The organism is Vibrio sp. E150_011, from assembly GCF_053544015.1.
Map to the genome: position 1 here is coordinate 288,134 of NZ_JBHFOL010000001.1, position 57,671 is coordinate 345,804.

Here is a 57,671-nt window from a genome sequence, read left to right on the forward strand (position 1 = left end):
ATCACTCAACAATTGGAAAAAGGCAGCCCTTTCTTTACTTTTGTCTCCTTTACTCAGCCTCACCTGCCTACGATTCCTCACCCAGATTTTGCAGGAGTAACAGGCAAAGGCGATTACGCCGATGTTCTGCATGAGATTGATTTTCGCGCAGGGCAAATTATCGACACCATTGATAAAGCCGATGCAAGAAAAGACACACTAATTATCTTTATGTCAGACAATGGCCCAGAGTGGCACTACCCTCATCATGGTATCGCAGCGCCATGGAGAGGCAATTATTTTACAGCGCTTGAAGGTTCAATACGTGTACCATTTATCGCTTCTATGCCAGGCACAGTGAAGGAAAAAAACGTCAGTAATGAAATTGTGCATGTGGTTGATGTCATGCCATCAATTGGCGAGCTTGTCGGCTATAAGATGCCATCAGACCGTCATATCGATGGAATTAACCAGTGGGCGCACTTAAAAGGCGACATGGAACAATCTAATCGTGACGGTTTTTACATTAGTAACGGACAAATAGTTCAGGCATACAAATGGAATGATTGGAAACTGCATTTCTACGACCAAGATATTATGCCAGAAGCCCCCGTTAAACGTCAGATTCCAGCCGTCTACGATCTGTCTAGCGACCCTCAAGAAATGTATGACATGCGAGCCGATGGCGTCCGTATTTTCCCTACGGTCGTTAAACGAAACGTCGCAATTCAACAAAATCTTGCGGTAAGTTGTGACACCATTCCTTTCCCTGCTCCCATGGGTTACAAGCCGGACTGCAAGGGCGTTGATTTCACTCAACATATACCGGACGGTTTTAGAAAAGCTGAAAAGTAACAACCATTTTCACGACTGTCATTAACGTTAGGCAGGTAGGGCATAAACCCTACCTGCACAATCTGAGGAATAAATATGGAAGTGTCTAAGTCTGTTCATATTATGAGTAAACCAACGGGTTCTGTATGTAACCTAGATTGTGACTATTGCTTTTATCTTGAGAAAGAAAAGCTATACCCCGAACGTAATGCTAACTGGAAAATGTCGGATGAGACGTTAGAAGTTTATATCGAACAACACATATTGGCTCAACATACTGACCATGTGACTTTTGCTTGGCAAGGCGGCGAACCTTTGATGATGGGGATCGAGTTCTATAAAAAAGCGATCCAATTGCAAAACAAATATGCGAAAGGGAAATTCATAGAGAATACGCTGCAAACTAACGGCCTATTACTCAACAATGAATGGTGTCAATTTTTCAAAACAAACCATTTTTTGATTGGCATTTCAATTGATGGACCCGAGCATCTTCACGACAAATACCGTACGAGCCGCTCTGGCAAAGGTTCCTATCGCAAGGTAGTACAAGCCATCGATTTATTGCGTGTACATCACGTTCAGTTCAATACGTTAACGGTCATTGGAAGCCACAATGTTGACCATGCATTAGAGGTATATCAACATTTAAAATCTTTGGGTAGCGAAGTACATCAATATATTCCTTTGGTCGAAAGAGCGGCAACAAAGCCGACGTTAGAGGGTTTATATTTGGTTGACCCAGAGCATGATAGCGCGGCTAAGTTGACGGAATGGAGCGTACCGTCTTTAAAGTTTGGACAGTTCCTCGCGGCCATCTTTAACTATTGGGTGAAACATGATGTCGGCCAGATATTCGTGCCTTATTTCGATAATACTCTCGCAGGTTGGGCAGGTGAACAAGGCAGTATGTGCACAATGGCACCGCGATGTGGCAGTGCTTTTGCAATGGAAGCAAATGGAGACATCTACAATTGCGACCACTATGTTTATCCGGAGCATAAACTAGGGAACATTCACTCAAAAACGATTAATGAAATGAACTTCAGTGCCCAAAACTACGAGTTTGGTATCAAGAAGAAAGAACTGAGTGAAAAATGTAAAAAGTGCCCGTATGTAAAACTTTGCAATGGAGGTTGCCCTAAGCAACGCTTTATTCCTAGGGCTAATAGCTCTGCTGATAATTACCTTTGCGCAGGCTATGAGCATTTTTTCCGCAGCAGTGAAAAAAAGATGAAACAAATGTGTGACCTATGGTTTGCAGGCCGATCGCCAACAGAAGTGATGACGCTGTAAGCATATAATTAAAGAAAGGTGCTCTAGGAATGCGGCTAATTCTGTTTTGTTGTGGTGAACAAACTCAGCGATTACTTTGTCGATAACCTAATTACTTTGTCGATAACCTAATTACTTTGCCGTGTTTAAGATTATCCATAAAGCGCAATAACCGTCATCAGATTGCAAAAGGAGGATCTTCATCAACGCGGTATGTACTAATACCCGGTGGAAGACAGTGTTGCGGCATTCACCTTACTGTTTTTCATGTGGAGTAGAAAAGAGCAAGCCATTGAAGGCTGTAAAACCCAGCCTAACAATGTAAACCCAACCCATAATTAACGCATTTATTTGAGGTGTTTCAGATGACTCAATACATCAACCATTGATGGGAGGATCTCGTGGCCAAGTGCGATCACTTCATCGGTTGGAGAAACAAGGTCGGGAACTTGATACATCTGTAAATTTGCAGCAATACCGGCACGAGTACCATTATTCGAATCCTCAAAACCTAAGCAATATTCCGGTGCGATATTTAGCCTGCTAGCGGCTAATAAGTAGATTTCAGGATCTGGTTTGCCATGAGTCACCTCACATCCACAAGTTAAACTGTCGAAATATTCATCTAATCCAGCGAGCTGCAATTTTATTTTCGCGAGACTTAAGTCTGTGGAAGTCGCCACTGCCATCGGTATGTTATTTGCCTTTAGCCAATCAAGAAGCTCAAGCACTCCTTCCTTTATTGGAATCGCATGGTTGTGCGTAATATCATGGTAATACTCCATCCACACTTTTCGAAGTAACGGATAATCTAAATCAGCCGGATAACCAGCTCGAATCGTGCGCTCTACACCCTGAGCATTCTGGCCAATGATAGCCAAGTATTCTGGCTTTAAAAATTCTATGCTTAGTGTATGACACGCTTTTTCAAAAGCATTCATGCACACACGCTCAGTATCAAGAAGCAACCCATCCATATCGAAAATTGCGGCGTTAAATGTCATATCTATAGCTCTAAAATTAGGAGACCTGATACTACTAAAATTATCCCATTGTGCAAATAATCAGAGCACTTCATTATGGCGCAAACGCAGTAGCACGATGCTTTGGAATGGTGTTTTCGATATTGGTCATCATTGCGAAGTTTCATGTGACCACATCAAGATGCTCTAAAAACGAGTCAAACATCATTTCCACCTCAATGGCATAAGTCCCGGGCGCTTGACTCGCATCCAGATGTTGCGGCGCCGTACTTAAATCCTATAGCGCTAGCCATACAACACTTAACTATTAAAATACAAACACACGCGGCGTCCATCAATTTCTCTGATGTCAAAAGGGATCTCGTAGATAGACTCCATAACGGCTTGATCAACGACCTCATTGACACACCCTGACTTGATGACCTTACCGTTTTTCATCGCGACAATGTTGTCTGAATAAGACGACGCAAAATTAATATCATGGATAACAATCACCACCGCCTTGTTAAAATCATGAGCTAGGCGACGCAAGGTATGCATGATCTCTACAGAGTGTTTGATGTCCAAGTTATTAAGCGGCTCATCAAGGAAGACATACTCGGTATCTTGCGCGACCACCATTGCAATAAATGCCATTTGACGCTGCCCGCCACTGAGCTGATCCAGATATCGATTCTGGATATCTTCAATGCCCAAGTGACCTAATGCGCGATCAATAATGTCATTGTCTTCATCGGTCAAACGACCTTGAGAGTGAGGAAAACGACCAAACGATACCAACTCACGAATCGTGAAACGCATATTAATATTGTTAGATTGACGTAACACCGCCAATCGCTTTGCCAGTTCTTTGCTGTCCCACTCCGCTAGCAGTTTGTCAGCAATCAAGACTTCTCCCGCATCGCTTTGTGTCAGGCGACTCGCCATCGACAACAAGGTGCTCTTCCCTGCTCCATTGGGACCAATAATTGATGTCACCTCACCTTGTGGGAATAAGGCATCGGCATCTTGTACAACAAATGTCTTCCCGTATTTTTTGCTTAATCCAGTTAATTTAATCACACTAACACCCTTAATTAATTCTGTTTCTTAGCAATAAAAACAGGAAGTATGTACCACCAACTAGGTTGATAATTACGCTAATTGTGGTTTGAAACACGAGTACTTTTTCAACAAACCATTGCCCTGTGACAAGCAATAACACCGCAAGCAAACTACTGGCTATCATCAAGAATCGATGCTGATATCGATTGAAGATCTCGCGCGTCAAACTCACCGTAATCAAACCAAAGAACAGCACCGGCCCCACCAAGGCCGTTGAAACGGCAATCATGACGGTAATAATCATCATAACGCGTTGAGTAAGTTGCTTAGTGTTCACCCCTAAGCTGGTTGCGTTATCAATGCCTAGCCACAACACATCTAACTTCGGTGCGTAATAAAACAAAGCGGCCAAACACAGCCCAAGTGGGATTAAGCTCCAATAAACCAGCGTTGAATTCACATTATTGAAACTCGCAAACATTGACGCTTGTATCGTTGCGAATTCATTGGGATCCACCAACATGGTTAAGAAGCCGGTCACACTGCTAAACAAGCTGCCGCATACAATCCCTATCAACAGCAGAGTGAAGACGTTGTTGTCTTGACGTTTAAAATAAAAATGGAAGAGCAATAAAGAGAAGAAGACCATCACGGAGGTCGACAGCAGGAAATTACTCATCGCATGAATAACCCAGTAACTCGTACTGCCTAATATGACCACCATGAGCACTTGAATCATCAAATACAAGCTATCAAAACCCAAAATAGACGGCGTCAGTATTCGGTTATTGGTGATCGTCTGAAATACAAGGGAAGACGCGGAGATCGCCACCGCGGCTAATACAATGGCAAGTACCTTAGGGATACGACGAGACAAGAAAAACTGATAGTTGTCTGCCGTTAAGCCCTGACCAACAAACCAACCAATGATTGCAAGGCAGCCGGCTACCAATAAAATAACTTTATATGAATCACGCATTGGATCGGTCTCGCAACACCAAGAAAATAAATACAGCGCCGCCAAAGATACTGATGATCATGGAGATCGGCATTTCATAAGGGAAAATAATAAGGCGCCCTAAGATGTCAGAGGATAAAACCAGTATCACCCCCCAATACGCCGTCCACGGCAGGATTTTTTTCATGTTGTCCCCCATAAACAACGACACAATATTTGGCACAATCAAGCCTAGAAACGGGATAACACCAACAATCATGACTACGGTTGAGGCACTCACCGCGACTAAAATCACGCCTAAAAACACAATTTTTTGATAATCCAAACCAATATTTTTCGCGAAACTTTCACCCACACTTGCCGCACTAAATTGGCTAGCGTAATAGTAAGCGAGTAAGCATGCTGGTACGGCTAGATATAAGATTTCGTAGCCGCCTTGTAACACGCTGGCAAAGTTAGCGACAGTCCATGCTGACATGGTCTGGACGAGGTCATATTTATAAGCAATAAAGGTCGTCAGCGCTGAAATAACATTGCCGTACATGATGCCAATTAACGGCACAAGTACTGCGTTTTTAAATTGAAGGCGTTGTAAGAAGCGAACAAAGAGCAGCGTTCCCGCCACTGCGAAGGCAAAAATGACGCCCAAATGAGTCCATTGAGACGCACCGCCAAGAAATATCAGCCCAACAACATAGCCCAGTAGCGCACAATCAATGGTTCCCGTCGTTGAGGGAGACGCGAAGCGGTTTTGGACGATTTGCTGCATAATAAGCCCTGCAACACTTAGTCCTGCACCCGCGAGAACGATCGCAAGAAGACGGGGGATACGGCTCACTACATAAATGGAGTAGGCATGCTCGTCACCATTAAACAAATCAACGAGAGACACATTGGCAGCGCCAATTAGCAGCGATGATACGGCCAATACAGCGAGTAGAATTAGGGCGAAAAAGTACTTATGAATAGCCATGGAACAACATTAGACTCACGTAAATTCAGTGTTGGCGTGCACGCCATTGTTTTTATAATAAAAGCGAGCCCATCGGCTCGCTTATGGATTCGTGCAGTGGTTAATTTAAAGCGCTATTAATATCAGAAATCATGGTCTGGGTTGCCGTTACACCACCGCCAGAGAGGTACCATGCATTAGGGTCAATGAACACGATCTTTTTATTTTGAGCGGCTGGTGTTGAATCCACTAATGGGTTGTTAAACATTTCCTTGGCTTTACCTACGCTACGGCCAATGGCTTGCTCTCTGTCTAGGATAAAAATGACTTCTGGCTTCGCGTCGGCGATGTATTCAAACGAAATTAAATTACCGTGTGAGCCTTCAACTGCAGCGACATTTTGGCTGCTCGATTCTGTGAATTTAAAGTCATCAAAAATAATCGAGAAACGGCTGCCTTTATTAAACATCGCAACATTGTTGCCATTGTTCATCACCATAAGTGCATTCAAGTGATCTTTTTGAACATGCTCAGCGGTAGCGGTAAACTGCGATTGCGTTTCGGTAATCAACGCTTCCACTTCGTTTTCTTTGTCGAAAAGTTGCCCCAGCATGCGCCAGTTTGCTTGGCTATCTTTCCAGTATTGACCGTTATCAACGTAAAACATCACCGTAGGCGCAATTTGGTTCAGTTCATCGTAAACACGTAACATGCGGTTTTCAGCAATGATGACATCCGGTTTTAGCATGTATATTGCTTCAAAATCTGGTTCGCTGACCGAGCCCGTATTGCTCGTCGATTCTTTATATTGGCTAAGGTAAGGCGGCAACAGGCCATGCGGAGTACCAATCGGTTGAATTCCGATACGATCCAAGACATCGAGACTACCGTTTCCAAGTACCACGACTCGTTTAGGGGTTTCTTTAAATTCTACCGTTCCCTTGTAGTGATCAATAGTTACCGCAAAAGCTTGCGCAGTTAATGCGCAGCACGTGGCCAACACTAACGTGGTACGCTTGATTAAACTATAAACCTGACTCATTCCTAAACACCCTATATATCTTGTGGTTATATTAAACAAAGTCATTATCACCTCAATATAAATAGGAATCAATATCATTTTCATGTTTAATTGCATTTTTATTGTCATTGATCATTTTTTCATCGTAGAAGCAACGGTATGGAGACCGAAAAAGTCGACCTATCCTAAGGCAAAGACCAACGGTTTTTATAATGATTCAGTAGTGTGGAAAACTTGAGAACGCTCTAATACCTGTTACATTCAATAACAGGCAGTCACTTTTCAAGGTCTCCCATGGCAGGTTTAAGTCTTCTCACTCTTCTTGATGATATTACGACCGTTCTCGATGATATCGCTGTGCTCTCTAAAGTCGCCGCAAAGAAAACAGCAGGTGTACTTGGTGACGACCTTGCACTCAATGCTCATCAAGTTTCGGGGGTGACGGCAGAAAGAGAGCTTCCCGTTGTCTGGGCAGTCGCCAAGGGATCCTTTAGAAATAAGTGCATATTGGTCCCCGCCGCTTTGATTATTAGTGTTGTTGCACCCTGGTTGATCAATCCTCTTTTGTTACTTGGAGGATTATTTTTATGTTTTGAAGGCGCAGAAAAAATCATTGAAAAGCTGTTCCACCGTGACGAGGAGCCTGCAGAAACCGCACCGGACTTAAATGGTGACTCAATGGCGGAATATGAGAAAAAGAAAGTAGCCGGTGCCATTCGTACTGACTTCATTTTGTCCGCTGAGATCATTGTTATTGCACTGGGCACGGTACAAGGGCAACCGGTCACCACTCAGATTTTGGTCGTCTCTTTAATCGCAATCATCATGACGATTGGGGTTTACGGCCTCGTCGCCGGCATCGTTAAACTCGATGATCTTGGCTTCTTTCTGGAGCGAAAGTCGCAGGGAAAGGGACCATTACTAGTGATAGGCAAAGGGTTAATCGCTTTTGCTCCCAAGCTTATGCGAACGCTAACCATTGTCGGAACCGCGGCGATGTTTTTAGTTGGAGGCGGTATCGTTGTCCACAATGTCCCAGCTGTACATCATTTGATTGAACCCATCATTATGGACATCCCTAACCTTTCACTAGCGAAAGCCATCATTCCTATTTTATTAAACGGGCTCGTCGGTATTATCGCGGGTATCGCTGTCGTGGGCATCATCGAAGCCATGGCCAAAGTTAGAGCGGCATTCTAGCCATCGCTTTCCTTTTTGGGTAAGGTGGTGCTCATAACACTGACTCCATCGGTCGGTCGTTTCCCTCCGCGCCTTAGACCGTTCATAGAATTGGTACGTGATATTGTAAAGAATGGCCGCGGTGGTACAGAAACGTAAATTTACGAAAAATTTCACCATAACCTTAAACAGGCCGTTATAATCACTCACCTCTCACTCGTTTGTACCCTTCTCTATGTCACAACCCTTTAATTGGAAAGCGCTTTTCCTTGCCTGTTTTATCGTCAGTATCGGGCAATTTAGCGTTGGTCTCGTGTTCCCATCTTTGCCTTGGATCGCCCGCGATTTTGCTATTTCAGCTGATGAAACACAGCTTCTCATTTCTATCTATTTACTTGGGTTTGGTCCTTCTCAATTTTTTTACGGCCCTATATCAGATGCGTTAGGCCGCAAACCTATTCTAATCATAGGACTATCCTTGGCTTTGCTTGGGTTAACGGTTGTCATTCTTGGCTCTAACCATTTCAATATGCTGTTGCTAGGACGGTTTATTCAAGGGTTAGGCGCAGGATGCTGCGCGGTATTGGCGAGGGCATCCATTAGAGACAGTTTCAACAAAGACGAACTGCCACAAGCATTGTCTTGGCTTGCCATTGTTGCGTCTTTTACTCCTATCGTTGCTCCGGTATTTGGCGGCGTGATAAACCACCATTGGGGGTGGTTAGCGGTGTTTGTGACATTATTTAGCTACATCGCGCTCGTATTGTTCCTGTTGTTATTTCTATTCAAAGAAACACTCGTCGCAAAATCTTCTATGCCGTCAATGACACAAGCCATTAATGGTTATAAGTCATTGCTCGCCTCACGATATTTTTGCAGCTTTGCCGCAGTCGGCTGGCTTAACTTTAGTTTGGTCATCATTTCCATCTCTGTTATGCCATTTATCATGCAAGAACAAATTGGCATGACCTCTGAACAATATGCCGCATGGGCGCTGATTCCAGCCTTTGGGCTGCTAACAGGGGGATTCATTTGTAACCGTATCCGACCTAGAATCGGCACGGAGAAAATGGCTTTTGTATCACCTCTCATTCACCTTATTTCTGGATGTTGGCTGCTTGTCGCGCCACTGCACCCATTGGCCATGATGGCGGGACAGTTCTTAATGGCAATGGGCAATGGTATCGCACTGCCATGTTCTCAATCTAAATTATTAGCACCGTTTGGCAAGCAAGCAGGCTCGGTTGCTGCATTGTCCGGCGGGTTACAAATGATCATCGCCTCCCTCCTCAGCATGCTACTGATGAACCTTGGTCTACAATTTCCATGGCAACTCGGCATAATCATTGCCTTGTTCGGCATTGGTAGCTTTACTTGCTTCAAGATTGGATTCCAGATCAAAGAGTAATCACTAAGAGAGCCACCCTATTGTATTGAATAAGGTGGTTTCATCACTTCAAAATAAAAAGTTGCCAGACTGCAATCAATGGTGGACTCGTCTTTGTCCTACTCACTTTTACACGTTAAAATGTTGTTTTTAGCAACAGTGAAAAATCATTAAAATTCAATTAATTAACCCGCCCTTTACTCACATTTTTTATTACCTATCCCTTTACTCCACTCTCTCCATTTAACGATAAAATAATTTTGTCGTTACGGTCATTTTTATTCGTTTTACAGTTGTTTAGTCAAGCCTCATAGTCGCGCTGATTTATTAATCAATTCACCTTCTATTTATCGACTAATGAGGACCTTGCATTGGAAAACACACACGATTTCGCAGTAAAATCTGGCTTTAAAGTGCCTGTTGTTGCGCTATCACTTTATGCCGTTGCATCAGGCTATTTAATGAGCTTGATCCCACTCATGCTGAATGAATATGGCATTGCTGCCAGTCATGCGAGTTGGTTGGCCAGTGTGTTTTATGCCGGATTACTTGTCGGGGCTGTAATTATTGAACCCGCGGTAAAATATGTCGGGCACCGTATCGCGTTTGTCGCCTGCTTGATTGTGTTTGTTATGACTATCGTGGTGCTACCGTTAGTACCCATAGCTGGCGTTTGGATGGCAGCGCGTTTTATCGCAGGTATCGCCGTCGCAGGTGTCTTTGTTATTGTCGAGTCATGGCTTCTGACAGGTGATGAAACAAGCCGTGCAAAACGCCTCGGCCTTTACATGGGATCACTCTATGGCGGCTCAGCATTAGGACAACTCGGTATCGGCTTGGTTGGTGTTAATGGCGTTGCACCATTCATCACTATTTTGTCAATGTTAAGCGCAGCAATTTTAGTGTTGTTGTTCATCCCGACTCAGCAACCACAAAGCGCTCACTCAACGCCATTAACCTGGCGTCAAATGAGTAAACTAAACCACGCTGCAATCATTGGCTGCATTGTGTCAGGGCTCACGTTAGGGTCAATCTACGGATTAATGCCTGTAGAGCTTTCGCACCGTAACGTGTCACAGGGACATTTGAGTGCATTAATGGCATTGGTGATTTTAGGCGGGATGGCGGTACAGCCAATCGTACCAAAGCTTATTCATAAGGTGGGTCGTACACCTCTTATGGGGATGTTTTGCTTAGTTGGTGTGTTCGGGATTGGATTAGTCGTATTAAGCAACGACCTAAATGTGCTAGCAGTAAGCTTGTTTCTGATTGGCTTTTCAACCTTTGCTTTATATCCAATTGCGATAAATTTGGGCTGCGACAAGCTCGATGAAAACAACATTGTATCAGCAACACAAGTGATGCTGTTCTGCTATAGCGTTGGTTCGGTCATTGGCCCTGTCATCGCGGATGGGTTTATGAGTGGTTCGCAAGGGTTAATGACTTACTTATTTGCAACGATGATGGCAACGGCTATTTATATGATTATCGCAAGTATCACTACGAAGAAACATATGATGGCAGGCGAATAATAACTGCGAACACTTAACTCGTTAGCTGTTTATGCCTTTTAATCTGTGAAGCCATTGAAAAATGATCAATGGCTTCTGTCTTGTATCCTCGATATAGACTCATCTATCGCTAAGTCACTTGCACATTTTTTTGTATTAAACCCGTTAGCGGAGAAACAGCGTCGCTATTGGGAAAGACCCGTTCAAGGGTGGTATTGTCAGCGTTATAATGTTCAGCTAACACGCCTTTGATAACAGAACGCACATCCGTGGTCGGCATCAGATCTCGGCCTTCATATTGTTTCTCTTCTGCCAGACCTGGCCAATCCGCCACAACTTGAGCTTTGCTGAGCGCCCCACCTGCAAGTAACATGGCATTTGCGGTACCATGGTCAGTGCCTTTAGTGCCGTTTTCTCTTACCGTTCGACCAAACTCACTTGCTCCTATCACTACAGTCGATTGCCATCGCTCCCCAAGTTCCATTTTTAGCGCCGCTAGCCCTTGATCCAAGATATTTAGTTGTCTCGCTAACCGGCCTTTTGTGGTCCCTTGGGCAGAATGTGTGTCCCAGCCCCCCAGCTCTAATATTGCAATGTTAGGCCCTTGAGGGCTATTAATAAAACGACCTGCTTGTTTCATCAAGTTGGTAAATTGTTTACTTTGGCTACCTTTTCCTGCCATATTTTCTAGTTTCATCGCCTCAGTAAAGTGATTCTCCAATGCCTCATCCGATTGAAATAATTCGGCCAAAATAACGGCTTGTTCTTCCTTAGATTTCAGCTTGTGTGGGTACCAACTGCTCACCTTAGTTTCGCCTTGTGCGATCAACGGAAGGCCCGAATCGATGGCTATCGCGAGGTTAGTCTTTTCTCCTGTCAAAAACCGATTAAGCCAACCTTCTGGATCAAAGGGGTCATCTGACCCATTTTCCAAGATCTTTTGACCATCAAAATGAGACCGATTTCGATAACCCGTCGCACAAGCTTGTACAAACATAGCTTCATCATTCTGATACCATTCATACACATTCTTGAGTGCAGGGTGCAGGGCATAGCCTTTTTCCAACGCATTTAGCTCGTCAGGCTTGAGCGCCAAGTTGGGTCTAAATCTAGAGTAGTCACTATCGAAAGTCGGCACCACGACATTGAGGCCATCCATCGCTCCTCGTAACGTGATCCACACTAAGACGTTGGGACTTTGCGTTGAGGCAAATGACAAGTTAGGAAGAAAGCTCACCAACGATGTCGCCCCTATGCCTTTTAAGAAATGTCTACGCGACGTCATACTGCACCTACCTATATTGAAACTGAGGACTCATCCATAACACAACAAACTTCGTGACGGCATCTTGTGCTTTGTCCAACGCAACCAACGTATGCTCGTCAATATGACTGCCATACAATTGTTGAAGGATGTAGTCGATCTTATCCTGAGCGCGTTGCTTATCACGCTTCAGTTGTGTCACGGTCAACTGTGCGACTTGGTTCGCGACTTGCCATTTCTGAGTGAGTGCAGAGGCGCTATTGTAATCGGCGTCTTTGTCGGGCCAACCCGCTGGCGATCCTGCCATAAAGGGCTCTTGCCCTAGCTGCCGCAGCATAAAATGCATCTGCTTTTGATTCGGTTCAATATCTGCGCTACGTAGCACAGCAAAGTACCACTCCTGCGGGGTTCTAAATCTGAGGTGTTGCGGGGCGTTAGCAATAGGACTTGCAATGAGAGCTTGGTAAACGGGGACTAGCTGACCATTGTTGGCTAACCAAACTTGCGTGAGTACCTCGGTTAGCTCTTGGTGGTTTTCGCCGTAAAAATGCTGCACGAGTTTGCCGCAAATATGCTGTGCTGTTTTCGGGTTTGACGCTAAATCTCGTAAACAAGCAATGCCTTGCGCTTCCCCTTCTTGATCATACACGGTATCAAGGACACGTATTGCTCCTGGCTCATGCAGGGCCAGTTTAAACAGATAGCCTGGCGCATTTGCGCTCATGCTCACCGTCCAACCCGTAATACCTTGCGCAAGCTCAATTACATCATGTTGTGTATAGCCTGCATTAACGCCAAGCGTATGCAGCTCTAAAATCTCTCGAGCTAAATTCTCATTTAACCCTTTGTTGCGTTTGAGACCGGCCTCAGAGTTGGGTCCTATTGATTGGTGATTGTCTAAAAACATCAACATGGTGGGATGCTGGCATACAGAAATAAGCATCGACGTAAAATCACGATTCCAGCCGGAACGAATCACTTCGTTTTCCACCCCAGACACAATCGGTTTGATACGCCGAGTGTCCGCCGATATCGCAAAATGATTGCTCCAAAATTGAATCAATCGCTCTTGAAAACTCACAGAGGAATACAAAGACTGAAGGTTACGGGCATGAACCAGATTGCGATACGCTTCTTGAAAAAATGCATTGTTTGACTTGGTAAAAAGTTGCTTATCCTCTTTAGAAGTCGCTTCTTTTCTTCTCCGGTTCAGATCGCCAAGATGAGCGAGCATTTCGGTTGTGGAGGGTAAAGCATCAATCGAAGCGTGGCGATACTCGGCAGCCTTAAGTTGCTTGACGAGTGACAACTCAGGGTTGGCATCCCCAACTCTTGTACCCAAACCAAACCGCTGGAGAGTCATAATGCTAGGGTATTGTGTATTATCCGTAACCAACCGAACACCTCATATATCTTCTACTATAAGTACTTTCATCTTAGTCTGGAACCTGCAACATAAACACCAACCTCAAGTCAGTTTGATGTCATCGTGAATTTGTATAAAACTTAGCTCACAAAAGATACCGTAAATTGTTGCCAGATTGTTTCTTTGACGTTAAAAGCTAGATTATACCTTAGAGGAAGGAAAAGACATGGACGACTTACAATTTTATGTTACGCATGATTACTGCCCAAACTGCGATGCCGTGACAACTCACGATATATTTGAGCTTCAAGACAATACTCGTGATGGAAAAATAGACAATGAACTTAAATTGGAACAAACCTGTGAGCGCTGCCAAGCCTCTCGTTAAACACTGATTGCTAGTCTTCGTCAATTTTCATCAAAAAAAACGGCGCCCCAAAGGAACGCCGTTTTTCTCACATTTTTAAATTTACGCACGTATAAATTTAAGCACGTTTAGGCTGCATGTACGTTTTGCCTGCGGCTTTATAAGTGTCGCTCTGCTTTACATCGAATAACGCATCGAAGAACCAAGCAACAAACTTAATCACATCATCACCATCGTTCATGATGTGCTCTACGTACTCTTCATCTTCGCCAGCTTCATTGGTGCGGACAGAAACATGATAGATACGCTGAGCGCCATCTACATCGGCCAAAGCAAACTGGCCGCTTAAACTCTCGGCAGCTTCTGCCACATCGGTATCATCCGACGCTTTTAAGGCATTAAGGGCGTCAGGCAGCGCATTAAATTCGCACAATGATTTTACCAATTTTTCAAATTCATCTTGTTGCATTATATAACCTATTTTCCAGCTACGATTATAGACTCGCGAGCTTTGTTTCTTGTTGTTTCAGCATCGCATCCAGTTCATCTCGACGCGCTATAAATTGCTTGAGCTCACTCTTTGGCACAGAGTCTGCCATAGGAATGTTGGCACGCATAGCGTTAACAGGCCTACCACGTACAATTAGTTCATAATGCAAATGTGGTCCTGTCACGCGTCCCGTCTTACCAGACAAGCCAATGCGTTGTCCACGCGTAACTTTCTGACCTTTTTTTACCAGTATTTTGCTCAGGTGCAAATAACGTGTTTTATAAGGACCACCATGATCCACTACGATATATTTGCCTGCATAAGGATGGTTTCTCACCATCGCCACTACACCATCACCCGTGGTCAGAACAGGCGTCCCCACGCCGACGCCAAAATCTGTACCATTATGCGGCGACACTCGCCCGGTTACTGGATGGCGACGATTTGGATTAAAGCTGGAGGTAATGCGATGGTTGCTGACTGGGTAGCGCATAAAGGCACGCTGCAGGCTTTCACCAGACGCGTCGTAATATTGTCCATTGGAATGTAAATACGCCGAGAACATTGCGCCGCGATTAAATATCTTGATCGCTTGAATCTCTGAATTACCCGTCGCGACCCCATCTACCGACTGGCTACTTTTTACAACTTCAAACTGGTCACCCGCACGCAAATCGCGAGCAAAGTTAATCTTATCCTTCAGCAGGGTCACAACTTGATTGATTTCATTCGGACCAAGTCCCAGTTTGTTCGCTGACGCCGAAAAGCTGCCGTGTATCTCACCCACTAATGCGACGCTTTCCCAAACACCCGGGATAGAAATGTCACGAAACTCAAAACTGCCATCATCTAAACGGCTATAGACTGCTTTTTCTGCGACGTTTCTGCCTAACTCTAATTTGGTCAGGGCTTGAGTTTCTTCATCTTGCCAAAACCGAATTTTGTCACCTGGACGAAGTGTATCCAAGACTAAGAAATTTAAATCGGTTTCCATTACAGCCATCATATCTTGGTAAGGAAAGCCAAGCTGATCGAAAATTTGGCTCAAGCTGTCGCCCGATTGAACGACATAAGCGTATTTAGGAGGTTGTACCTGCGTCGACGGTTTTGCCACGAGTGTTTCAACAATAGGAGATTCATTAAGATCTAAATCTACCGTACCTTTTAACGTTGAATCAGGCAGGCTGTTTAAGAATGCAAACGCCGCCAAAAACGGGACGGTGAAAGCAATGCTTTTTTTAAATGTTGAGTTACGAGCTAGCGTGCTTGCCACACTAGGTTCGCCCGGTATTTGATTCGATTGCACAATGGTTCCAATGCAGCTCATAAGAAGGTCAATAGAGTAAACTTTTCTGCCGTTGATTGCATTAGCCGTTAGGGAAAGAAAACGTAAAACATGTGATTGGAATGTAAAAAAGCGAAGCCTGAGGCTTCGCTTTTCATTTAAAACAGTCGATTTATAGAAGTATAATTATCTATACAACATCAACAGTCTATGCCGTAGTAATGATGCAATTGTCTGCACCAAAACCGTTTGGCACATACTGATCCGCCTCAGCATCGTTAACCCATTCAGTGTCATTGACCAAGTAACGGAACTGATACTCTGCACCTTTTGGTAAACGTGTTTTATATTTGAATGACTTGGTTTTCGCCACTTTCTTCATTTGAATTGGCTGCCAATCGTGAAATTCCGCCATCAATACCACGCTATCTACATTGGTCGCATCTAGCTCAAACGTTACTTCTACTTCATCTTTAGTCTTAAAAAATCGCTTATTGATCATCCCAAGCTCCATTTGTACAAAAAATAACAACATCAACGTTGCATACTATTCAATTAATCTCACATTCACAACACCGTCAGCGCCAGATTTTCATGGACTCACGTAATAATTGAGATGAGAATCAGCATTTTAGTTGCGTATTCTTTACAACATCACATGTCAACACGACGCTATCCGACGGCGCCTCACTCATTGCTTGGCTGTCTTTGTGCTGTTTAAAACGGACGTTTATCTGATTTTCCCAATCCAGATGCGACACAGCTATACGATCGCCAAGTAAAACAGAGTCGACCAAAATAATACGCTGTCGACTGGCATCCCAATGAAACAGCCCTAGATAATAAAAAACACCCGACCCTTGGTTACTCACGGAAAAAGGAGCCACGACGTGGGTCAATACGCCTTGGTCAAGCCGTTGTTGTTTAAATTGATACAATAAGTGAACGTGGCCACGTTCCATGCCATTGTCATAGCGTCCGGTCGCGACATGCTGAGTGTCATCAATGTCGGTCAATAATGAGAACGCACTTGTCTCTGGCACTTGAATCGTCCAAGGGTTTGGCGTCGATATACCGAGTATCTGCTTCACCACTTCATCCGCTTGGATTTGCTGGGACGGAAATTTCGCCAAAATCTCTTCATCGGTCATAGAGAAGCGATACACGCCTGCGATGACGACAATCAACAACAACACAATGGGCGTTAGCAGTATTAACGGAATGGGTAATTTCTTTCGTGACATAACGTTCTTGGACTCACGGTTCAATTTCGACCTCTATTGTAGCGGGTTACGCGTGACTCTCAAACCACTCGTTTGCCGCTATACTCTTAACCATACAGACATCCCTGATGAATAGCATAAGGCTTGGTTCCCAGAAATTATGAATATTTAGTCTTCATTGGTGAATAGTATTGCTTCGAAGCGTAAAAAAAAGTAATCTTTGCCCCACTTGAGCAAATACGGATGTTTAGTGAATAATCGGGCGAAGGACACGCTGATATTAACTAGTTGTAACACGAGATAAAAATGCAAAATAGCGCTCAATCTGCCCCAGAGGCAGGTAAAAAAGGCAATTTCTTGATCTTCCTTATTCCGTCATTAATAGGCTTGTTTCTATTTATGGCACCGATTAGCTACGATGGCGGCTTAACCATTCCCGTCGCTGTCTTAGCGAAATCACTACAAGCGGCGATGGGTGACTTCATCGTTCCCCTCGTTACCGCAATTATTGCCTTGATGGCAGCAGCCTCTATTTTATCTCGCATTTTTAAGCCTGCTTTTATCAACAATAATGAGTTTTTGAACGGCCTATTCAACCCGAGTCCAATGTGGTTGGCGGTACGTGTCATTGGTGGTATCGCTGTATTAATGACCTACTTCCAGTTCGGTCCTGAAGCGATTTGGGAAGAAAATACCGGCGGCTTGGTCTTAGAAGGCCTTTTACCAACCCTCTTTTCTGTCTTCATTTTCGCGGGTCTTTTACTGCCTCTATTACTCAATTTCGGTTTGCTGGAATTGTTCGGTGCACTACTCAGTAAAATTATGCGTCCAATATTCAATCTACCAGGACGTGGCGCTATCGACTGCATGGCCTCTTGGTTAGGAGACGGCAGTGTCGGTATATTGCTGACTAGTAAGCAATACGAAAGCAAGTTTTACACCATGCGCGAAGCCGCGGTCATTGGTACCACATTCTCAGCAGTCTCTATTACGTTCAGCCTCGTTGTGATTGCCCAAGTAGAACTCGAGCATTTGTTCTTGCCATTTTATGGCGCCATTTGCCTTGCTGGTATTGTGGCAGCAATCATCATTCCTCGCCTGCCACCACTAAGAAACAAAAAAGACGTTTATATTGATGGCACTTTGCCAGCAGCCGACGCTGAGGTGACGCCAAAGGGACATTCGACGTTCTCTTGGGGCCTTGATATGGCACTTAAACGTGCAGGCACCGTCACATCCGTTAAATCGGTGTTTGGAGAAGGCATTAAAAATGCGGTTGATATGGTGTTTGGTGTGTTACCCGTGGTCATGGGCCTAGGGACCGTTGCACTGGTCATTGCTGAATATACCTCGGTATTCGAAGTACTTGGTACGCCTTTTATTCCTTACCTTGAGTTACTTGGTGTCCCCGAAGCGGTCGCGGCCTCTAAGACGATTGTTGTCGGTTTTGCAGACATGTTCATCCCGTCGATCTTAGCGGCATCTATCGACAGTGAAATGACACGTTTTGTCATTGCCGCAATGTCGGTCACACAGCTTATCTATATGTCAGAAGTGGGTGCATTACTGCTTGGTAGCCGTATTCCCGTTAATGTTATTGAGCTGTTTGCTATCTTCATCTTACGGACATTGATTACGTTACCTGTGATTGCAGGTGTTGCGCACCTTATATTCTAAACACGGATCACTGGACAACGATGTGACAATACAAGGCCCACCTCGGTGGGTCTTTTTAATGCCCGTCGTTTACGCCCTCCACGCCATTCTGCCGCCGAAGTCATCAACCGCTATCGTTACCTGTATTTAAAGCGTTAAAGCTCACCTTGGCATGCACAGCGAGCTTTACTTTAAGCAATGCCGATCGGTTATACGCTCGTATTCAACGACCTCTTTTCGCACCGATATTATTGCGTGCCTCTCCATGACTGACTGGCGGCGTACTGACTTTTTTATCTCCATAATGGTATTTACGCCTCTCAATAATCAAAGCGACACCACCCTAATCATATAACTGACCGGTTAGGAGAAATGATGGAATAACAAGGGGAGTGCTAACTAGAAAATCCCTTAATGACACACCAATGGGTCTAGGGTTAGTGAATAAGGGGAATGGGTCAACAACGCAGAATAAAAAACATCAACATGTCTTTCATCTATTAAGGTAAGCATTCTAAACAAAAAAACGGAGCCTTAATGGGCTCCGCTTATCTTAGGTTAGCAGTGTTTTTCTGTTCTATGCGATGTTTGGCTTAGAAGAAGTATTTGAAACGAACACGAACACCTTTGTCTGTGTCTTCTTCGAACAAGCTCGCATTATCAGTTTGGTTGTCTACAGTCGTGTAGTAAGCACCTAGATAGATTGAGAAGTCATCGACTTGAAGTACATCTGCGAATTCGTAAGATGCGTAAACAGTATCAACTTTCGCAGTACCATTTGCATTAAATGCATTCTTAGCAATTTCTTTTGTTTCGTAATCATTGTTTGCGTGGATATAGCCTAAACCAAATCCTTTGTACAATGCGTTCACGCCGACCGTCATGTTAGTTTCATCAACCGCATCCATGTAGGCAAAGTTTGCGATTAAGTTCCAATCTGTTGTTGTGTAGTTTGTTGTCACACCGTAACCAATACGGTCAGAGATATCTACACCGCTATCAGTAACAACTGCATTTTTAACAAGGTTAGCTTCAATCGCACCAGCAATACCAAAATTACCCGCTTGGTATCCAACTACTGGACGAAGCGTCACAGAGTCTTTGGTTTTTGATTCATCAATTGCCTCACCGTGATAAGTACGTCCGCTAGTAATGTCAGATGAACCGAATAAGACAGAACGGTCACCAATCATAGAACCAAGCTCTACATACAGGTTGTTAAAGCTTTGGCTATACATGATTTGACCATCAGAGCCACGACCACGCGCTTCTTTCATCTGGTAAACGTAAGCAAAACCATCGTTATACAAGTCATTCGCTGTATCACCTGAATACTCTAGGAATGTATCTTGTCCAACTGGGAACATATCGAATGCTTCGAAACGACCCATACGTAAGTTCCAACCATCCTGTGCACCAAATGCAAACCAAGCATCATCTAGGTTCACTTGGCCATTACTTTCCATTAGCGGCTGCACATTAACTTGAAGAACATGACCGCTTTCTGTGTAACGTTCACCAGCAAACTCTAGAAGTATACGACCTGACTGGTTAAACTCAGAATCTCCGGTTGGATTTGAATCACGGTCTTGGAAGTTGAAATCAAATTCAACATCACCACCAATAGAGAAGTTACCGGTTTCGTTATCAGCAATACTGATACCAGCGTTTGCACCCATTGCTGTTGACACTAAGACTGCAGCAAGTGAAAGCTTAAATGTATTTTTCATTTTGGACCCCGAGGAATGTAATAAATTATTTTTTTATTTATCGGCTTTCTTGTTCGTCTGTGTATACATGACTTCTACGAGTCAAATTATTCACAGGGCGAATAACCAAGATACCTTAAAGTTATATATCGAATGAACGAGATGGATTTTGGCCAAAAAAGTTCAACGCGACAATCCTAATAATTTGAAAATACCTATCTAAATCACGCTTTTATATTTATTATTAAATCCTTATTAATCAGTATCTTATATATAAATAAATATACCTTTAGCTTAAAGAATATTTTTTAATATGATTTAGAGGAACTTTTTATCATAAGGAATATATTCAGTGATTGAGATCACGGACTGGTTATCTGTAACATTACGAAACCTTGTTGCGAAGGTGTTAATTGATAGTTCTATTTTGGTAGGTAATTGGCAGTTATCATTTTTGCTCGTTGGTAAAAATGATAATCATCGCTTTCGGATAGAGCGCTCAGACTCCAACTTTTGCTGCTCCTGAACAAAGAAGGCATATGTAACTGGTTCCTTAATAATTTCTTGCTATTGTCCAAGATTGAACTAGTTTAAAGATATCCCCCCCTTTTACGGAGCTGAACATGGTTGAACGAAGGTTAGAAAAAGAAATTACCCATGCCATGCACTGCTTGAACCATGGTCAGCTACTCGAACTTAAACGCTTCCTTGATACGATGACCGACGAAAAGCGAAGCTGTAGCCTACTAAACGATGAAGAGTTAGAGATGCTCATGTCTCTCAATATGAGAGTCCGTCAAAAATAATGATGAGTCTTAACTAACACGCACAAAAAAGGAGCAGCCTTTGGCTACTCCTTTTTTGTGCGTGTTTTTATATGTATTAGTGACACCAGATGAGAAAGTGACAACGTCACCAATCATTAAAATTCATTGAAAACTCATTACAACTAATGTGCTCCAGACGCCGTTAGTAAATCATGAGGGGTTGGCCACGTATAAACAAATTCATCGACCTTTTTACCGCACGGAGAATCTCCTCGTCGACTTTCTGTGCGCTTCCCACCGACAAGCTCATAAAACTTAATCGCATCGTCATTTTCAGCGAGCACTTCTAGGAACACGCCGTTATCTGGGTAATATTTTTCTGCCCACCCCATCGCTTGGCCAAGTAGTGTATGCCCGACGCCTTGCCTTTGCGCGATTGTCGATACGTGCAAGTTATCGATAATGGTTCCAAACTCAGCACTGTGATTTCCAAACAAGCAGACAAATCCTAGTAATTCACCCGCCTCCTCAGCAATGATCACATGCTGACTAAAAGGAGGATTTAGCAAACGAGCTTGCCAAATCAGTAGCTTATCGTCTAAAACTTGCTCATCAAGATAAGATTGTCTCATCATGCCTTGATAATTTGTCTGCCAACTCTCTGCGTGGAGTTGGGCGATACGTTTATAATCAGAATATTCTGCTATTTTAAAATCCATTTAATAGTACCTACTGCTTAACTATTGTCATATCCATTGATTACATACTAATAAAATGTAAACAAATTGCAATCCATGCTAGTCAAAGAAAGAGACTGGCGCAATAAACAAGTGAACCATGCCCAAGGCGCGAACACCAGCGTGTAAACACGGCGACTCGATTTAAGTCACTGCAATACTCAATATTGTGTCCCGGCTTTTACCTCACAAACTGATCTGCTCCAGTTAGACTGGTCACCTAAAAACGACACTGACAACCTTAGGCTAACGATAAGTCCTTATGATTGAAAAGAATTTAATCATATAAGCCATTCTCTAGCCAAATTGAAATCAGCGCGAATGAAACGACTTCAGCGACAACTACGATCTTTAGCGTCATAGCGTCTCTCGCTATAACATATAAAAGATGCTCCGTTTCACTCACATAGAGAACACGTTACTATCTCAGTAACGCCTCTTATTGTTCATCAACCATGACATCAAATTATCTACTTGCCACCACGACTATGACAGCATTTGCACTCAATTCATTGTTTGCGCGTTATGCACTCGGTTACCAAGCTATTGATCCAATGAGTTTTACCCTGCTTCGTCTCTTAAGTGGTGCCGTGACTTTAGTTCTTCTTTACGCCACGTTTTTTAAACAAGGTTCTGCTCATAAAAAAGAGACACTAACCCGGAAGCACTCTGCAAGCCTTGGAGCGTCCCTTTTTAGTTATGCGTTATTGTTTTCTCTGGCATATCATCAGCTCGATACCGGCACCGGGGCGTTAATTCTTTTTGGTACCGTACAACTGGCGTTGATTGCTTACCATCGGTTAAGCGGTCACGCTATTAATCTATTGGAATGGGTAGGGATATCGATCTCTTTAGTCGGTTTTGTCGTATTGCTCCAGCCATCAAGTCACCAACCCGATATCAGTGCCGCGATATTAATGGGTTTGTCTGGTTTAAGTTGGGCGATCTTCACCCTACTTGGAAAACATGCATCTGTGCCTATTGTTGCTACCAAACAAGGTTTTGTGTACGGTGCGACGATGATGGTATTGGTATATTTGATTGTCGCAATGGTATCAATCGACTCATTCTATCTGTCCAAAACGGGCGTTGGTTTCGCACTTCTTTCAGGTGTAGGCGCTTCCGCCATTGGATATTACTTATGGTATCAATTACTACCAAAAATAGACTTATTACAAGCCTCATTACTGCAGCTTACAGTGCCAGTCATCGCACTAGCACTGGGTATCATTTTTATCGACGAACAGTTCTCACTTTACTCGTGCATTGCAACGCTCTTTATTTTGAGCGGAATCGCACTTGTTTCTTTTAGTAAATGGCGAAATCAGTAATCAAATCAATACTAAGCCACCATGCGATACAAAAGGATAATTGGTAACATTAAACGAATTGGTCTAACTTAAGCTGCGTTAACGCTCTTTTTCTAGGATTAATTATGTTGAAGCCATTATTCAAACTATTTCTATTTAGCCTACTGCTGCCCTTGATTTTCTCAACTCGCGCTGTCGCTAGCAGCGAAGAAAAAATGGAAACGTCATCAGAGCAGCCTCTTGTTAATTTTACAATGATGCTGGATCTAAAAGGAATTGAGAGTTCAATAAGCCAATCAAGTGAGGCTATCAATAATCTTGCCGTTTCCTTGACGCTTCTTTCTAACAATGAAAGCCTAAATGAAGAACAAAAACAGGTACTTGTTGATACTATTGAGAATATCAACGAATTGACAGAGATGTCGAAAGAATCATTGGTCGCTCTGCCCGGAGCCCTAGAACAATCACAAAACTCCATAGCCAACAGTACTGCAGCATTTGTTTATGACGTTAGATTCAATGTCTTGCTGCTACTTGGTGTTGTCGTCATTGCGATCGTACTGGCACTCATTGCGGCTTACTGGTTTATCTTACGACCAATGCAAGGCACCATTTTATTGGCAACTCGCAATGTTTCTAAAATGGCGAGTGCCATTCAGAAAACGGCTGATGCTTTAGAAACGACAACAGCAAACCAAAAGGTGATTACTCAGCGTCTCGAAAACAACGATGGTCCTATCATTTAGTCGTCCGACCAAACTTCTCGTAACTGAGGCCACCCCCACGTGGTCATTGCGACACCTTTGATTACGTCATGAAAGCTCAATGTTTGCCTATGGTGGAACATTGGGCTCACAAGTCCCTCATAAATCAATGCGGAACAAATAGGTTCAAGATAATCAAGGTAGTCTTTGGCTTCTATCCTTTCCCGTATCGCTTTTATTTGATCTCGTAACCATAACGTTGACTCATCATCCATTGCCGCCTGTATGACAGGATCACTCGTAAAAGCTAAAAGAGCGGATACATGGCGATTGTCATCTAGGTTAACGTTACTCAAAATCAAATCATAATCGAACGCTTTGGCTGTCGCTTGTGACAAAAACGCCTCGTGAGGCATCACCGTCACAGATGCTGTCACGTCAAGATTCGCGAGTAATCGTTGGATCGCTTTACTACATCGCACCAACCCCGGATGATCATAAACGACAATCGATAATGAATCAGGTAATGAAACAGGATTGGCGTTCAATCGTTGAACTGGATGCCAAAATGGGAAAAAATTCTTCGCGACTTGAGCACCAAATGTCACGTTATTTTCACTTAAGTCCTGCCAAATAACATCGCCATTCAAACACTCACTGAGCCATTTTCTTTGCTCAGCGTTTAATCGAAGTTGGCTCTTTCGTCGGTTAAACAGAATAAATAGACAACCGTCTTCGATGCGTATTTGTGACTCTTGGTATGACGCGACCCTTTTATCTGGGCGCAACGAAACCATATCGGGGACGGCGTTATCCAATAATGAATTGCTATGGACATCGATCAAAGGTCCGTCATTACCAAGGTTGCTATCGTTCGCATCTAGAACTTTTTCTGAGGTTATTGCATGCTCACAGGCGGATGATTTAGTGTGTGACGCCGCTTTATTTAACAGCCAAATTGTCACTTCATCGGTGAGCGCGCGAGCTGAATAGTAACGCTCATTAGCAACGAGAACCACTTTGTGTTCGGTGTGCTCTTTTAGTTCAAAAATACCAGACCCTGTCACTTGATTCTCAAGAACCCATGCATCATTGAGCTGCTCTGAAGGTTGAATGGAATATTTGAGATCACTTAATAACGCGCTAAAACCCCGATCTGGTCGAGATAACGTCACAACAATTTTGAGTCCATGAACGGCTTCAACAGACAGCAAGTGGTCCAACTCATGTCGATAGTGTGGGCGTTTTGCTAAATGACGCACTAATTTAGCGACACCGCTTGCCGTGATCTCCTCACCATTGTCAAAATACAAAGAAGGTCTGAGATAAAACGTCCAGGTTTGATAGCCTGGATCGCTCTCCCAATAATGCGCAAGATCGGGTTGTACATCTCCAGCATGATCCATTGACACCAAACAAGAATAAAGCTGGCGGATCAAAAACCGTTCACTGTTTCGATGCGAGTAATGGGGCAACAACCGTTTAAAAGGACGGTCGTAGGTGAGTTGAACATTCACCCGCCCTTCTTTGAAAGAGGCACCGGATAATTGCTGCAACAAAGAACCAAATAACACCTGATCACGGTCCAAAAAGTCTAGCGCTTTTTCGTATTTCCCATCCACCATCCACCGCTTAGCAATCTGTTTTTTTACTACGTCAACGTCTGATACACGAACGAGCACGGAACGTTGATTGCGTCCAGCTTTCGGCAGCCAGCGTACCCAACCAAACTCCGTCATCTGTTTTAACAAGGTTCTGGCATGCCTAGGACTGGTAAATAGTTGCTCGGCAACATCCGCCAACACCACTTTACATTCCTCATTGACAGGATAACTCACCAAGCGTAAGTAGTAACGAAACAGGTTTGAACCTTCCAAAACACCCACCTAAAACAGGAAAATCAGTTCCGCATATTACCCTAAGTCACGAAAATACGCCTTATTGACGTCAATAAACTGATAACCGGAACAAGTCTTTATTCAATTGCTCTCTTTTTACATTCCCTATAAAGAGCATAATAAATACAAGTCAACGGACATTGATGCTCCCATGACGGTCTTAAATCCTACACAAATTGGCAGGTACTGTATGAATAAGCACACACCTCAGGCGAACAACAAAGCTCGCCCATTGGCTAAATTTTACCTAGCTCAACTGAACAAAAGTAGCAGCGAACAAGAAAAGCTTACTTTGGCTATGTTGGTTGAATTGTGTCAATTACGACGCTAGCTTCTCTATGATTTAGATTAAATTTGCAATGGCTTCATCATTAACGGTTTATGCTCCAACCCCCAAAAATCAACATGGTGTTGCCATTGCCCCCTTTAAAAGGTGCGATACATGTCACCGTCATTGATGAATTAAATGCGGCCGCCTAAAACCGTCACATTCCGGCTCTCTTTATTACCAGCGTATATAAATTGGGGTACCTATTTTCACCAATGTGATTAATTCATCCATTTCAGTATTGGTGATCGCAATACAACCATTCGTCCAATCAAAGCTCTGTATAAACTGTTCAGGTTTCGTATAGCCATTTTTTAAGCCGTGAATTTTGATATTCCCTCCTGCACTGACCCCTAGGTCTTTAGCGTTCCGCTTATCTCTCAGGTTAGGATAGCTGATATGCATAGATCGATAAAAAGACGAGTCATTCATTACAAAATCTAGGTAGTACTTGCCTTCCGGCGTGCGATTATCCCCTTCTTGGACTTTATGCCCACGTGGGTTAGGCCCCAGCGAGATTCTGTATTCTTTAATCACTGTATCGCCTGCCATCAAAAACATTCTGCGAGTTGATTTTTTGACTTCAACGCGATCAATCAGCCACTCTCCTGCCGCCACTTCATCCGTGACGTCAGACGTTATCATGTCGAGTGTCTGCGCACTTTCCTGTTCCGGGGGGGATATTACGGAAGGAGGTACAACGGCTCTTTGAAGTAAGGCAGGCTGAGAAGTCGACAACTCACTTGCCGGAGTTGGATTACTCACTTTTTCATCGGTACGTAATTCAAACGCTTGAACCATTAGCGTCAAACACATCGCCATGAACGTGGCAACGAACCTAAATAACATCTGTTTTCCTTAATTTTTGTAGTTCGCGATTTTATACCGACTGAGAGCACAATCCAAGATACCGATCACCCTATGAGTATAGGAAACTCAGCAAAAATTATATTGTTGCTGTACAACAACACAGAGTAGTTAAAACCACTATATATCAACAATAAATTCTCACCTACACTGTATCTGTCGTCAACAAAGAGGGGCTCACCTCTTAACTCAATATAAGGCTATATGATGAAAAAACTCGTGGTTATTACAGGTGCAAGTTCTGGTATTGGTGAAGCTATAGCGCGTCGTTTAAGTGATGCTGGGCACCCTCTTTTATTGCTTGCTCGTCGTGTTGAAAAACTAGAAGCATTACAGCTACCAAACACACTTTGTGAAAGAGTTGATGTCACAGATAAGGCAACGTTTGAAGCGGCAATTGAAAAAGCTGAGGCTAAATTTGGCCCCGCAGATGGTTTAGTTAATAACGCCGGTATGATGCTGCTAGGCCAAGTCGATACTCAAGATGCATCAGAATGGAAAACGATGTTTGATGTTAATGTCATTGGCTTACTAAATGGTATGCAAGCGGTGCTAGCGCCAATGAAAGCACGCAACTCAGGCACGATTATCAACATTAGCTCAATTGCAGGCCGCAAAACATTTGGCAATCATGCCGCTTATTGCGGAACTAAGTTCGCCGTTCATGCCATTTCTGAAAATGTTCGTGAAGAAGTGGCCGAATCTGACGTTCGCGTTGTAACAATTGCACCAGGCGCAGTAGAGACAGAATTGTTATCTCATACCACGTCGCAAGATATCAAAGACGGCTATGACCAATGGAAAGATGTGATGGGTGGTGTACTCGCTGCTGATGATGTAGCAAGAGCGGTTGAATTTGCTTATTCGCAACCACAGAATGTCTGCATCAGAGAGATTGTATTAGCGCCTACTCGCCAGCAGCCTTAGTTGTCAAAAATGCTAACAATAAGTCGAAGTCTTGAGCGCGCCTAAGCCGCTAACTCAAGGCTTCATTAATAAAGCGGCCACTGGTCGCTTTATTTCGTTTCAGGTAAATGGCCCGATTTAAACCAAAGGGTTGTAGGCCCACTCACATACGGTTCATGGTGACTTGCGTGAGGGTTACGTGTCCACGTGCCAGCGGGGTAATCCCCAAAGTCATCACAAAGCTTTCCTTCTAAAACAAAAATCTCTTCGCCACCAAAATGGCCATGTGAGTGGTAGTTATCAGCAGCAGACCAACGAATTAACGCGACTTGTTCATAACCATGCTGATGCAGCGGCATGATTTCAAGCTTACCCACACTTTTTTGCCATTCTTGCTGCTTTGTATCAACACGCACATATTTTGTATCATCCGGTGAAAATTGATTGAGCTTAACCAAAATAACGCAGCCTTGCTGACTAAACGGTGAGTGACAGCTACCCGGTGGATTTCGAAGATACGTCCCCGCTGGGTAGTCACCATCCTCATCCGAAAATACCCCTTGTAATACCAGAATCTCTTCACCTAATGGGTGACAATGCTCAGAAAAGCGAGCACCCGGCAAATATTCTACGATGCTAGTAACATGCCCGGACTCTGCTGATTCTCTTTCTAATGGCTTTCGGCGAACCCCTATAGAAGGAGACTCAACCCACTGTTGCGATTGTGTGTCGATAACGACGCGTTTTGAAAATTCCATATTCAACATTTCGACGACTTTCCCTTGTTGATATTGCTATGGCCCATGGTGCGTTTCTTTGTCCTGAAAAGCAGCGATAGGCTCTCTTGATTTTATTTATAAAACTATAACAAAAATTTCATAGCACGTTCACACAAAGCTCGTATATAGAATTAAATCAATAGACGACCATAATCTTTGTGTGTACGACAATCAATTGAGCGGCTTGAACACGGCAATTGGGAAAACGACGCTTCAAACACAGCATAATTAGTGAGCTCACACGTAATATCCGATACAATTTGAGCCACTTTATATTCTCTCTTAAGGCATCTCATGCTTAATGACTGGTTCAGTCAGCCTGCGCTTATTGCCATGTTGTTGATCTTTATTGGATCTTTTGTACAAACCGCCATCGGCTTTGGTTTGGCTATTGTTGCTGCTCCATTGCTTTTTCAGGTCTCTGCTGATTATGTCCCTGCCCCTATTTGTTTAGTCGCACTGTTTATTTCCATACTCAATGCAGCCAAACACCGTAGCAGTATTGCATTAGGTGGACTTAAAATGGCATTGATAGGACGGGTCCCTGGCTCTATTGCAGGGGCAGCGTTACTGGTTTACGTTTCAACTCAAGTGCTGTCTTTGTGGCTGGGCTTTTTAGTCGTATTTGCCGTCATCGTGAGTTTACTGCCCTTTAGAATCGAACCTACACCAACAAAAATGGGCGTGGCAGGATTCTTTTCTGGCTTTTTTGGTACCAGTTCCGGTATTGGAGGCCCGCCAATGGCGCTGTTACTTCAACACCAAGAAGCGAACCAACTTCGGGGGAATCTTTCTGCGTTCTTTGTGTTTAGTTCTATTATCTCGTTGTTGGTACAAGCCCCAATTGGTTTTTTAACCGTGCATCACTTATATATTACGGTGCCTCTTATTCCAGCGGCGTGGCTTGGTTATAAACTAGCGTTGCTGACAACTCATTCATTGCCAAAAGAAAAAATAAGAATGGGTGCATTATTTTTATGTTCACTGAGCGGTTTAACCGCCATTTGGCAAGGTCTGTCGTAATTATAATTAAACGAACGAAGGTAGTAGTACAAACAATAATGGAGCAAGTCATTGCTCCATTATTTAATTTTGACGCTATCACATTATCAATCAGTCATCACAAGCCCGTGCGCACTATAGCTTAGTCATATTTTTTGGGCATGTTGGAAGATGTGTTGTCACAACGGCACCTGTATCCATCAAGCAGATAGTTCCAGGCTCTCCTCCTTCTTCAGCCATACTATTAAAAGACATGAACAAAAATCCAAATACAATCAACATCGTCTTCATACTTCACTTCCTTTTCTTTATTGTTATATAGGCTATGGTCTTTCACCTATATACAAAGCTTAGGCAGTAGCCGACCTAATTCAAATAATCTTAAGACAATAAATAGTTTCCGGGATTAATGTCACTAATTTTCTTTAAAAACATAAAGTTAAATAGAAAAAACAAATAAATAATAGAAATTCATAAGTCACATTTATATTAAAAATGATTGTTATTTTACCCTGGCATAACATTTTAATATAAATCACACCATACAATGCTAGCCTGAATGAATAATAGGACGGCTTAACATGCGATTAAAACTTGGTGTCTTGGGTATTATTGCAAGCGTCTGTTTAGTGACAGGCGCTACCGCCGTTCATTTCGACTCTCTGAGCTCTCCTAAATCATTCAATACCTACGCCGACATCATTAAACGTACCTATGAATCACAGCTTTATACGCTTTCAGTATACAAACAAGGCCATTACGGTCTACGAATGTATCGTCAAACTCAAGACCCTAAATACGCGACTGTCGTCCAAAACGATATGACTAATGTCGTCAGTCGCCTCAATGTTTTATCTGCTGAAATCAACACTAACAAAGCGATTAGGGCCTATTCAACCGAACGTTTAAATGATTATAAAAAATCCAAAGACGAGCGTAGTCAGCGACGCTATAGCGCGACGAAGTCCGATCCTGACTATTTCTATATGGGGTTGGATTTACTACGTTATATGGCGAGATTAAACGAATATGGTTTACAGCATCAAGATGACAAAAAGCTGCGAGCACTGCTACGTCGTTATGATTTTAAATCAGCGTTAACCGATCCAACAATGATCAAAGCGTGGGCAGCTCAACTCGCCAATCAAGCCTATTGGCTGAAACAAATTGGCGAGAAAGATTTCACCAAAGAGTTCATACAAGCCTTTCAAGAGACCTACCCGAAAGGGGAAGACTATCGACTCAATGAACAGCAATTCAACAACAAACTTTATGGCATGACCCACATTATCTTAGCCGATTCGCAATACTATCAACGCACAGTCAGCGAGTCTGAGCATCAATGGATATTCGATTATTTTAGAAAGAACATCGACGACATCATCGCTCATACTAAGGAAGATGTGATTGCCGAGGTTGGGTTGTCCTTTTTGTTGGCCGGATTAGACGATGATCCCGTGGTACAAAAAACCAGATTGGCAATCAGTAAGGCGATCCACAAAGAAAAAGGGATGATCCCATCAGCCTCTGGCGACTTTGACTTTGCGTACGGTGAGCATAGAAATGTATTGGCGATTATGTTGCTGAGCTGGCAGCCGCCCCAACTAGGCCCCAATGTGGACGTGACGCCAAAAATATTTTCGAGCCTACCCTATGGCGTTGAGCCTAAGCCGAACTAATCAATTCGCTCCCAGCAAAGGCTGAGAGCGAATGGCTAAATATTGAAGAGGCTGATATCGATGATTACACTCAGCCCTAATAACAATCAACGCTTGCTGAGCATCGCTAGTCGAGGTACTTGAGAGATATACCTTCATCAGTAAACAAATGAACTTTTTCCGGGTTAGCCGTTAAATGAATACGCTCCCCTTTGTGGAAGTCCAAAATGCCTGGAAGCTTGGCGACAACGGTTTCTTCATGATTCGCCACCTTTATATGAAGAAGTGTCACTTCACCAAGTGACTCAACAAATAACACCTCACCCGATATTAGTGCCTCATGTTCGTCGGCAACAAGAAAGTCCTCAGGTCGAATACCCATGCTTAGCGCTGCATCGTTTAGCGTTTCTGCTGATGCGATCGGTAGTTCAATGTCTACACCACTTTCCGCTCGTACTCGTGACCGTTCACCTGTTTTAAGCATTGATGCAGGACTGATGTTCATCGAAGGCGAACCAATAAACTGCGCGACAAAAATATTTGAAGGATTGGTATACAGCTCCAACGGTGTACCCACTTGTTCTATTTTCCCTGCAGACAAGACCACAATACGGTCGGCCAGCGTCATGGCTTCGACCTGATCATGCGTCACGTAGATCATGGTTGTTTCGGTCATTGCCTCTTTTAGATTGGCAATTTCTATTCGAGTTTGTACTCGCAATGCTGCATCTAAGTTAGATAGCGGCTCGTCGAATAAAAACACCTTCGGTTGACGTACAATAGCCCGTCCAATCGCCACTCGTTGACGTTGGCCTCCTGATAACGCCTTGGGTAAACGCCCTAAATAGGGTTCAAGCTGGAGCATACGAGCGGCTTCCATGACGCGCTCATCAATTGCTTCTTTTGACTCTTTGGCAATGCGCATGGCAAAAGCCATGTTGTCATACACCGTCATATGTGGATACAGCGCGTACGTTTGAAATACCATCGCAATACCGCGCATAGCCGCAGGGAGTTCATTCACTCGTGCGTCTTCAATGCATAACTCACCAGCGGTGATCTCTTCAAGGCCCGCGATCATACGAAGCAATGTTGATTTACCACAACCCGATGGGCCAACAAACACAATGAATTCACCTTGATCGATCTCAAGATCAATCCCATGAAGTACCTGTGTTTCACCGTATGATTTTTGTATGTTTTTTAAAGATAATCCCGTCATCTAATTATTCTCATCGTTGAATCAAGTACTGCTTATTTAACAGAACCAGAAAGAAGTCCGCGTACCAAATAACGCTGCAAAGTAAAGAACACGCCTAAAGGAACCGCAATAGAAACAAAAGCCGACGCGGTCAAAATTTCCCAATTACCCCCACGAGAACCCAATAGTTCACGTAACCGTGCGGTTAACACCATATGCTCTTCGCCTGTTCCTAGAAAGACCGTGGCAACCAACAGATCGTTCCAAACCCACAAGAATTGGAAAATAGCGAACGAAGCCAACGCTGGAAATGAGAGCGGCAAGACAATACGCATGAATATTTCGAAGTCTGTTGCCCCATCAACCCGAGCCGACTCAATAATTTCTCTCGGTAAACTAGAGATGTAATTACGCAATAGATAAATCGCTAATGGCAGCCCGAAGCCGGTATGCGCCAGCCATATCCCGAGATAGGTTTTGGCCCCGACACCAAAGAACGCGCCAACATCGTTATACAGACGCAAAAGCGGTATCAACGACATTTGCAGGGGGACGACTAACAAACCCACAACCAACGCAATGAGCAAGTTTCGACCCGGCATCTTCATCCAAGACAAGGCATACGCCGCATACGCCGCAATCAATATCGGAATGATGGTCGCAGGAATGGTCACCGTCAGAGAATTAATAAACGAACGACCAATCCCTTCCGCTGTGAGTACCTCTCGATAGTTATCCAACCCAAATTTAGGCGGCACTACCGCTGTGTAAAATACTCGCTTACCACGTTTACCTTTAAATGGCTCTAAAGCCGTCATTTTGTAATGACCATCTTTTGTCACGGTTAGCGTGCCACCATTTTTCATCTCAGCGACATCGCCCGGCATATAAGCCGTCGGCGCACGTGAAGAAAAACCAAATGCTTGAATAACGGTTTCTTTACCTTCGATCAATATTTGTCCGGTCAAGACATACGCTTCTCCTTCTTGGATTTGCGTATCGGGCGCGCCCGTTCTATCGACAAGGTTTTGTTCTGAGTTGGTTAATGACGTCCACCAGCCTGTCAGTGCAAGCTGATCTTTATCTCGAAATGATGAGATGAAGAGCCCCGCCGTTGGGAGCGTCCATAAGATCACAATCAACAGGACCGACAAATGCACCAATATCGTTAATGGTGAACGGCGAAGTTTACTCAAACTAAATTTTGCTTTGCTGCTATCAGAAGGCGAAGCGACCACTTTCTCACTCATCTACCTTCCCTCCATTTGTGAATGCGCTTGACGCATGTTCCATACCATCACTGGAATGACCGCGATCATGATAATGACAGCAATGGCCGCACCACGCCCGAAATCACCACCGCCTCGGAACATCCAATCAAACATCATATTGGCAAGAACTTGTGTGCTCCATTGACCATTCGTCATGGCAAGAACAATATCGAAAACCTTCAATACCAGAATCGTGATAGTCGTCCAAACGACCGCAATCGTACCCCAAATCTGTGGTATCAATATTTTGAAAAATATCTGTACACCACTTGCGCCATCCAGCACTGCTGCTTCTACCGTTTCTTCAGGGATTCCTCTCAACGCAGCCGACAGTATCACCATCGCAAAACCTGTCTGTATCCAGACAAGGATGATCATGAGGAAAAAATTATTCCAAAAAGGCATGGTGACCCAGGCTTCCGCTGTTCCACCAAAAAACTCCACAACGGCATTCAAAATACCGATTTGGTCAGAGCCCGGCGCACGATAGTCATAAACAAACTTCCAGATAATGGACGCACCAATGAATGAGATGGCCATTGGCATAAAGACTAAGCTTTTAGCGATGTTGCCCCAACTCACTTTGTCCGTTAGAGCCGCAATCACTAAACCAAAGAATGTTGAGGCGGCCGGTACAACCAATAGCCATAATATATTGTTGAACAAAGACTCTCTAAATTCGCTATCGTTAAACAACCAAACATAGTTGCTCATTCCAACAAATTTATCGCCATTACGGTCATGCAACGACAAAAAGACAGACTCAAACACCGGGTAAACCAGGTATAAGCCGAGAAAGGCCAATGCGGGTCCCAAAAACAACCACGGACGTACCGATGCAGCACGACGTAAGTTCTGGGCCATTTTCTGGTTGGAGACATGCCTAGTGGGGAAGATAATACCCAATAGCCAGTTACTGCCGACAAAATAGAGAACGCAGGTCGCGACGCCAAGTGCCATGATAAATAAAGAGGAATAAAGTTGTTCCATTACTGCCTCGCTTGCGAAAAGAGCGCCACGACAAAAAATCACAATACAAAACTGGCGAACGGTTCACGGTGAAACGTTCGCCAGTGGTGATGTGCTTACTTTAACTGTTTGAATCGATGCATCTATTTAAGTGCATCCCACGTTTTTTGGATGTCATCAGCGACTTCTTGTGCTGGCTTGCCACCACTGTAGTCCACCATACCCGTCCAAAATGCACCCGCGCCTACTTTTCCTGGCATCAAATCTGAACCATCAAAGCGGAATGTCGTTGCATCAAGCAGGATTTGCCCTTGTTTCTTCAACGTGTCATTGCCATAAGTTTCTACATTTGCACCTTTATGCGGTGTTAAGAAACCAGACTGAGCCATCCATACCTCATGAGCCAGTGGGGATTGCAAGTATTCCATGAAAGCGCGAGAGGCTTTGGAGTCTTTTGTAATACTCCATAGCGTACCGGCGCCCAGTACAGGTTTACCCAGATCCTTAGATTCATAAGAAGGGAAATAGAAGAAGTCCGCATCTTCACCGAGCTCTGTACCTTCCGGGAAGAAGCTTGGAATGAATGACGCTTGACGGTGCATGTAACACTTCGCCGGAGACGTAAACAAACCTTTTGGTGAATCTCGGAAATCTGTCGCCGCTACCGCACGTGCGCCGCCATCGACAAACGCATCATTACGAGTAAACCAGCCATATTCTTCAATGGCTTCCACGACTTTTTTATCATTAAATTTGAGTTCGTTTGTGGTCCACTTGTCGTAATCGGTTGGAGATTGAGTACGAAGCATCATATCTTCTACCCAGTCCGTTGCAGGCCAGCCAGTCGCACCGCCAGAGCCTATGCCTACACACCACGGTGTTTCGCCGTCTTTAACAATTTGCTCAGTTAACGCCTTTAGCTCTTCCATCGATTCAGGAACTTCATAACCCGCATCTTCAAAATTTTCTGGTACGTACCAAACTAAGGACTTCAAATCCACTTTATAAAAGAAACCAAACAATTGCTCGTTGCCTTTCTCATCGGCAAACGTTCCTAGGTCAACCCAAGAGGAGCCCGCTGCATAGTTCTCTTTAATCCAATCACCTGTTTTAGGCTCCAGTGGCGAAAGGAACCCTTTTGAAGCAAGGTCCGCCGCTAAACCTGGTTGCGGAAAAATGGCAATATTAGGGGCACTACCTGCCTGAACATCGATCGCAATTTGTTGCTCAAATGAATCCGATCCCGAGTACTTCACTTCAGCGCCTGTCGCTTCTTCAAAGTAGGCAATCACGCTTTCAACCAGTTCTTTATCTTCGGTTAACCACGGACCGAAAATAGTCACCGTTTCGCCCTTAAGATCCATGGACTTAAGTTCTTCATAGTTTTGCCACGAGAAGCGGTCATCATCACCTGGGGTAAATTTGAGGTCAGCAGCAAATGCAGAGGAAGCAGAGATCGCCACAGCGATAGCTCCAGCAAGTAGAGAGGTTTTCATCAGTAAGACTCCATGTATTAGATACTTTGATTATTTAGTCGATTCTTTGACTATTTTTATAATGTGTCACTTACGTCTTAGACCTGACCGTTGATTAGCACTCTTAATCGGTTAAGCCCTTATTTAATACCTTAAAACCTTATTAATACTTCAACCAGTTCTTATCCCCACCTTGTGCCTGAGATCATGTTTTATAAGACTTCACATCCCATAAAGTGATGACGATCAAAGTACTGATTATCGCCATGAAATTTCGTGTGCTTTTTATTTCTTAAACGTTTTAGACTCTAAAGCAAAGTTTGGGTAATCTAGACATTGATACAACGACTCTTCCCAACATTTCAATACGCTCAGTAAACGTGGTGAATATGGAACGTAAAAAGCCAACTTTAAAAACAGTAGCGGCCAAGCTAGGCGTATCTACTGCGACTGTATCGAATGCTTTTAACCGCCCTAGCCAACTCTCCACAGCGCTGCGAACAAGTATACTTGAAGCATGCGACCAGCTCGGTTACACCGGGCCGAGCATAACCGCTCGCAGCTTACGCACGGGTAAAACAGGCATCATTGGTGTATTATTGGCTGACAAATTGGCTTATAACTTTACTGACCCGGTCGCGACCACCTTCTTATCCGGTGTTTCAACAATGTTAGATGAAGCACACGTCAACATGCTGCTGCTCCCATCTGATGGCGCGAACTACCAAAATACTCAAGTAGAAACTATTCCCGACAGTTTTATCGTTTATGGAAAGCCGGTTGATATCAAAGTTATCAATGTCCTCTTGAAACAACACAAACCCATCATCACCGTCGATTTTTCGTTACCCGATATTGCCTCCGTCCATGTTGATAACCAACAAGCAAGCTATGACATCGCCAACCACGCGATTCATACTGCGGATGACAACGTACTGATATTAGGATTACGGCTAGAGCCTTCTACCTCGCTAGGACTAGCTAATCTCGATAATCTCTTTACTCGCGATGTGTCCATTTCTCGATGTCGGTTTGAAGGTTATCAGCAAGCACTCGCAGACAACGGCATAATCTTGTCACCCGACAATGTGTGGCAAATTCATGATCTAGACGATGCCACCTTAAAAACCATGCTTCGAGGTGCCCTAACGGCCCCAAAAAAAGTCGATGTCTTACTCTGCATGAGCGATAAAATCGCCTTAGCCGCAATAGAAGTGGCCCACGAAATTGGTTTGACCTTACCTAATAATATTAGAATCGTTGGTTTTGACGGCATTCCTAGTGCAGCTAAAGCAGGTTTGACGACAGTTCAGCAGCCGATGTTTGATAAGGGCCAAGTAGCGGCAAAAATCGCATTGGGGCTACAGCCCTATGAATCAGTTCAGTTAGAAACCACCTTAATTATTCGAACCAGCAGTTAGGCTTATCTCACTTGTGAAGGAGTATGACCATGAGTATGGAACCGCGATGGTGGCACGATGCCGTTGTCTACCAAATCTATCCACGAAGCTTCAACGATTCCAACGGTGACGGCATCGGAGACATTCCCGGTATCGTAGAAAAACTCGACTATATCCAATCTCTTGGTACCAACGTGATCTGGCTTAGCCCTGTTTACCAATCCCCCATGGAAGATAACGGCTATGATATCTCTGGTTATCGAGATATCGCCCCTGAATTCGGCACCATGGCTGATATGGAAAAGCTCTTGTTTGAAGCTGACAAGCGACATATCAAAATCGTCATGGATTTAGTGGTAAATCACACCTCAGACCAACATCCATGGTTTCAAGAATCCAAAAGCAGCCTCGATAATCCCAAACGAGACTGGTACATCTGGAAGGACCCAAAAAGCGACGGCACTGAGCCAAACAACTGGGAGTCATTTTTCGAGCCCAAGGCTTGGACATTAGATGAGGCCACGGGGCAATATTACCTGCACCTATTCAGTCATCAACAGCCCGACTTAAACTGGGCAAACCCCGATGTACGTGATGCTGTATACGATATGATGCACTTCTGGCTTAAAAAAGGCTTAGGTGGTTTTCGGATGGATGTCATTAACATGATAGGCAAGCCCTCCGATTTCCCTGATGCCACTATATTTGATGCAGGCGTCGCAGGTTGGGAACATTGGTCAAACAACCTACTGGCTCATCAATACTTACGTGAGATGTACGATCGCGTATTACAGCACTACGATGTTTTAACCGTAGGCGAAACGCCTTTCACCTCCACGTTAGATGGCCGTTTTTACTCCCATCCCGATCGCAAAGAAATTAGTATGATCTTCCAGTTCGAGCATGTCAGCATCGATCGAGAAGAGCACAACGCGGTCAAAAAGCCTTTCGATTTAGTTCAATACAAAGAAATCATGTCGCGTTGGCAAAATGATTTGTATCAGAAAGGCTGGAACAGTGTGTATTGGAGCAATCACGATCAACCTCGTGCCGTTTCCCGTTATGGTTCAGATTGCGCTCAATATCGAGTTATCAGCGCAAAGATGCTAGCAACCGTGCTTCACTGCATGAGCGGAACGCCTTATATCTACCAAGGTGAAGAACTGGGGATGACCAATAAGCACTTCAGTTCCATTGACGAATTCAACGACCTGATGGCTAAATTTCACTATGAAAAAATGATGAAGAAAGGCGTATCACCAGAAGATGGCCTTGCTTTTCTCAATGATTTTTCACGTGACCATGCCCGAGTCCCAATGCACTGGGACACTAGCCACAATGCCGGGTTCACCACTGGGCAACCATGGCTACCATTAAATACCAATTACGCCGATATTAACGCCGAACAAGTGGTGACGGATGAACACTCCATCTACCACCATTACCGTCAGTTGATTGAATTACGAAAAAATAGCCCCTATCGTGATGTGATTGTTTATGGTCGCTATCAACTGCTCGACCCAGATGATCATGAGGTCTACGCCTACATTCGTGAATACAACCAGCGCGCGATTCTTGTTATTAGTAACTTTACGGCGCAGCCTCAGGTTCGTCAGTATGATTACGACCTCGAACGCACAGTATTAGATAACGACTTATCTAATACAGCTGAATTAATAACATTAAATTCGCTAACGTTGACGCCATATCAATCTATGATTGTCGAAATCAAAGCCACCAACTCATAACCTGTAATTTGTATTAGCAAGCAACCCCGCAGTGTGACGTGTCACCCTGCGGGGGTTTACACATGGCTAGGTATACTAGTCACTCACTACATTGGAGACGACATGACGAATACAACAGAAAAAACTCACCTAACCATTGTTGCCAACATTATTGCTAAAGCCGACAGTATAGAGCTGGTCAAGGCTGAGCTTCTTAAACTGATCGACACAACTCGCGCAGAAGAAGGTTGCATCAACTACGACTTGCACCAAGACAACAATAACCCGGCTCATTTTGTTTTCTACGAAAATTGGCTAACAGAAGAATTACTACAAACTCATTTGGCAAGTCAGCATATCACCCAGTACAAATCGGCAACCGAAGGTGCGACGGAGTCCTTTACAATAAATAGAATGACCAAACTGGCATGAACGCATGCTGCTATGAACCCGGTGTTAATATAAGATCGACCTTATAACGTTGCACATCGTTCATTATTCTAGACTCCAATTAGGCGTGTCTATTATTTTCCACCACGCCTATTATTTTCTACCACGCCCATTACCTTCACCCAACCGCTTGTCAACATTCCACCACCCACCATCACCTTAGCAACAAAAACAATACAATTACTTTTATATCAATAAGATAAATTACAAATAAACACACATTAATAATAGTGATAATAGTATCTCGATCATATAATGCCAATCGTTATCATTATCGATACTGTTTTTATTAACTATTCGCTTTATCTTAAATTGGACTTAATATGCTCCGTACAACGTATGCCCTTACCCCAGTAGCTGTGGCCATTACCGCCCTTTGTTCTTCACCGCTTTTTGCTCAAAATGACGCTTCAATTCGTACAGATGAGCAAATGGTCGTAACGGCGACGCACACTGAAGTTTCAACAACCAAAGCACCGGCTTCAATTTCAGTCATTACTGAAGAAGACATTCTTTCGGAACCTGGCCTTGCGCTTAATGATTTCGTAAAGAACATCGCTGGTGTTGAGAGCCAAATGGACGGAGGTCGAGCTGGGCGTGAAATGATCTCTATACGGGGTATGGACTCTGGTTTTACCATGATCCTTGTTAACGGCCGTAAAATGAGTTCATCGAATGCGGTGTTCCGTGGCAATGACTTTGATCTATCAGCCATTCCAAAAGAAAGTATTCAGCGTATAGAGGTCATTCGTGGCCCAATGTCTGCGTTATATGGTTCAGAAGCGTTAGGTGGTGTCATCAATGTCATTACCAAAAAACCAACCAATGAGTGGAACTCACAAATCAGCGGTGATTATGGATACCGTGATGATGATGGCGGAAGTGAGTACACCGCTGGCTTTACCACGTCTGGAGCCTTACTTGACGATCAGTTATTCATGTCTTTATCGATGAATAAATCCTCTCGCGATGCCTGGAAACCATTTTCTGGTAACGCGCAGGACGAAGATGGAAATACCTATGACCGTTCATTGGCGACAGCGCTAGAACAGCGTGACACACTAACAGCCAGCGGCAGCCTATTGTGGTATATCAATAATGACCACGATCTTGCTTTTGACTTTACCTACGCCGATGATCAACGAGATGGTGTTATTGAATCAACGAGTGGTTTGACCGACTCTGAAGCAAATGTAAAACGTAACACCCAAGCCTTAACGTATAACGGATCTTATGACTGGGGAGACGCATTACTTCGTTATAATAGAGATGCGATTGAAACCCAAGATAACTTTAATTCAAAAAATCCTGAACTGGGTTTTTATGACATTAACGAAATCAATCAGTCTATTGATGGACACGGAACGACAGAACTGGCTAATCATACGGTCACTTTCGGTGGAGAGCTGAGATACACCGAATTAAAAAACCCAGACAGCTTAACCGTAACCGGTGATGAAAACGTAAGCCAGCAGGCCCTTTTTGTTCAAGATCAATGGATGCTAAGTGAGAAAAATACACTCACCTACGGTACACGCGTTGATATGCATGAAAACTTCGGTACACACTGGAGTCCCCGAGCTTACCTTGTGCATTCGGCCACCAATAACTGGACAATAAAAGGCGGCGTGGGCACGGCATTTAAAGCCCCTACGTTAACCCAATTGTCTGAGCAAAATATTATCAATAGCTGTAAAGGGGGCTGCTTGTTGGTCGGTAACCCTGACCTTCAACCAGAAACCAGTACAAACTATGAAATATCGACGAGCTATGTGGAAACATTTTGGTCTGTTGAATTTGGCCTTTTCCAAAACAATATCTCTAACTTGATTGATAGAGACCTAGATAACGCCGTCGGTACAGAACCCGATGGCCGCGACATTTATACGTACAAAAACATCGACGAAGCAGTTATTCAAGGCGCAGAATTGAGCGCTGAGTATGACTTTACGTCTTCTATTAGAATGAATGGTACTTATACGCACCTCGCTACTGAAGATAAGTCGACGGGTAACGAGCTTGAAAATCGCCCAGACCACACCGCGATGGCCCGTCTCATTTGGGAGCCTATTGATGCGTTAAGCACGTTTGCTCGCGTAAACTACACCAGTCAAACCCTAATATCGGTGGATGATAACGTTTATCGTCCAGCCTACGTAACGGCTGACTTAGGACTTAACTATCTTGTGAACACTGATTGGCGCCTTAGAGCTGGTGTAAAAAATGTCACTAATGCCGGATTCGACGACCTAGCCATTACCCAGCGAGGTTATGTCATCACGCCACGAAATTGGTATGTCGGTACGACGTTAAACTTTTAAGCATTAACGCTCACGATAAACGTCAATCTTCTAGCGGTTGGCGTTTTTTTAATCCTTTTGTTTACTGCCCATTCATCGACCTGCCCGCTCTCTTCCCCTCATCTTTGTGCTTCGACCTCTTTCCATCGTCATTCATGATACTTAGCCCCGCTTTGCTCACTACTTTTAGATAGTTAACTGTAACGTGACATGAGCAAATGTAACTAAAGTGTTAGTCTGCGTTAAGCTATTGGGCACTGCCCGACCTTTATCCCCTACAAAATAATAATTGGAGTTAATATGTCGAAACGAGAAGTTGTTGTACTCAGCGGTGTTCGTACCGCAATCGCTGATTTTGGCGGAGCGTTAAAAGACATCGCACCGACAGAGCTTGCTGGTCAAGTCATTGCTGAAGCCGTAAAGCGCGCAAAAATCGAGCCAGAAGATATTGGCCACTGCGTAATCGGTAGTGTCACGCACAGCGACCGACGAGATATGTACATGAGCCGAGTCGCCGCTTTAAAAGGCGGCTTGCCAATTGAAACCCCTGCTCTCACCGTCAACCGCCTTTGCGGCTCAGGCCTCCAATCTATTGTCTCTGCCGCACAAATGATCCTACTGGGTGATTGCGATGCTGCCGTTGCTGGCGGAGCAGAGTCTATGACTCGTGTCCCTTATTGGTCACCGACCACGCGCTTTGGCTCAAAAATGGGAGACTCACAGTTAGTTGACCCGATGGTCGGCGCCCTAACCTGCCCGATCAACGACACACACATGGGCATCACCGCAGAAAACTTAGCTGAGCAATATGATATAAGCCGAGAAGAACAAGATGCTTGCGCACTTGAAAGCCACCGACGTGCGCAGCGCGCTATAGAAGAAAATCGATTTGGCGACCAAATCCTGCCTATTGAACAACAATCACGTCGTGGCACAGTCGTGTTTGATCAAGACGAACACGTACGTTTTGATGGCACCGCTCAAGATTTTTCAACATTGCGACCCGCCTTTAAAAAAGACGGGACTGTGACGGCTGGTAACGCTTCTGGTATTAATGACGGTGCCGCGGCGTTGGTATTGATGGAAAAACAAGTCGCATTAGAGAAAGGTCTAGCGCCCATGGCGACAATGGTCGGTTATGCCATTGCAGCGGTTGATCCCGCGATTATGGGTATTGGTCCAGTCCCAGCAGTCAAACAGTTACTTGCGAAGACAGGGGTTGATGCCAATGACATTGATATTTGGGAAGCCAATGAAGCATTCGCGGCGCAAGCACTATCTGTCATAAAAGCGTTGGAGCTTGATCCTGAGAAAGTAAACCCAAACGGTTCAGGTATCAGCCTCGGTCATCCAATCGGTGCCACCGGATCGCTCATTTCGGTTAAAGCACTGTATGAACTACAGCGCACTGGGGGACGCTACGCCATTGTGACAATGTGCATTGGCGGCGGGCAAGGTATCGCTGCTTTATTTGAACGCTACAACGGCGCTTAAGATACCTTAATATCTTGATGCACTAATATCTTGATGCATTAATATCTTAACGCTTTCGCTACCTGTATAAAGCCTTAAATCTTATCAATGACCTTGGGTACCAGACCACACTAAGGTCATTTTTTAACCACCATTCGTTCTTTTTTCTCCTCAAAATCTTCCGATCCTGAGCAATAATAACGCAACAAATATTCAGTGTTAGGGCGTGTACTTCGTTCTATTCCTGTCTTTTAGTCCAAATTAAACGAATTTTAACACTTTTGTCTTTCCAACACATAAACCAAGTGTATCCCGCCACATCATGGAAACTAACTTACGCTGAAAGCCCTCAATACCTAGGTTTACTCACTGACCACGATCGTTTAATACGTCACTTATTCGATGTTTTAATGTACATTTAAAACGGTTTTCTATTGCTTTTATGCAAATAAATGAGACATAGGGACGGTTTCCGCGTATTTGCGATTGCTAAAATTGAAACAGACGTATATTCTTAATCGCATATAAAGTCATACAATAATACGTTAGGAGTTAGACATGACAAAACCAGTCATTGGTTTCATCGGCCTTGGCCTTATGGGCGGCAACATGGTTGAAAACCTACAAAAACGTGGCTACCACGTAAACGTAATGGATCTTAGCGCTGAAGCAGTTGCTCGCGTTACAGACCGTGGCAACGCGACAGCATTCACTTCAGCTAAAGAACTCGCTGCAGCAAGTGACATTGTTCAGTTCTGCCTTACTACTTCAGCGGTTGTAGAAAAAATCGTTTACGGTGAAGACGGCGTTTTAGCTGGTATTAAAGAAGGCGCAGTTCTTGTTGACTTCGGTACTTCTATCCCTGCTTCTACTAAGAAAATCGGCGCAGCTCTAGCTGAAAAAGGCGCGGGCATGATCGACGCACCTCTAGGTCGTACTCCTGCACACGCTAAAGATGGTCTTTTGAACATCATGGCTGCTGGCGACATGGACACTTTCAACAAGGTTAAACCTGTTCTTGAAGAGCAAGGCGAAAACGTATTCCACCTAGGCACGCTAGGTTCAGGTCACGTGACTAAGCTTGTAAACAACTTCATGGGCATGACGACTGTTGCGACTATGTCTCAAGCTTTCGCTGTTGCTAAGCTTGCTGGTGTTGACGGTCAACAACTATTTGACATCATGTCAGCTGGTCCTTCTAACTCTCCGTTCATGCAGTTCTGTAAGTTCTACGCTGTAGACGGCGAAGAAAAACTAGGTTTCTCTGTTGCTAACGCAAACAAAGACCTTGGTTACTTCCTTGCACTTTGTGAAGAGCTAGGTACTGAGTCTCTAATCGCTCAAGGTACTGCTGCAAACCTACAAGCTGCTGTTGATGCTGGCCTAGGTCAAAACGACGTACCAGTTATCTTCGATTACTTTTCTAAACTAGAAAAATAATTCGAATTCAGTTCAAGTGAGACGTGTTAGTAGCACATGTTGCTAAATAACCCTCATCTTTAACTGCAAGAGCCTCTGTCTAACAGGGGCTTTTTTACGTCTGTGCCTCGCACTTTATTGCACCTTTTCCAACCCATTCAATTTATGCCGCCAAGCCTGAACCTACGCCATCAAAACTGAACGTAAAATAATACAATATAATAATACTGCAAATCAAAGTTGATTTTGGCCATCTCATTAGCTAAACAAACTTCCCCGATGCCTTTGACAACACCTTCCCATCACAAGTAATCGTACTTTGCAGATAATAAATGCCTTTCTTAGTCGTTGTCAGCACCGCTTCTAGCATCAATTTTTGACCCAACGGCACTGGAGAAATGAATCGAACCGACAACTCAGCGGTATAAGCCACTATGTCTTGATAGAACAAGCAGTGCACCATCATACAGTCATGAAGTGTCGAAATTATCCCTCCTTGTACGATACCTTGATAGCCTTGCGTTTTATCTGTTGTTATAATTTCTGCAATGACACGCCCATCTGGTAGTGCTACAACATCGATAACACTTTCTTCTGTAAAAAATGGCTTGCTGCATATCGAGCATTGCTTATGGTTGTTAGGTATATGAGTAGACATTCCACCACCTATCACTAGAGAATAAAATTGGCACGACCTAAAAAACAACGACGGATCTGCAGCCATGCCCCCTACCAATGCTTCAAACCTAATGGCATTGAACTAAGCGCATTGACCCAGATTGACCTCATGCCTGATGAGTTAGAAGCGTTACGTTTAGCCGACCAAGAAGGATTGAGCCAACTAGAAGCGGCAACGAAAATGAATGTATCTCGGCAGACATTTGGAAATATTGTCAATTCAGCTCGGCATAAGGTAGCGCTATGTTTAGTGAATGGACATGCCTTGATGATGCACCATCAAAACCACGAGTAGGTACTCCCTACCCGAGTCACCGCTCAACTCGTTGGCGATCACCTGCGAGTCACTCATTTTGTATCGCTTTCAATTTTTAACACCTTCTTAAGTTTTGACATCGTTCGCGGCGCTAAGCGATTATTCAGTGTTGATAAAGGTTGATAGCAAGAAGACTGATGGCAAGATGGCGCTTTCTTAGGATGCCGATTGGAGCGCTTGCCGTAACTCACTTCCGTGACAAGAGATAACTGTTTTGGGTGTAGTGTCGTGATGCCTTGTTGGCGATTCGCGCTATAGACACCAATACCATCTTTAAAGAGAGCACTTAACATGTTCTGCCCAATGTTTCGTACAATAACAGCGTCAACGTGGTAGTGATTCAACACTGTTAACCACTTTTCTTTTTTCCCACATGAGTCTGCATCAAGGTTTAGGCTAACGATTTGATCGGTTTCTCTACAGTCGTCAATAATTTTTAATGCCTTCGCTCGTGCAAAATGACTCGATAAATTACCATTGCTAATTGGTATTGCATAAATCATATTCTGTCCTTTTTCCTTAAAAGATAACGACAAAAATACGCTTATTATTGGCATATGCCAATAATTAATTTTCAAGACTGTCTAAAATACATTCATTCTAGGGTCTGTAAAGGGCGATGCTCAACATGATAATTTCACATAAAAACAAGTAGATAATGGGCTCTAGTTAAACCGCATCACCATAAAAAAAGACTAAGCCATTAGACTTAGTCTTTTCAAACAATTCGCGACCTGAACTAACAAGAGAGTTCTATTGCCTACTGGTTAGGACGTTAGTTAGGAAGCATCACGGTCGCTTCACCTTGTATTGCCACTTGGCCTTCTTCCGTAGTGACTTCTGTCGCCAAGGTAACGATCGGTTTATCTTCTCGGATATGTGTCACCTCTACACGAGCTGTGACAGTCTCTCCTACTCGGATTGGACAGGTGAACTTAAGCGTCTGTCCCAAATAAATCGCCCCCGGACCCGGAAGTTTTGATGCGAGTAGGCCTGAGACCAAACTTGCCGCTAACATACCATGCACAATCGGTACTTCAAATGGCGTCATCGCCGCAAAAGCTTCATCCAAATGCACGGGGTTATAATCTTCAGCGAGAGACGCAAAGGCTTCAACTTCGGCCTTGCCCAACGTTTTAGTAATGCTCGTGTGTTGACCGACCTCAAGCGACATTTTTGTTCTCCTCACTCTGTGCATCCGCACTATTTGCAAGCACATCTTCAATACGCTGTTTTACATACGAACCTGGAGCATCGAGTTCGCCCACTAACGTTCTTGGCTCCAACTTCTCTGAGAAATTACGCTCATCAAGCCATTCTTGCCAATGAGGCCACCACGAGCCGGTATTTTTCTTCGCTTTCTCTAACCAGGTATCCGCGTCAGTTTTCACATTTGGATTGGTCCAAAAGCCATACTTGGTTGAATTGGCATGATTCATTGGGCCGGCAATGTGGCCACTTTCCGCTAAAACAAACGTGCTCTGCCCACCCAATAATTCAGTGCCTTTATACGTCCCTTTCCAGAGCGCAATATGATCTTCAATCGCAGAGAGGAAATAAATCGACGACTTAACTTTACTTAGGTCGATGCCCACTCCGTCAATTTGGATAGCATTTGGTTGGCTGAGCTTATTTTCTAGATAAAACTGGCGAAGCATTTGATTGTGGCACGCGGCCGGGACATTCGTGTTATCACAGTTCCAATGCAGTAGATCGAAAGCTACCGGCTTCTCACCTTTTAGGTAATTCGTTACATAGTAATTCCAGTACAAGCTATTTTCACGCAGTAAGCTGAATGATACCGCCATCTGTCTGCCATCCATGTAACCCTTCATAGAGTTTTGCGATTCAATCGCAGAGATCATGGCGTCATTGATGAAAATACCCAGTTCACCAGGTTGCTTGAAATCTAAAATCGTGGTCAGTAACGTAGCGGATTTAATGCGTTGCTTGCGTTTTTTACCCGCCATGTATGCCATGGTTACCGTCAGTAAAGTTCCGCCGATACAATAACCTAAACCATTAACTTCTCGCTCACCTGTCACTGATTCAATCGCATCGAGAGCAGGGATGAGCCCGTCCGTAACATAGGTGCCAAAATCCGATTCGCTGTAGCTTTCATCTGGATTTATCCAGGACACCATAAAGACGGTATGACCTTGGTCAACTAACCACTTCACGAACGAGCGTTTTTCGCTCAAGTCCATAATGTAATACTTGTTCACGAAAGGTGGAACAATCATCATTGGTCGTTTATACACCTTTTCGGTTGTCGGCTGATACTGTATCAACTCGAACATGTGATTTTTAAAAACCACTTTCCCTGGTGTAGCCGCAATGTTCTCACCAAGCGTAAATGCTTCGGCATCGGTCATACGAATGTTCAACATATCGACGCTTCGCGTCATATCTTCTTGGAGTTGCTCTAGACCTTTTATCAAGTTAGAACCATTGGATTCCAGAGTTAACTTCATGATTTCCGGGTTTGTCGTCACAAAGTTACTTGGCGACATCGCATTCAAAAATTGACGAGAAAAAAACTCGAGACGCTCTTTTGCATCTGGATCAAGATCATCAGTATCATCAATGGTTTTTTGAACGGACTCACACACTAATTTGTAGCTTTCTTTGATATAGTGATACAGCGGATTTGAAGCCCAACTTTCATCTTTAAATCGCGGGTCCTTTTCCGGTGCATTCGGGCTACCAGCGCCTAAGATACAGTCATTAAAGAGATTGATTTGTTGGTTCCACCAATTCATCTGCTGCTCTAATACCGTTGTCGGGTTATTGGTCACTGAATGTGCCAATGCACTCCAATCTTCAACTTGTGATTTAAAGATTGTCGATTGAGTCGGCTTTTGGAAGGCACCGAGCCAGCTTTCACTTGCCTGAAAGTAACTGTTTATAATGTCTTGAAAGGGTGGTTTATTGTTCATCATCTCATCCCTGTACTGTGAATGAAGTCGCGGTCATCGATAATCAGCAATAAGCGAACTAGCAAGCTCATTGACTAACAAAAGTGACCGCCTTTAGTCTTATTTGCTTTTTGCGGTGTTGATTGTAGTCGCTGAAATTTCATCAACAGCGGCTTTAAACTCATTACCGATTTCGCTAAGTTTTTGACCATCTTCAAGCAAGCGCTGGCTCACTTTAGTCATGATTTCAAGCTGTTTACTACCGTGATTAGCAAGGTCTTGCGGCTGTTTAATCGCAACGAGGCTTTGCAAGTTTTCATTTGAAAGCTCGCTGTACGCTGTGAGTGTTTCTAGTTGCATTTTCGACAAGGTTTCCATGTTTTTGGCAACCAGTGAGCCAAAGTTTGCGAATGGATTAATGACGGTTTGTAGTTGTGCGTTTACTGCTTCGAATGCTGCTTGGTTAGACATAGTATGTTCCTTTTTTAATATGGCCCGAGGCGTACCTGCGAAGCTCCAAATGACTTTATTAATGTTCATTGATTTAAATCAATGAATATTCAAACAAGCGTTTGAATATGGCCATTCTGTACAAAGCACTTGGTTTTGTCACCACAAATAATTGCCATAAAATAATGGAATAAGTTCAAAAACCTTAAATTCCCGTTTGAAATAATAAGCAGCCCACCAGATTGATGTATGACTAACAAGGGGTTGAGTATGAACTTGGTGGCATTTCATGTTTGAATATTTGTATATGCAACTGATAGGGATGTTTTAAAAATAAAACATTGATCACAAATTAATATGTACCACCAATTATTTCTCATAATTTATATCCATGAATAGCAATTGAACATATATAAAAACCCAATACCAGACCAGCCAATACATTCGAAATGCAGATAACCAAACACCAACGCATAAATTATTCGCATGGCCAACTTACCTAAAAACAAGTCATACACCCTGGTTATTATTTGATCGACAATTAAAAACACATTGTATACACAATCAAAGAAACACCTTCAAGACACTGTTTTTAAAAGATTATTTTAATTAACCGTAAATAACTCAATTTAATTTAAAAATATTTTATAGATAAAAACACTTATGTTTCATATAGTTAATCGTTAAATAAAATCGACACCTCTTGTTAAATTTAAAAATATGATGTTAATCACTTGTTGTGTTAATTTTTAACCGATAGTATTAAAACGAGTGTTTAATACAGGTGTTTTAATTGCATGGAATATAAAACAGAAACAAGAGATAAAATTTTAGATGTCGCTGAGGCTTTATTTACTGAACATGGATATAAAGGAACATCATTACGTACTCTAACCAGTAAGGCTAAAGTCAACGTAGCTTCAGTTAACTACCATTTTGGTGATAAAAAGAGTTTGATCCGTCAATTACTCAATCGCTACTTAAGCGAATTGATGCCAGCAATTAACAAGTCGTTGCTCTGTTTAAATCAAAGGGAAAGCTACAATCTTGATGATGTATTCCATGCAATCAAGGCACCGTTGTGTTCATTAAATAACATCAAGGCTAACGGCATGAACCGCTTCTTATTGCTCCTGAGTAAAGGCTACTCCGATATTCAAGGGCACTTACGTTGGTTCATTTTAACTCGATATAAAAGCACCTTAGACCTTTTTGTCGAATCCGTCCGCTCGTGTTGCGACGGCATCGATGACGCTGAGTTATTTTGGCGCCTTCATTTTTCTCTGGGTACCTTTATTTTTGCCATCGGTTCGAGTAAGGCACTCACCGAAATCGCATCCAGTACATTTGATCAACATGACGCGGACGTTGAAGCCATCATCGATCGCCTCATCCCTTATCTGTCTGCAGGTGTTTTAGCGCCTTCCGATATAGGGAAGCGCTAAATGCACTCAACATACACATTCACTTTAAACCAATGTGCATCAACTCGTGGTCCGTTTTTAAGCCCCTATGCACCTTTACCCCCCTGCGCTAGCGCATACACATTCGCTCTAGTCATAAACAATGACTCAATTGAACACAAGGAACAGTACTTATGAGTTTCATCAGCCAAAAATTAATCAGTGAACCTGCATTTAGCTTGTTTAAAAAAGTACTTCCACCTCTTTCCGCTACCGAAAGAGAGGCAATGGAAGCGGGCAGCGTATGGTGGGACGGTGAACTATTTTCTGGTAACCCTGATTTCTCGACCCTTCATCAGTATCCAAAACCGACACTGACACAAGAAGAACAATCATTCATCGATAACGAGCTTGAAACCCTACTGTCGATGCTTGATGATCATAAAATGGTCAAAGAAGATCGCGATCTCCCTGCCGAGGTATGGGCATATCTGCGCAAAGAGCGCTTCTTCTCTCTCATCATTTCTAAAGACTATGGTGGCCGTCATTTTTCTGCACTGGCTAACTCGACCATCGTATCTAAGATTGCATCGCGTAGTATGAATGCCGCGATTACCGTTATGGTCCCCAACTCACTTGGGCCAGGCGAACTCCTGTCTCATTACGGTACACAAGAACAAAAAGATTATTGGTTACCACGCCTCGCCAACGGTACGGATACACCGTGCTTCGCACTTACGGGGCCAGAAGCGGGCTCTGACGCTGGTGGCATTCCGGATACTGGAACGGTTTGTTACGGCATGCACGAAGGTCAAGAAGTACTCGGTATTCGTCTAAGCTGGAATAAACGCTATATCACATTGGCGCCTGTTGCGACGGTAATGGGGCTCGCGTTTAAGTTACAAGATCCTGAGCAGCTATTGGGTGATAAAAAAGACATTGGCATTACCTGTGCGTTAATTCCAACTGACCACGATGGCGTTATCATTGGGGAACGCCATGACCCGATGCACCTTGCTTTTATGAACGGTACTATTCGCGGTAAGGACGTATTTATCCCGATGGATTGGCTAATAGGTGGTGCAAACTACGCCGGTCGTGGCTGGAGAATGTTAGTAGAATGTCTATCGGCTGGGCGTGGCATCTCACTTCCAGCACTTGGCACAGCCGTTGGTCATTTAACAGCACGAACAACCGGTGCTTATGCTTATGTGCGTAAACAGTTCGGGATGTCGATTGGTAAATTTGAAGGTGTCGCAGAGGCTATGGGTCGCATCGGGGGTATGACATATCTTCTTGAAGCCAACCGCACCCTGACTACGACATCATTGGATATGGGCGAAACCCCAGGAATCGTTACCGCCATTGCTAAATACCACATGACGGAAATCTCACGAACTATCCTAAATGATTCAATGGATATTCATGCTGGCCGCGCTATCCAATGTGGTCCAATGAATTACCTCGCTTCCCCATATATGTTCATGCCAGTCTCTATTACTGTAGAGGGGGCGAATATACTCACACGTAACCTTATGATCTTTGGTCAAGGGGCAACACGTTGTCATCCTTATGTCTTACAAGAGATGGAAGCGGCGGCCAATCCTAACCACGAAGAAGGTGTAAAAGCTTTCGATAACTTATTGTTCAAGCACATCGGTCATGCCACGAAAAACTCCATAGGCGGTTTGTTTGCTGCCCTAACTGGCTCCGCATTTACGTCTTCTCCTGTTAGCGGTGAAACGGCACGTCATTATAAGAGCTTAAAGCGTTTAAGTAAGGCATTAGCAGTGAGTGCTGACTTTGCAATGCTCACTCTTGGCGGGCAACTAAAGCGTAAAGAGTTGATTTCAGCTCGATTAGGCGATGGTTTGGCGTACCTGTACTTGGTTTCAGCCGTACTGAAAAAATTCCATGATGAGGGACAACCAGCCGCCGATCTTGATTATGTGCATTATGCCGCCGAGCATTGTTTCTACCACGCCGCTAAGTCGTTAAACGAAGCCTATCGCAATTTCTCAAGCGGGTTTGCCGGAAAAACACTGAAGGCACTGCTATTCCCAATTGGCAATCACTTCAAACAGCCGGCTGACAGCTTAAGTCTTAAGATTGCTGAAAAGCTGATGATCCCGGGGGAAGACCGTGATCGTCTAACGCACCTTTGCTATATCGGTGAACATGAGGATGACAACGTCGGTATTATGGAACGAGCATTCATCGCGATGTATAACATAAGAGATCTCGAAGCAAAGCTCTTTAAAGGTGTCAAAGCAGGGAAAGTTGCGAAAAAAGGATTACTTTTCGATCGACTACAGCAAGCATTAGAAGCCGACGTTTTGACCCAAGAAGAAGTGGATAAGATCGTTGCTGCTGATGCACTGCGTTATCGTGCTATTCAGGTCGATCACTTTAGCCATGATATGAAGCAAACCCTGACGAATGAGCCAGATTCACAGGACCTGACTCGCGTCGCGTAATAGCAGCTCTTCTATCATTCTATAGTGAAAGTTAAGCACCTCTTCTTACCCCAGTGATGATTTTACATCTCATTGGGGTAATTTTACCCTCAATTTAAACAAACATTCCCTGAGCAAATATCATTGTCATTTCACCTTTTTTGCCTCCTTCAAGCAAATTTCTATCTTTGAATCGCTCTATGCTAAATCAACGTAGTTTAAAAAATCATTGGCAAAATAGTGAAAACAAGGGTGACACCGACTCTCCAAGATGAAAATGCCGAGTGGTAAGACCAGACTAAAATAATGAGTCGCGCCAATGCTTGCTCATTAGGTCCAGTACAAACACGCCCTCAACGTCTAAAATTTTTGCTTTTCACTGAACGTTTTGTGCTTACACTTAAATAGTCACTCGCCATTATGTCTAAATAATTTCTTCTTCTTATGTTATTTAGCAAATAAATAAACAGTGCCGAGATATAACGAAATTCAAACAAAAAATTATTCTAATAATAATTGTCTCCAAAACATACAGTGAGACTCAGCAACTCAATAACCAAAGGAAGATTCATGAATATTAAAGATTCTGTTGTCGTCATCACAGGTGGCGCACAAGGCCTTGGCTTTGCTACAGCGAACATGCTCTCTAAAGCAGGCGCACACATTGCTATCATTGACAGCAATGAAGAACAACTGGTCTCTGCGGCTGCCGATCTTCAAGCAAACGGCACCAAAATAGGCACCTACTGCGCCAATATTACCGATGAAGCCGCAACCGTTAATGTCTTCAACGAAATATTAAATGACTTTAACAAAGTCAATGTTTTGATTAACAACGCCGGTATATTGCGCGATGGTTTGATGATAAAAGCAAAAGACGGAGAAATATTAAACGAGATGTCGCTTGAACAATTTAATGCCGTGATTAATGTGAATCTAAGTGGCACATTTTTGTGCGGTAGAGAAGCAGCAAAAGCGATGATTCGCTCCAATCAACAAGGCGTGATTATCAATATTTCATCTGTCGCACGTGATGGCAATATGGGTCAAAGCAACTACAGTGCTGCAAAAGCCGGCGTCGCATCATTGGCCATGGTTTGGGCAAAAGAACTGTCTCGTTATAACATCCGCGCCGCCGCTATCGCGCCAGGGGCTTGCTACAGCGCAATGACAGCGTCAATGAAGCCTGAAGCACTGACTCGCCTCGAGCAGATGGCACCGGTTAAACGTCTTGGCCAAGACGTTGAAATCGCAAAATCCGCGCAGTTCATCATTGAAAACGATTTTTACAACGGCAAAGTGCTGGCAGTTGATGGTGGGTTGGTACTTTAAAGCCTCAATACCGCGTAATGTAGTGACCGATTAGCGTTGCCGTTATAGCAACGCTTTCCTCGTAATAAGCAATACTTATCTAATGATTAACACTTAATAATTAGAATCAACATACCTACCTGGTTAGTATTTATCGCATTCCACGGATGAGAACCAGAACAAACGGATGTTAACGAAAAGTTACCTTATTACGAGAAACCTTATTGTGAAAAAGATCCTACTTGCAACCACGATTTCAGCACTTTCATTTACGGCATTCGCAAATAGCGATTATTCAGGTCATCGTATCGGCGCCGGTATCAACAACCTATCATTTAGCGATTCTGGCTATACATACAAAATGGGCACAGGGTTTAAATTAGAGTACGGTTATGACTTCAACCGCATCGTTAGTGCAAACGCATCCTATACAATGAACAGCGATTCTGACCACGGTATCGATATTGACTTTAATGCTTTTAATATTGATACCGACATTGGTTATGCCTTTGATCTCGACAACGTTTGGGTTAAGCCATACGGCGCGATAGGCTTGTCCAATGCCAACGCTAAGTTGTCTTTTGCAGGAATGAGTGATTCAGAACGTGAAACCAACCTCTATCTCGGTATTGGTGTTAGAGCTCAATTCAACATGGGTCTCTATACGGATCTACGAGCTAACATAGGTTCCCACGAGGGATTAGACGCTGACCACCTCTCGTTAACTGTTGGTTATCGTTTTTAGTACCTCACAACTTAAGCGATTTTCTTATAGCCAGCTTTTCACTGCTGGCTACTTGACATGCCTTTATTAAATTCGCTAAATAGTATATCCCCTATTAACAGGTTACGAGAGTGGCGAAAAATCGATTTTCTAATTTAGATTTAAATTTATTGCGTGTCTTTAAGGTTCTACATGAAGAGAAAAACATGGGAAAAGCCTCAAAACGACTCTTCGTTTCCCAACCGGCAGTCAGCCAGTCTCTCCAAAAACTGCGCCATCAATTCGATGACCCACTTTTCGTTAAAGTAAAAACCGGCCTAGAATCTACTGCATATGCAGATAACCTTGCTAAAGCACTGATTCCATTAATGTATGACGTAGAGAAAGTCGTTAATGCCTCAGATCACTTTGACCCTCACCTTCTAGACGATGAAGTGACCATTGCTGTCTCTCCGTTTTTTGTATCTTCGATCTCAGGACTCCTATTTCGCTATTTTCAACATCATGCTCCCTATTTAAAAATTGACGTGTGCTCTTGGGGTGAAAAAACGATCGAACGAATTGAGAGTGGGGAGATTTTATTTGGCATTAACTCACGTTTATCACACGTTCCATCAACGCTGACATCGCAATTATTGGATACTGTTGATGCCGCCGTTTTAGTCCGTAAGAATCACCCACTTTGCGGGAGTCCGGTAACCCTCGAAAATTTATCTCTTTACCCTTTGGCACAACTCACGATCAATGATTTCAGCAAACAAATTAGCCCTGCTGTCAATATCTTAGGCGAGCACGGATTCACTCTCGATGTAGGGTTTCGATCCGAATATCCATTAGTGCTGCTAGACGTTATCAAGCATTCCGATATGTTTATGACGACCAGTGAATACTTCCCTATTCAAGATCACAATGACTTCACTTTACTTACCGCAGACGTAACTGAACAACAATATCTCGTACAAACCATCAGCTACTATCACAAACGACATGAACACAGCGCGTTGTTAGCGTGGCTAAACCAATGTTTCACAGAGATTTTTGTTCAAAGTAAAATTCATAGCAATAAATAAGAACATCGTCATCGTGCTTCTTGTTAGAGTGATTCCGAAAATTTATCGAAGATAACAAATTAAACTAACGCTTTGGATTAGAATTTCTCGTGCTTCACGTCCACAGTATATCGACCCACATCAATATGTAACATATCTTGTCTGTTATTATAAATCTGGTTTTAAAAACCAGTTTTATTTTAAAGTTAAGGATTTTATTATGTGGAACAAGCTCAATAAATCCATGATGTTCTGTCAGATGATGTTTGGTCTGTCGTTCTATGGTGTCATGGTCATTCTCACGCGATTTTTCTTAGAAAACTTGGGATACAGCGAAGCTGATACGATGATGGTTGTAGGTGCTTTCTCATCCATTGGGCCGTTATTTGCCATTGCCGGCGGCTTTATTGCCGATAAATTCTTAGGCGCCTATCGGTCTCTCACCATTGCTTACTTTGGTTTCAGTGCAGGTTATGTACTATTGGTGCTTGGTGCCTCTACCGTCAATATACCCATGAGTCTCGCGGGTATCGCCTTAGCAAGTTATGCACGTGGCTTAATGTCCCCTTCTTATCCTAGCCTTTATAAGCGCACGTTCAAAAGCCAAGAAGATTTCGAAAACGGTTACCCTGTTAATTATTCTGTCAACAATGTAGGTGCCTTACTCGGTCAATACCTGTTCCCAATGTTTGTTCTTGTCATTGGCTTCTACGGCAGTTTCCTTTTATCAGGGATCTTAGCCTTTGCCGCTTTATGCATGCTCATCATGTTCCGCAAGCAATTGCAAGGAGTAGGCGCAGAGATAGACCAAGCCCCCGTATCAACAAAAAATTGGCTGTTATTTAGTGTGACATCATTAGCCATGATTGGCATGGTATTTTTCATGTTTTCTAATATGGATATTGGTAAGAACATTGTTTACGCGATTGGACTTGCCGCGATTGGATACTTCATATCATTAATGTTAAAAGCCGAAAAAGCCGATGCGTTACGTATGGGCACTATCCTCATTGTCACCGCACTTACGACCGCTTTTTTCGTCTATTACGGGCAAATGATGACGTCGATGACGATGGTAACGATCAACACAATGCGCGGTGATCTATTTGGCCTTATCCCAATCGCACCAGAGGCATCTATGTCGATGAACCCATTGTGGTGTATTGTCGCTGGACCGGTTATTGCCGCAACATTCTCTGGTTTGGAAAAGCGTAACATTCACTTCACCACCGCGACTAAAAT

At 43.6% G+C, this 57,671-nt stretch carries 52 protein-coding genes (2 of these 52 running past the window's edge); 26 read left to right on the plus strand and 26 right to left on the minus strand.

Going from position 1 to position 57,671, the window contains the following annotated elements:
• Window positions 1–834 carry the 3' portion of a sulfatase-like hydrolase/transferase gene (locus ACE1OE_RS01155; protein ID WP_372062105.1) on the plus strand. 621 nt of this gene lie to the left of the window's left edge, so 834 of the gene's 1,455 nt are visible here — the last part of the coding sequence; the start codon falls outside the window, past its left edge; its stop codon occupies window positions 832–834.
• A 75-nt stretch (window positions 835–909) separates the two neighbouring features.
• Window positions 910–2,109 carry an anaerobic sulfatase maturase gene (locus ACE1OE_RS01160; RefSeq protein WP_449209801.1) on the plus strand — a complete coding sequence of 400 codons (1,200 nt, stop codon included), beginning with the start codon at window positions 910–912 and terminating at the stop codon, window positions 2,107–2,109.
• A 326-nt stretch (window positions 2,110–2,435) separates the two neighbouring features.
• Here ACE1OE_RS01160 and ACE1OE_RS01165 read toward each other — a convergent pair whose 3' ends face one another.
• The 5 genes from ACE1OE_RS01165 to ACE1OE_RS01185 form a co-directional block, all read right to left on the minus strand.
• The gene (locus ACE1OE_RS01165) at window positions 2,436–3,092 is read right to left on the minus strand and encodes an HAD family hydrolase (protein ID WP_449209802.1); all 657 of its coding nucleotides are present in this window, start codon (window positions 3,090–3,092) and stop codon (window positions 2,436–2,438) included.
• Window positions 3,093–3,371: 279 nt separating this feature from the next.
• On the minus strand, window positions 3,372–4,133 hold the full coding sequence (locus ACE1OE_RS01170) for an iron ABC transporter ATP-binding protein (protein WP_449209803.1): 762 nt from the start codon (window positions 4,131–4,133) through the stop codon (window positions 3,372–3,374).
• 10 nt (window positions 4,134–4,143) lie between these two features.
• The gene (locus ACE1OE_RS01175) at window positions 4,144–5,094 is read right to left on the minus strand and encodes an iron chelate uptake ABC transporter family permease subunit (RefSeq protein WP_449209804.1); all 951 of its coding nucleotides are present in this window, start codon (window positions 5,092–5,094) and stop codon (window positions 4,144–4,146) included.
• Window positions 5,087–6,046, minus strand: coding sequence for an ABC transporter permease (locus ACE1OE_RS01180; RefSeq protein ID WP_102469485.1), 960 nt, complete (start codon window positions 6,044–6,046; stop codon window positions 5,087–5,089). The genes ACE1OE_RS01175 and ACE1OE_RS01180 overlap by 8 nt, the downstream gene beginning before the upstream one ends.
• A gap of 100 nt (window positions 6,047–6,146) precedes the next feature.
• On the minus strand, window positions 6,147–7,067 hold the full coding sequence (locus tag ACE1OE_RS01185) for a siderophore ABC transporter substrate-binding protein (protein WP_449209805.1): 921 nt from the start codon (window positions 7,065–7,067) through the stop codon (window positions 6,147–6,149).
• A gap of 273 nt (window positions 7,068–7,340) precedes the next feature.
• Between ACE1OE_RS01185 and ACE1OE_RS01190 the strand changes: the two genes are divergently transcribed.
• From ACE1OE_RS01190 to ACE1OE_RS01200, 3 genes are all read left to right on the plus strand, one after another.
• Window positions 7,341–8,246, plus strand: a complete 906-nt coding sequence (locus ACE1OE_RS01190) for a DUF808 domain-containing protein (protein ID WP_449209806.1) — start codon at window positions 7,341–7,343, stop codon at window positions 8,244–8,246.
• Window positions 8,247–8,460: 214 nt separating this feature from the next.
• Window positions 8,461–9,633, plus strand: coding sequence for a multidrug effflux MFS transporter (locus tag ACE1OE_RS01195; RefSeq protein ID WP_449209807.1), 1,173 nt, complete (start codon window positions 8,461–8,463; stop codon window positions 9,631–9,633).
• A gap of 350 nt (window positions 9,634–9,983) precedes the next feature.
• A complete protein-coding gene (locus tag ACE1OE_RS01200) occupies window positions 9,984–11,144 on the plus strand; it encodes an MFS transporter (RefSeq protein WP_449209808.1) in 1,161 nt (386 codons plus the stop codon).
• A gap of 109 nt (window positions 11,145–11,253) precedes the next feature.
• Here the strand turns inward: ACE1OE_RS01200 and ACE1OE_RS01205 are convergent, their stop codons facing one another.
• The gene (locus ACE1OE_RS01205) at window positions 11,254–12,408 is read right to left on the minus strand and encodes a DUF1501 domain-containing protein (RefSeq protein WP_449209809.1); all 1,155 of its coding nucleotides are present in this window, start codon (window positions 12,406–12,408) and stop codon (window positions 11,254–11,256) included.
• A 7-nt stretch (window positions 12,409–12,415) separates the two neighbouring features.
• Window positions 12,416–13,783, minus strand: a complete 1,368-nt coding sequence (locus ACE1OE_RS01210; RefSeq protein ID WP_449209810.1) for a DUF1800 domain-containing protein — start codon at window positions 13,781–13,783, stop codon at window positions 12,416–12,418.
• Between the two features lie 196 nt (window positions 13,784–13,979).
• Between ACE1OE_RS01210 and ACE1OE_RS01215 the strand changes: the two genes are divergently transcribed.
• The gene (locus tag ACE1OE_RS01215; protein ID WP_449209811.1) at window positions 13,980–14,141 is read left to right on the plus strand and encodes a hypothetical protein; all 162 of its coding nucleotides are present in this window, start codon (window positions 13,980–13,982) and stop codon (window positions 14,139–14,141) included.
• Between the two features lie 97 nt (window positions 14,142–14,238).
• Here the strand turns inward: ACE1OE_RS01215 and ACE1OE_RS01220 are convergent, their stop codons facing one another.
• From ACE1OE_RS01220 to ACE1OE_RS01235, 4 genes are all read right to left on the minus strand, one after another.
• On the minus strand, window positions 14,239–14,589 hold the full coding sequence (locus tag ACE1OE_RS01220; RefSeq protein WP_102469492.1) for a hypothetical protein: 351 nt from the start codon (window positions 14,587–14,589) through the stop codon (window positions 14,239–14,241).
• Window positions 14,590–14,614: 25 nt separating this feature from the next.
• Entirely contained in the window at window positions 14,615–15,937 is a 1,323-nt protein-coding gene (locus tag ACE1OE_RS01225) for a peptidoglycan DD-metalloendopeptidase family protein (RefSeq protein ID WP_449209812.1), read from the minus strand.
• A gap of 166 nt (window positions 15,938–16,103) precedes the next feature.
• Window positions 16,104–16,397, minus strand: coding sequence for an isoamylase early set domain-containing protein (locus ACE1OE_RS01230; RefSeq protein ID WP_102469494.1), 294 nt, complete (start codon window positions 16,395–16,397; stop codon window positions 16,104–16,106).
• 121 nt (window positions 16,398–16,518) lie between these two features.
• Complete coding sequence (locus tag ACE1OE_RS01235) at window positions 16,519–17,139, minus strand: hypothetical protein (protein WP_449209813.1); 621 nt, start codon at window positions 17,137–17,139, stop codon at window positions 16,519–16,521.
• A gap of 285 nt (window positions 17,140–17,424) precedes the next feature.
• Here ACE1OE_RS01235 and ACE1OE_RS01240 point away from each other — a divergent pair, with 285 nt between their 5' ends.
• Window positions 17,425–18,795: a YjiH family protein gene (locus ACE1OE_RS01240; RefSeq protein ID WP_449209814.1), complete on the plus strand. Its 1,371-nt coding sequence runs from the start codon at window positions 17,425–17,427 to the stop codon at window positions 18,793–18,795.
• Window positions 18,796–19,367: 572 nt separating this feature from the next.
• Here ACE1OE_RS01240 and ACE1OE_RS01245 read toward each other — a convergent pair.
• Window positions 19,368–20,504: a carbohydrate porin gene (locus ACE1OE_RS01245; RefSeq protein ID WP_449209815.1), complete on the minus strand. Its 1,137-nt coding sequence runs from the start codon at window positions 20,502–20,504 to the stop codon at window positions 19,368–19,370.
• A 602-nt stretch (window positions 20,505–21,106) separates the two neighbouring features.
• On the opposite strand from ACE1OE_RS01245, the gene ACE1OE_RS01250 reads away from it, so the two are divergent.
• Window positions 21,107–21,289: a hypothetical protein gene (locus ACE1OE_RS01250; protein WP_449209816.1), complete on the plus strand. Its 183-nt coding sequence runs from the start codon at window positions 21,107–21,109 to the stop codon at window positions 21,287–21,289.
• Window positions 21,290–21,432: 143 nt separating this feature from the next.
• Here ACE1OE_RS01250 and ACE1OE_RS01255 read toward each other — a convergent pair whose 3' ends face one another.
• The gene (locus tag ACE1OE_RS01255; RefSeq protein ID WP_449209817.1) at window positions 21,433–21,969 is read right to left on the minus strand and encodes an N-acetyltransferase family protein; all 537 of its coding nucleotides are present in this window, start codon (window positions 21,967–21,969) and stop codon (window positions 21,433–21,435) included.
• 473 nt (window positions 21,970–22,442) lie between these two features.
• Between ACE1OE_RS01255 and ACE1OE_RS01260 the strand changes: the two genes are divergently transcribed.
• A complete protein-coding gene (locus tag ACE1OE_RS01260; RefSeq protein ID WP_449209818.1) occupies window positions 22,443–23,318 on the plus strand; it encodes a DMT family transporter in 876 nt (291 codons plus the stop codon).
• Between the two features lie 104 nt (window positions 23,319–23,422).
• Entirely contained in the window at window positions 23,423–24,043 is a 621-nt protein-coding gene (locus tag ACE1OE_RS01265; RefSeq protein ID WP_449209819.1) for a hypothetical protein, read from the plus strand.
• On the opposite strand, the gene ACE1OE_RS01270 is transcribed toward ACE1OE_RS01265, so the two are convergent.
• Both ACE1OE_RS01270 and ACE1OE_RS01275 read right to left on the minus strand, forming a co-directional pair.
• Window positions 24,040–25,878 carry an ABC transporter substrate-binding protein gene (locus tag ACE1OE_RS01270; RefSeq protein ID WP_449209820.1) on the minus strand — a complete coding sequence of 613 codons (1,839 nt, stop codon included), beginning with the start codon at window positions 25,876–25,878 and terminating at the stop codon, window positions 24,040–24,042. The genes ACE1OE_RS01265 and ACE1OE_RS01270 overlap by 4 nt on opposite strands.
• A gap of 526 nt (window positions 25,879–26,404) precedes the next feature.
• Entirely contained in the window at window positions 26,405–26,872 is a 468-nt protein-coding gene (locus ACE1OE_RS01275; protein ID WP_102469614.1) for a L,D-transpeptidase family protein, read from the minus strand.
• A 429-nt stretch (window positions 26,873–27,301) separates the two neighbouring features.
• Between ACE1OE_RS01275 and ACE1OE_RS01280 the strand changes: the two genes are divergently transcribed.
• Window positions 27,302–28,021 carry an SDR family oxidoreductase gene (locus tag ACE1OE_RS01280; RefSeq protein WP_449210097.1) on the plus strand — a complete coding sequence of 240 codons (720 nt, stop codon included), beginning with the start codon at window positions 27,302–27,304 and terminating at the stop codon, window positions 28,019–28,021.
• 89 nt (window positions 28,022–28,110) lie between these two features.
• Here ACE1OE_RS01280 and ACE1OE_RS01285 read toward each other — a convergent pair whose 3' ends face one another.
• The gene (locus tag ACE1OE_RS01285; RefSeq protein WP_449209821.1) at window positions 28,111–28,767 is read right to left on the minus strand and encodes a cupin domain-containing protein; all 657 of its coding nucleotides are present in this window, start codon (window positions 28,765–28,767) and stop codon (window positions 28,111–28,113) included.
• 306 nt (window positions 28,768–29,073) lie between these two features.
• Between ACE1OE_RS01285 and ACE1OE_RS01290 the strand changes: the two genes are divergently transcribed.
• Window positions 29,074–29,802 (plus strand): sulfite exporter TauE/SafE family protein, encoded by a 729-nt coding sequence (locus tag ACE1OE_RS01290; RefSeq protein ID WP_372062866.1) that lies wholly within the window; start codon window positions 29,074–29,076, stop codon window positions 29,800–29,802.
• A gap of 114 nt (window positions 29,803–29,916) precedes the next feature.
• On the opposite strand, the gene ACE1OE_RS01295 is transcribed toward ACE1OE_RS01290, so the two are convergent.
• A complete protein-coding gene (locus tag ACE1OE_RS01295; protein ID WP_372062865.1) occupies window positions 29,917–30,072 on the minus strand; it encodes a hypothetical protein in 156 nt (51 codons plus the stop codon).
• 290 nt (window positions 30,073–30,362) lie between these two features.
• On the opposite strand from ACE1OE_RS01295, the gene ACE1OE_RS01300 reads away from it, so the two are divergent.
• Complete coding sequence (locus ACE1OE_RS01300; RefSeq protein ID WP_449209822.1) at window positions 30,363–31,460, plus strand: DUF3541 domain-containing protein; 1,098 nt, start codon at window positions 30,363–30,365, stop codon at window positions 31,458–31,460.
• Between the two features lie 106 nt (window positions 31,461–31,566).
• On the opposite strand, the gene ACE1OE_RS01305 is transcribed toward ACE1OE_RS01300, so the two are convergent.
• From ACE1OE_RS01305 to ACE1OE_RS01320, 4 genes are all read right to left on the minus strand, one after another.
• Window positions 31,567–32,661 (minus strand): ABC transporter ATP-binding protein, encoded by a 1,095-nt coding sequence (locus ACE1OE_RS01305; protein ID WP_449209823.1) that lies wholly within the window; start codon window positions 32,659–32,661, stop codon window positions 31,567–31,569.
• 32 nt (window positions 32,662–32,693) lie between these two features.
• Window positions 32,694–33,890 (minus strand): carbohydrate ABC transporter permease, encoded by a 1,197-nt coding sequence (locus ACE1OE_RS01310; RefSeq protein WP_449209824.1) that lies wholly within the window; start codon window positions 33,888–33,890, stop codon window positions 32,694–32,696.
• Window positions 33,891–34,901 carry a carbohydrate ABC transporter permease gene (locus tag ACE1OE_RS01315; RefSeq protein ID WP_449209825.1) on the minus strand — a complete coding sequence of 337 codons (1,011 nt, stop codon included), beginning with the start codon at window positions 34,899–34,901 and terminating at the stop codon, window positions 33,891–33,893.
• A gap of 122 nt (window positions 34,902–35,023) precedes the next feature.
• Window positions 35,024–36,376, minus strand: a complete 1,353-nt coding sequence (locus tag ACE1OE_RS01320; RefSeq protein ID WP_449209826.1) for an ABC transporter substrate-binding protein — start codon at window positions 36,374–36,376, stop codon at window positions 35,024–35,026.
• Between the two features lie 368 nt (window positions 36,377–36,744).
• On the opposite strand from ACE1OE_RS01320, the gene ACE1OE_RS01325 reads away from it, so the two are divergent.
• The 6 genes from ACE1OE_RS01325 to ACE1OE_RS01350 all read left to right on the plus strand — a co-directional run bounded on the left by ACE1OE_RS01325 (window position 36,745) and on the right by ACE1OE_RS01350 (window position 45,145).
• Window positions 36,745–37,776, plus strand: a complete 1,032-nt coding sequence (locus ACE1OE_RS01325) for a LacI family DNA-binding transcriptional regulator (RefSeq protein WP_449209827.1) — start codon at window positions 36,745–36,747, stop codon at window positions 37,774–37,776.
• Window positions 37,777–37,811: 35 nt separating this feature from the next.
• Entirely contained in the window at window positions 37,812–39,503 is a 1,692-nt protein-coding gene (locus ACE1OE_RS01330) for a glycoside hydrolase family 13 protein (protein ID WP_449210098.1), read from the plus strand.
• Window positions 39,504–39,605: 102 nt separating this feature from the next.
• A complete protein-coding gene (locus ACE1OE_RS01335) occupies window positions 39,606–39,914 on the plus strand; it encodes a putative quinol monooxygenase (RefSeq protein WP_449209828.1) in 309 nt (102 codons plus the stop codon).
• Window positions 39,915–40,255: 341 nt separating this feature from the next.
• On the plus strand, window positions 40,256–42,253 hold the full coding sequence (locus ACE1OE_RS01340) for a TonB-dependent receptor domain-containing protein (RefSeq protein WP_449209829.1): 1,998 nt from the start codon (window positions 40,256–40,258) through the stop codon (window positions 42,251–42,253).
• A 279-nt stretch (window positions 42,254–42,532) separates the two neighbouring features.
• Window positions 42,533–43,726 carry an acetyl-CoA C-acyltransferase family protein gene (locus ACE1OE_RS01345; RefSeq protein WP_449209830.1) on the plus strand — a complete coding sequence of 398 codons (1,194 nt, stop codon included), beginning with the start codon at window positions 42,533–42,535 and terminating at the stop codon, window positions 43,724–43,726.
• Window positions 43,727–44,263: 537 nt separating this feature from the next.
• Entirely contained in the window at window positions 44,264–45,145 is an 882-nt protein-coding gene (locus ACE1OE_RS01350; RefSeq protein ID WP_102469513.1) for an NAD(P)-dependent oxidoreductase, read from the plus strand.
• Window positions 45,146–45,386: 241 nt separating this feature from the next.
• Here the strand turns inward: ACE1OE_RS01350 and ACE1OE_RS01355 are convergent, their stop codons facing one another.
• A complete protein-coding gene (locus tag ACE1OE_RS01355; protein WP_372062856.1) occupies window positions 45,387–45,782 on the minus strand; it encodes a PaaI family thioesterase in 396 nt (131 codons plus the stop codon).
• A 27-nt stretch (window positions 45,783–45,809) separates the two neighbouring features.
• On the opposite strand from ACE1OE_RS01355, the gene ACE1OE_RS01360 reads away from it, so the two are divergent.
• Complete coding sequence (locus ACE1OE_RS01360; protein WP_102469515.1) at window positions 45,810–46,097, plus strand: DUF134 domain-containing protein; 288 nt, start codon at window positions 45,810–45,812, stop codon at window positions 46,095–46,097.
• Window positions 46,098–46,150: 53 nt separating this feature from the next.
• Here ACE1OE_RS01360 and ACE1OE_RS01365 read toward each other — a convergent pair whose 3' ends face one another.
• From ACE1OE_RS01365 to ACE1OE_RS01380, 4 genes are all read right to left on the minus strand, one after another.
• Entirely contained in the window at window positions 46,151–46,621 is a 471-nt protein-coding gene (locus ACE1OE_RS01365) for a NifB/NifX family molybdenum-iron cluster-binding protein (RefSeq protein WP_449209831.1), read from the minus strand.
• A 272-nt stretch (window positions 46,622–46,893) separates the two neighbouring features.
• On the minus strand, window positions 46,894–47,292 hold the full coding sequence (locus tag ACE1OE_RS01370; RefSeq protein WP_449209832.1) for a MaoC family dehydratase: 399 nt from the start codon (window positions 47,290–47,292) through the stop codon (window positions 46,894–46,896).
• Window positions 47,282–49,057 carry a class I poly(R)-hydroxyalkanoic acid synthase gene (gene phaC, locus ACE1OE_RS01375; protein ID WP_449209833.1) on the minus strand — a complete coding sequence of 592 codons (1,776 nt, stop codon included), beginning with the start codon at window positions 49,055–49,057 and terminating at the stop codon, window positions 47,282–47,284. The genes ACE1OE_RS01370 and phaC overlap by 11 nt, the downstream gene beginning before the upstream one ends.
• Window positions 49,058–49,156: 99 nt before the next feature.
• Window positions 49,157–49,507, minus strand: coding sequence for a phasin family protein (locus tag ACE1OE_RS01380; RefSeq protein ID WP_102469519.1), 351 nt, complete (start codon window positions 49,505–49,507; stop codon window positions 49,157–49,159).
• 776 nt (window positions 49,508–50,283) lie between these two features.
• Here ACE1OE_RS01380 and ACE1OE_RS01385 point away from each other — a divergent pair.
• From ACE1OE_RS01385 to ACE1OE_RS01410, 6 genes are all read left to right on the plus strand, one after another.
• The gene (locus tag ACE1OE_RS01385; RefSeq protein ID WP_449209834.1) at window positions 50,284–50,931 is read left to right on the plus strand and encodes a TetR/AcrR family transcriptional regulator; all 648 of its coding nucleotides are present in this window, start codon (window positions 50,284–50,286) and stop codon (window positions 50,929–50,931) included.
• A gap of 152 nt (window positions 50,932–51,083) precedes the next feature.
• A complete protein-coding gene (locus ACE1OE_RS01390; protein ID WP_449209835.1) occupies window positions 51,084–53,366 on the plus strand; it encodes an acyl-CoA dehydrogenase in 2,283 nt (760 codons plus the stop codon).
• Window positions 53,367–53,915: 549 nt separating this feature from the next.
• Window positions 53,916–54,677, plus strand: coding sequence for an SDR family NAD(P)-dependent oxidoreductase (locus tag ACE1OE_RS01395; protein ID WP_372060052.1), 762 nt, complete (start codon window positions 53,916–53,918; stop codon window positions 54,675–54,677).
• A 205-nt stretch (window positions 54,678–54,882) separates the two neighbouring features.
• Window positions 54,883–55,401, plus strand: coding sequence for a porin family protein (locus ACE1OE_RS01400; protein ID WP_449209836.1), 519 nt, complete (start codon window positions 54,883–54,885; stop codon window positions 55,399–55,401).
• Between the two features lie 110 nt (window positions 55,402–55,511).
• Complete coding sequence (locus tag ACE1OE_RS01405; RefSeq protein ID WP_449209837.1) at window positions 55,512–56,450, plus strand: LysR family transcriptional regulator; 939 nt, start codon at window positions 55,512–55,514, stop codon at window positions 56,448–56,450.
• Between the two features lie 199 nt (window positions 56,451–56,649).
• A protein-coding gene (locus tag ACE1OE_RS01410; protein ID WP_449209838.1) for a peptide MFS transporter crosses the window boundary here: on the plus strand, window positions 56,650–57,671 show its 5' portion. Its footprint extends 463 nt past the window's final position; 1,022 of the gene's 1,485 nt are visible here — the first part of the coding sequence; it begins with the start codon at window positions 56,650–56,652; its stop codon lies off the right edge, out of view.

Bases quoted from the DNA above. Each gene is read 5' to 3' on its own strand.
- ACE1OE_RS01160 (WP_449209801.1), top strand. From the start codon at position 910: ATGGAAGTGTCTAAGTCTGTTCATATTATGAGTAAACCAACGGGTTCT.
- ACE1OE_RS01165 (WP_449209802.1), bottom strand. From the start codon at position 3,092: ATGACATTTAACGCCGCAATTTTCGATATGGATGGGTTGCTTCTTGAT.
- ACE1OE_RS01175 (WP_449209804.1), bottom strand. From the start codon at position 5,094: ATGCGTGATTCATATAAAGTTATTTTATTGGTAGCCGGCTGCCTTGCA.
- ACE1OE_RS01180 (WP_102469485.1), bottom strand. From the start codon at position 6,046: ATGGCTATTCATAAGTACTTTTTCGCCCTAATTCTACTCGCTGTATTG.
- ACE1OE_RS01185 (WP_449209805.1), bottom strand. From the start codon at position 7,067: ATGAGTCAGGTTTATAGTTTAATCAAGCGTACCACGTTAGTGTTGGCC.
- ACE1OE_RS01190 (WP_449209806.1), top strand. From the start codon at position 7,341: ATGGCAGGTTTAAGTCTTCTCACTCTTCTTGATGATATTACGACCGTT.
- ACE1OE_RS01195 (WP_449209807.1), top strand. From the start codon at position 8,461: ATGTCACAACCCTTTAATTGGAAAGCGCTTTTCCTTGCCTGTTTTATC.
- ACE1OE_RS01205 (WP_449209809.1), bottom strand. From the start codon at position 12,408: ATGACGTCGCGTAGACATTTCTTAAAAGGCATAGGGGCGACATCGTTG.
- ACE1OE_RS01215 (WP_449209811.1), top strand. From the start codon at position 13,980: ATGGACGACTTACAATTTTATGTTACGCATGATTACTGCCCAAACTGC.
- ACE1OE_RS01220 (WP_102469492.1), bottom strand. From the start codon at position 14,589: ATGCAACAAGATGAATTTGAAAAATTGGTAAAATCATTGTGCGAATTT.
- ACE1OE_RS01225 (WP_449209812.1), bottom strand. From the start codon at position 15,937: ATGAGCTGCATTGGAACCATTGTGCAATCGAATCAAATACCGGGCGAA.
- ACE1OE_RS01230 (WP_102469494.1), bottom strand. From the start codon at position 16,397: ATGATCAATAAGCGATTTTTTAAGACTAAAGATGAAGTAGAAGTAACG.
- ACE1OE_RS01235 (WP_449209813.1), bottom strand. From the start codon at position 17,139: ATGTCACGAAAGAAATTACCCATTCCGTTAATACTGCTAACGCCCATT.
- ACE1OE_RS01240 (WP_449209814.1), top strand. From the start codon at position 17,425: ATGCAAAATAGCGCTCAATCTGCCCCAGAGGCAGGTAAAAAAGGCAAT.
- ACE1OE_RS01245 (WP_449209815.1), bottom strand. From the start codon at position 20,504: ATGAAAAATACATTTAAGCTTTCACTTGCTGCAGTCTTAGTGTCAACA.
- ACE1OE_RS01250 (WP_449209816.1), top strand. From the start codon at position 21,107: ATGGTTGAACGAAGGTTAGAAAAAGAAATTACCCATGCCATGCACTGC.
- ACE1OE_RS01255 (WP_449209817.1), bottom strand. From the start codon at position 21,969: ATGGATTTTAAAATAGCAGAATATTCTGATTATAAACGTATCGCCCAA.
- ACE1OE_RS01260 (WP_449209818.1), top strand. From the start codon at position 22,443: ATGACATCAAATTATCTACTTGCCACCACGACTATGACAGCATTTGCA.
- ACE1OE_RS01265 (WP_449209819.1), top strand. From the start codon at position 23,423: ATGTTGAAGCCATTATTCAAACTATTTCTATTTAGCCTACTGCTGCCC.
- ACE1OE_RS01275 (WP_102469614.1), bottom strand. From the start codon at position 26,872: ATGATAACGTCTGACGTCACGGATGAAGTGGCGGCAGGAGAGTGGCTG.
- ACE1OE_RS01280 (WP_449210097.1), top strand. From the start codon at position 27,302: ATGAAAAAACTCGTGGTTATTACAGGTGCAAGTTCTGGTATTGGTGAA.
- ACE1OE_RS01285 (WP_449209821.1), bottom strand. From the start codon at position 28,767: ATGTTGAATATGGAATTTTCAAAACGCGTCGTTATCGACACACAATCG.
- ACE1OE_RS01290 (WP_372062866.1), top strand. From the start codon at position 29,074: ATGCTTAATGACTGGTTCAGTCAGCCTGCGCTTATTGCCATGTTGTTG.
- ACE1OE_RS01295 (WP_372062865.1), bottom strand. From the start codon at position 30,072: ATGAAGACGATGTTGATTGTATTTGGATTTTTGTTCATGTCTTTTAAT.
- ACE1OE_RS01300 (WP_449209822.1), top strand. From the start codon at position 30,363: ATGCGATTAAAACTTGGTGTCTTGGGTATTATTGCAAGCGTCTGTTTA.
- ACE1OE_RS01305 (WP_449209823.1), bottom strand. From the start codon at position 32,661: ATGACGGGATTATCTTTAAAAAACATACAAAAATCATACGGTGAAACA.
- ACE1OE_RS01310 (WP_449209824.1), bottom strand. From the start codon at position 33,890: ATGAGTGAGAAAGTGGTCGCTTCGCCTTCTGATAGCAGCAAAGCAAAA.
- ACE1OE_RS01315 (WP_449209825.1), bottom strand. From the start codon at position 34,901: ATGGAACAACTTTATTCCTCTTTATTTATCATGGCACTTGGCGTCGCG.
- ACE1OE_RS01320 (WP_449209826.1), bottom strand. From the start codon at position 36,376: ATGAAAACCTCTCTACTTGCTGGAGCTATCGCTGTGGCGATCTCTGCT.
- ACE1OE_RS01325 (WP_449209827.1), top strand. From the start codon at position 36,745: ATGGAACGTAAAAAGCCAACTTTAAAAACAGTAGCGGCCAAGCTAGGC.
- ACE1OE_RS01330 (WP_449210098.1), top strand. From the start codon at position 37,812: ATGGAACCGCGATGGTGGCACGATGCCGTTGTCTACCAAATCTATCCA.
- ACE1OE_RS01335 (WP_449209828.1), top strand. From the start codon at position 39,606: ATGACGAATACAACAGAAAAAACTCACCTAACCATTGTTGCCAACATT.
- ACE1OE_RS01340 (WP_449209829.1), top strand. From the start codon at position 40,256: ATGCTCCGTACAACGTATGCCCTTACCCCAGTAGCTGTGGCCATTACC.
- ACE1OE_RS01345 (WP_449209830.1), top strand. From the start codon at position 42,533: ATGTCGAAACGAGAAGTTGTTGTACTCAGCGGTGTTCGTACCGCAATC.
- ACE1OE_RS01350 (WP_102469513.1), top strand. From the start codon at position 44,264: ATGACAAAACCAGTCATTGGTTTCATCGGCCTTGGCCTTATGGGCGGC.
- ACE1OE_RS01355 (WP_372062856.1), bottom strand. From the start codon at position 45,782: ATGTCTACTCATATACCTAACAACCATAAGCAATGCTCGATATGCAGC.
- ACE1OE_RS01365 (WP_449209831.1), bottom strand. From the start codon at position 46,621: ATGATTTATGCAATACCAATTAGCAATGGTAATTTATCGAGTCATTTT.
- ACE1OE_RS01370 (WP_449209832.1), bottom strand. From the start codon at position 47,292: ATGTCGCTTGAGGTCGGTCAACACACGAGCATTACTAAAACGTTGGGC.
- phaC (WP_449209833.1), bottom strand. From the start codon at position 49,057: ATGAACAATAAACCACCCTTTCAAGACATTATAAACAGTTACTTTCAG.
- ACE1OE_RS01380 (WP_102469519.1), bottom strand. From the start codon at position 49,507: ATGTCTAACCAAGCAGCATTCGAAGCAGTAAACGCACAACTACAAACC.
- ACE1OE_RS01385 (WP_449209834.1), top strand. From the start codon at position 50,284: ATGGAATATAAAACAGAAACAAGAGATAAAATTTTAGATGTCGCTGAG.
- ACE1OE_RS01390 (WP_449209835.1), top strand. From the start codon at position 51,084: ATGAGTTTCATCAGCCAAAAATTAATCAGTGAACCTGCATTTAGCTTG.
- ACE1OE_RS01395 (WP_372060052.1), top strand. From the start codon at position 53,916: ATGAATATTAAAGATTCTGTTGTCGTCATCACAGGTGGCGCACAAGGC.